Below are 56,380 nucleotides of genomic sequence, written 5' to 3' on the forward strand. Positions count from 1 at the left end.
CTGCTGAGCGCCTGGAAGCGGCTCGGCGGCGGCGGCAAGCAGCTCGACCGCGCCGACTACCTGGCCCTGATGCAGGACTGCGTCGACCTGTTCCGCTCGCTGGGCGAGTACGCCGCCGCGCAGCAGGGCCTGCCGGTGGACGACAAGGCGCAGGACGAGTTGCAATCGGCCATCAAGCAATGGGACAACGGCGGCAACACCGCGCCCCGGGGCGCCGGCGGCGGCGCCGCCGTGGTCGGCGTCACGGCGCCGGACGGCATCAGCTTCGCCAGCTCGAAGGCCATCGTCAGCTACGCCGCCAGCAACATCGACACGGTGGCCCAGCAACACCTGCAGATGACGGCCGGCCAGCGCTGCAACGTCAACGCCGGCAAGGGCATCTCGCTGTTTTCGCAACAGGACGGGCTGGCGGCGATCGCCAACCACGGCAAGGTGCTGCTGCAAAGCCAGCACGACAGCACGCAGATCGACTCGGCCAAGGACGTCAAGATCAGCGCGAGGGGCCGCGTGATCGTCATGGCCGAGGAGATTTTGCTCGTCAACTCGGGCGGCGCCTACATCAGCCTCAAGGGCGGCACGCCCGAAATCGGCGGACCGGGCGAGCTGACCATCAAGACGGCCGGCCACAACTGGAACGGCCCGGCCAGCCGCAGCGCCGAGCTGCCTACGTTCGGCGAGGGCGACTTCGGCCGGAAACCGTACCTGGAGCGCGGCATCGACGGACAGCCGGTGAAGGGCATGGAGTTGCACCTTGAGCGCGACGGCGATGCGCCGCTGACGGGAACCAGCGACGCCGCCGGGGAGGCCGGAAAGGTGGACACGAACCGTGTGCAGCAAATCGCGGCGACCTTCCACAAGCGCTCCTCATGACCTTGCATACCGACCGCCGGAAACAGGGCTGCGCCGAGCGGCAATCTTTACATTGAGTTAACGGAGGACAGACGATGAGCGATCCAAACCCAGACAACAGTGCCGGCGCCACGTCGTCCGCGCCGAATCCAATCGACGATCCGTGCACAATCATCGTCGGCAGGAAGGCCGGCGTCACGCTGCTCAATCACGACAAGCTCAGAGTGATCATGCGGGCGCCCCTGCCCGGTATCGTGATCTTCGTCCATGGCGTCAACTCCGACGGCGAATGGTACAAGGAAACCGAAGCGGGCCTGTGCGCCGGCCTCAACGATCGACTCAAGCGCTGCGACGACCACATGGCCCATCCGACGCCGGAGGGCGGGCAGCTGACCCCGGCCACCTATATGGCGGAGCTGACGCCCAAAGGTTACATCAATCCAAACATGACGCATAAGACGTTCTTGAAGGACGAGGACCACTTCACGCCGGTCATCCACTTCCGCTGGGGCTACAAGGCCGATTTACTTGAGCTCCAGAAGTACGGCGACGGGATCTATCTCAACGAGGAAAACTACTGGGGTGGCGGCCCTTTCGCCAACGGCTGCACGACGCTGCCCGACATGTGGGGCCAAGGCCTGTCGGAGAATCTATTTCTTTGGATGCACATTCAGCATCTCAATCCAGTCAACGACCGCAACGTCTTCGCTTGCCCGCCCAAACCGTATTTCGTCCTGGCTGCGCTGCGGCTGGCCAGGTTGGTCCAATCCATCAGAAAGAAGCAGGCCGACGTCCCCATCACCATCGTCTGCCACAGCCAGGGCAACATGATCGGCATGGCGGCGGCCTTTTTTGGCGACGCCTGGGCGCCGGCGCGGGACCCGGCCGGCAAGGAGGGGCGCTGCGTCGCCGACAGCTATGTGCTGTGCAACGCCCCTTACAGCCTGGCAAGCTCGAATTTCACCGAGGACTGGAGCCAGAGCGACATGAAGGACAAGCAAGGTGGCCGGGGTCGCCAAACCAGTGCCGCCCGCATCGGCACCCTGCGCGCCTTCTTCGACATCATTCGCCAGCCGGCCGCCAAGCGCCAGACGGTCGAGGACATCGACCAGGCCATGGCGAACATCCAGCACGGCTTCGACGCGGCCACCGACTGCAAGGCCTACGGCAACGGCGCCTCGACCTGTGGCCGGGTGACACTGTATTGCAATCCGCACGACCAGGTGATTTCATCGCTGTCCGTGCAGGGCATAGGTTGGCGCGGCATGCACAAGGACGAGATCAGGGACGCCAACGGCGCCGGCGTGTTCAGCCAGCGCGTGTTCGCGCAGGGCCATCCGGTCGGCGCGCAGGGCACCTACCACTATTGGAAGAATCACTATAACAAGCCTGCGGCGGGCAGCCAGGGATTCTGGGTGCCGGAGTCGCCCAGGCTCGAATACTCCGTGTCGAAGGGACTCGATGCGAGCAGGGGCAAGCCGCTGGCTTGGATATTCACGCTGGCCATGGCGCCATTCACCATTGTGGCGGTCAAACTGAGCAGCATGCGCATCAACGCGTTGCCGGACGACAACTGGGAGATTCCGATTGACGCCCCCAAGCTTCCAACGTTTGCCCCGGAGGCGCGCCGGTTCGGCGTGACGAGTGAACAATTCGACCAGGACTACGACGCGCCCGGCCAATGGCGCCACGCGGGTTGTGTGCGCGATGCCGGCGATGTGTACGCGGGTGACCGGACGATCCCCCAAAAAAAGGGAGAGAAGCGCGACGCCACCGATGCGGCCAAGGGTGACGCGGACAGCGAGGCCTCCCTGCGCTACGAGGACCACGCCCGGCTGCGCATGCAGGCCCGGCGAGAAGGAATGGTCAAGAAGAATGCCGAACACGTGGACGCCGAGGACGATCCCACAAAAGCCAGCGCGGACTACAAGGCCTGGCAAGAAGAAAAGATCAAAACCTACCTGGCCGACAACATTAATACATACGCCACCGACCACTCGACCATCGTGACCAACGGCATGCACGCGCAGAAGGCGCTGGCCTACGATGTCGCCATCGGGCTGTGCCATATCAGGGACGAGGATCTGCACACGTTCAGGATCGCGGCCGACTGGCGCTTCGGAAAAGGGCTGGATAGAGATGATCCGAATAGAAAATTTGAGAAATATTTCTTAACCGGGTACTTCACCGGCCTCCCTCTCGGCGAGTGGACGCGCGCGAAAAACAGTGAGGGACGCATGCCGGACAAGATCGTCGACCAGCGCGAGCATCGGCCTCTGTCACCTCGCATGCTAGAGCGCATGAGTCGGGGAGGCCACCCATGAAGTCTCTGATCTCGACCCGCACCCGGCGATTGGGCTGGGCGGTCCTTGTTCTTATCCTTGCCTTCGGCGCCGAGATCCCGCTCACCTGGCTCGCCTTCGCCGACCCTTCTCGCACTCTGACCGACGGAGATATCATGACCCGCTTCCTCGCCGTGCCCGCGCTCGCCGCCTTCGCCACCTTCTCATTCCTCACCGCCGCCTGCACGGGCAGGCCCGTACCTGTCGTCGCGGAAATTCGCGCGGCCACACCCGTTGTCGCGAAACCCGCGAAACCTTTCACCGCCCAGGTCGTCGGCGTGCAATGGCTCAACCCTCTGCAGCGGCGCGACTATCCGACTGAATGGCAACTGCTGTGGACTTTGGGAGTGGCCAAGCCCAACAAGGACGACGACATGGTGCAAACCGAGCCGAAAAAGTTTTCAACGCTACAAATGGTGGGATCGATAGCGGCCGGAAATAATGGGAGGGAGACGTTCCAAGGCTATCATGAAAAGTATATCGTCGAGTTGGTCTACAAGTTCCACGACGTCTATTTCTCCAGCTCCCGCTACTTCTACAACGCCCACTCGCTCACAGACAAGACGACTTGGCGGGAACTGGCAGGCATCCATGTCGAGTATGCACTGCCGATGGGCAGTCTCGATCCGGTCGAGGCCGCAACGTTTGCCAGGGACAACATTATTGAGAGTTTTGCCATCGGCAATATCCACTCTCCCACTGCTTGGACCCGCAACACCCCGCCGGACGTGCACGTGACGACGGGTGGCCCCAACGCCGGCTTCACCTCCCTCTCGGCGGCGCTGGATTACTTGCAGGCGCATCCAAACGAAACGGTCTGGGCCATGAACTGGGACGCCCCCAGCCGCCCCAAGGACGATCAGATCAACGAGAACATGGTGTTACTGGTGCTGGCCGGCCCCAACTACAAGACCGAGCGCGACGCGCTGGCCTGGATCGGCTATCCCGCCACCAAGTCCACCGCCGATTTTGAAAGCAAGAAGGGCCTGCCGCCCCGCGCGGTCCAGGCGTCGCAGGCGGCGCTGGACGCCGCCGTCGCCAACGCCGGCAAGCGGAGCACCGACATCGGCTACGTCGTCCACGACGCCAACGTCGCGCACGCGGAGTCGCCGGACCGGCTACGCGTTCTGGCGCACACCCTCTCGACCGAGGCGCCCGAGATCGACTTCATGAAGCACGCCTTCAACACCCCGGCCCTGCTGGGCGAGATGGGCGCCGGCACGGCGCTGACCAACGTCGCGCTGGGCATCGCCTACGCCAACCATTTCGGCAAGAACGTGCTGGTGGCCGGCACCACCGACGCCGAGCACCCCACCGCCGTGCTGGTGCTGCCGCCGGCCAAGGTGCGCCCCATCGACCCGGACAAGCCGTGGTTCCGCGCGCGCTCCGGCAACAACGCCTACCTGATGTGGTGGGGCATCCGCCACGACGCCGAGGGCGGCATGCAGGGCTATTCAAAATGAGTTTTGGAATGATGCGGTGGTCAAGTTATTTTGGACACAACAACGAGTCGATGCTGGCATTGACGTTGCAGCTGATCGCCAGAATTGCGCTGGGCGCCAAATGAGCACGCGACTCACGCGCAAACACGGCAGCCTACTCGCCAAACTCGTCGCCGCAACCTGCCTCGTCCTCGCTTGCATCGCGCTCACGCGCATGGCGCAGGCGGGATATCTCGACTACCAGGTGAAAAAAATGACCGTTGAACTGAAGGACCTTAAGATGAAAACCATCTGCGTCGGCCGGTTCCTGATCGACGTGCCGGCCGATGCGGAAGTGTCGTATCGGGGGGCGATGATCGCCGGCTGGAGCATCGCAACTTATGACGACGAAACGGACGCACAATTCGCCGCGAGGATACAGGCAAAGGAGAACGAACTCTCGGGAAAGAAAAACGAACAGGGGATGCCGATGCTTGAAAGCGTGTATAAAGTGGAAAAAAATGGCGTTCAAGGCAAGATTCAGGTGTTCGGCCGGGAATGGATTCGCGGCCTGCCCAATGAAAAACCCGCCGAGAACGTCAGAATCGAGGCGATGGTCCGCGCACAAAAGCACAGTTTTGATCTCACCATAAAATACGCCGACGACAACGATCTCAAAGAGCTCACCCAACTTGTGAGCCAGTTCAGATCACGCGCGGAGAATGAGATCCCAACGGCGGCCGGCTATTGTTTCGATGGCGGATTCATCGCGGAACCCATATCGGTCAAACAGACCGAACGCACCACGATGTTCGTCGGCCTGAAGGGGCACCCCGACGTGTCGATCGCGTTGGACATGACGGCTGGCATCACCACGCCGAAGACATTGCTTGAACGCGACCCCGTGCCGGCCATCCTAGACGAAAACAGTTCCCGCTTTCACACGTTCCGACGCGGCCCGCGCCCATTCAATGGCGCGCCCGGAGAGGAAGTCCTCGAACGAGCGCACGAGTACAACGGCACCTATAACCAATCGTTCATGTGGGAACTCGTCAATAATAAAATTGACAATGTTTTCACGCCCCTGATGTCATTCGAGATGAGCACCGGCCACGGGCAACCTGGCGCGACGGTCGAATCCAGCTTCACGGACGCGGAAGCGCTGGCGCTGTGGGACAAGTTGCTGTCCTCGCTGCGCGTGCGCCCCGTTGTGAAACCCTCACCCGTCGCGGTGATGCCCACGCAAGTTCCGCTCGGGACCTAGTCGCACGCCCACTAAACCTGCCCTCAAACCGGCTGGTGGGCCGTGGTGAGGGTTGAACCTGACTTTTGTCCCCGCTACTGACATCCTTTCCGCCAGAAAATGCAAAAAAGCTCCCCAAGGTGACACTCCAAGAGGGAGCCCGCAGGGGACTTTTTTCATTTTCGCAGCAACAATTCACGATCCTATTCCCTTCCCATTTCTCGCCGGTTTTGCGGTTTCGCCCGCCTGAAGGCATACTCTTGCCTATGAAACAAATTATTTGGCGCAAATGAAGGAATCATCGGTGGAATCGAACAACAAGCCAGGCCCGGCAACCCAGCCAGTTGGCGCAAACAAACTGAAGGCGCCGCTGCTGCGCCGCAAACGCTGGCTGGTCGGCGCGGCCGGCGCGCTGGCCACCTACACGGTGGGTGGCTTCTGGCTGCTGCCGCAAGTGGTGCAGAGCCAGCTGCCCAAGTTCGCCCATAGCGAGCTGGAGCGCAACGCCAGCATCGGCGCGGTGCGCTTCAACCCCTTCACGCTGTGCCTGGAGGCCGACGACTTCCGCCTGGACGAGGCCAACGGCGCGCCGCTGTTCGCGGTCGGCAAGCTGGCCGTCGAGCTGAACTGGTCGTCCATCGTGCGCCGCGCCTGGAGCGTGGCCGAGGTGCGCGTCGGCGCGCCTCGCCTGCACCTGGCGATCGCGCCGGACGGCACCTTCAACATCGCGCAGTTGCTCGACACGCTGAACCGCCGGCCCAAGGACCCGTCGAGCGGCATGCCGCGCCTGATCGTCGGCCACTTCGCGCTGGAGCGGGGCAAGGTCGAGGTGAGCGACCGCCGCGCCGGCTACGCCGACACCATCACCCCCATCGACTTCGCGCTGAACAACCTGAGCACGCTGCCCGACCGCAACGGCGACTACACGCTCAGCGCCGACGCCACCCACGGCGGCAAGCTGCACTGGCGCGGCACGGCCGCGCTCAACCCGATCGGCGGCGGCGGCGAGCTGACCCTGGACCAGCTGGCCCTGCCGGGCCTGGCCTCCTACCTGAAGGCCTACACGCGCGTCGGCGTGAGCAGCGGCAAGCTGTCGGCCAAGCTGCCGTACCGCTTCGCCTACGCCGACGGCAAGCTCGACGCCAGCCTGAGCGGCGCCAGCCTGTCGCTGCGCGAGCTGGCGCTGGTGGGCGACAAGGCCGGCGCGCCCTTCGCCAGCGTCAACGCCTTCGACATCAGCGATGTCGGCGCCGACCTGGCCGCGCACAGCGTCACGATAGGCGGCGTGCGTTTGGCCGGCGCCAAGCTGGAGGCGCGGCGCAACGCCAAGGGCGAGCTCGACCTGGCGCAACTGATGATCGCCGCGCCAGCGGCATCGTCCATGCCCGCGTCAGCTGTGGCGGCGGCCCCGGCGGGCAAGCCTGCGGCCGGCGCCGCCGGCAACTGGAAGGTGCAGCTCAAACAGCTGGCCGTCGAGCAACTGGCGATGGGCCTGGTTGACGAGACCGTCAGCCCACCGTTGACGGTCAGTGCCGAGAATATCCAGTTGAAGCTGGCCTTGCACGCCGAACAGGCCGCCGCCGGCCTGAAGATGAGCGTCGCCGATGCCGCCTTCTCGCTGGCCGAGCTGAGCATGGTCAGCGGCAAGCAGGCGCCGCTCAAACTGGCGCAGCTGGGCTTCACCGGTGGCACGGTCGATCTGGCCGGACGCCAGCTCAGCGTCGACCGCGTCTACGCCGACGGCGGCCAATTGGATTTGACGCGCGACAGCAAGGGCAAGTTCATGTTCATGGGTCTGCTGCCCAAGTCCGGCCCGGCGCCGGCAACGCCGGCCGCCGCAGGTGCGGCGTCCAAGGCCTCGGCGGAGAGCGCCGCCGCGCCCTGGAGCAGCAAGATCGGCAGCGTCGAGCTGAGCAAGTTCGGCGCGCTGTACGACGACCAGGGCAGCGGCATCAAGGTCAATCTGCAGGACTTCAACCTCAAGCTCGACGGTGTCAGCAACGACTTGAAGCAGGCTCTGCCGTTCAAGCTCGCCGTCGGCCTGCGCGAGGGTGGCCACATGACGGGGCAGGGCAAGATCGTGCCGGCCACCGGCGCGCTGGAATCGGACCTGCTGCTCAAGGGCCTGGCGCTGGCGCCGGTGCAGCCGCTGTTGGCCAAGCACGTCAAGCTGAAAATCGCCGGCGGCGTCATCAACGGACAGGGGCACCTGAGCAGCGGTGGTGCCGGCACGGCGAAGAATCCCACGCTGCGCTACGCCGGCATGTTCGAGGTGGCCACCCTGCGCCTGAACGAGCAGGACAACGACCTGTTCGCCGCCTGGAAGAGCGTGCGCGCCGACAAGTTGACCTTGAACATCGGCCCCGATTCGCTCGACATCCCCGAGCTGCGCGTGGTCGAGCCGAACGCCAAACTGATCATCGAGGACGACCGCAGCCTCAACGCCCAGCGCCTGCTGGTGCGCTCGCCCGAAGAGGCCGCCACGGCGGCGGCATCCGCCTCGGCGGCCGCGACGGGCAAGGCCGCCGCGCCGGCGCCGACCGTGGCCACGGCGCCGACCCCGCTGAGCGCCAGCGCACAAACCGCCAAGGCGCCGGCCGCCAAGGTGCGGAACGCCAACGCGCAGGCCGCCATCGCGCCCGACGCCGACGCCGGCTTCCCCGTGCGCGTGCGCCGTTTGCGCCTGCAGAACGCCAAGCTCGACTTCACCGACCTGAGCCTGCGGCCCCAGTTCAGCGCCAAGATCTACGAGCTCAACGGCATCGTCAACGGCCTGTCGACGCGGCGCGACGCGCGCAGCCAGATCGAGCTCGACGGCCGCGTCGACGAGTTCGGCCTGGCCCGCGTGCGCGGCCAGCTGAACCCCTTCGTGCCGGCCGACAACACCGACCTGGACGTGGTGTTCAAGAACGTCGACATGGTCTCGGCCTCGCCGTACAGCATGAAGTTCGCCGGCTACAAGATCGCCGAGGGCAAGATCTCGCTCGACCTGCAGTACAAGGTGCGCGCCGGCGCGCTCGAGGGCAACAACCACATCGTGCTCGACAAGATGACCCTGGGCGAGCGCATCGACAGCCCGGACGCGCTCAAGCTGCCGCTCGAGCTGGCGCTGGCCATCCTCAAGGACAGCGACGGCCGCATCGACCTCGGCCTGCCGGTGGCGGGCAACTTGAACGATCCGCAGTTCAGCTACGGCGCGCTGGTGTGGAAGGCCGTCGGCAACGTGCTCGGCAAGGTGGTCACGGCGCCGTTCCGCGCCCTCGGCGCGCTGCTCGGCATCAACGGCGACAAGCTCGAGGCGGTCGACTTCGACGCCGGCAGCGCCCGCCTGCTGCCGCCCGAGCGCGAAAAGCTCAAGCAGGTGGCGCAGATCCTCGCCAAGCGCGCCCAGCTGTCGGTGACGGTGCCGGGCCAGTACAGCGAGGCCGTCGACGGCGCCGCGCTGCGCGAACAGGCGCTGCGCCGCAAGGCGACGGCGAAGGCCGGCATCAAGCTCGAGGCGGGCGAGGCGGCCGGTCCGCTCAACCTGGGCGAGCGCGCCATGCGCGGCGCGCTGCGCGACTTGTACGCCGAGCGCTTCGGCGCGGCCGAGCTGGACAAGCAGAAGAAGGCGGCCGAGGCCGCCGCCGTCGCCGTCCCGGCCGGCGAGCAGGGCGGCGCCGCCAAGGCGCCTGCCAAGCTGCCGGTGTGGCAGCGCGTGGGCAAGCTGATCCAGGGCGAGCCGCAGGTGGCCGACCCCGCCGCCTTCTACGGCAAGCTGCGCGAGCGGCTCGAGGCCAGCGAGGTGTTGCCGGCCGACGCGCTGGCCAAGCTGGGCGCGCAGCGCGCCGCCGCCATCGTCGCGGCGCTGGCCGAGGCCGGCGTCGACGCGGCCAGCGCGCGCGCCGGCGCGCCCGAGCCGGTCGGCGCCGAGGCCGGCAAGCAGGTCGCGCTCAAGCTGGGCTTGTCGGCCAAGTAGGGGGGGGCAAGCCAGCGGCGGAAACCCAGGGTCAGACCCTGGCGCCAAGGCGGGGAGTCTGCCCCTGGCTTGGTGCCTTTGGGTGGTTCTTAGGCCGCCGGCCTAGTCCAGGCCGTACTTGGCGGCGACGCGCTTCCAGGCCGGATCGGCGCGCATGGCGCCGACCACGGCGTCGAGCTCGCCGGCCAGCGCCGTGTCGCCGCTGGCCGAGAAGATGTAGCGCTCGAAGCGGGCGTGCGGCTTGCTCGACAAATACAGCGTGGTGCGCACCGGGCTTTGCTCGCCGAGCTGCTTGAGCAGGTAGCGGTAGGTCGACATCGGCATGATCGTCACGTCGGCCTTGCCGGAGGCCACCTTGCGCAGATTGGACAGCTCCTCGTTGGCGTTCTCGCGCTGGATGTCCTTGCCGAAACGGTCCTCGAAGCCGGCGTACTTGTTGCCCAGCACGCCGGCGAACTTCAGGCCCTTGAGCGAGTCGGTGTCGACGTACTCGATCTTTTTGCTGTTGAGCGAGACGACGGCGTTGGCGTCGTTCATCAGCCCCGGCGTCCAGTGGTATTTCTTCTTGTCCTTGTCGTCGACGAACAGCGGATTGAGGAACAGCACGATGCCCTTGAAGGCGGCGTCCTTGTCCAGCGTCTGGTTGAGTTTGTCGCGCGACAGGTTGGTGATCTGGAAGGCGTACTTGCCCTTGAGCTTCTCGTTCAGATAGGCCACCAGGTCGGCGCCCAGGCCGCCGCCCTCGACCACGAAGGGCACCGCCTGGTAGGAGTTGTAGGCCGGCAGCGTCTCGACCGCGACGGCCGGCCCGGCCGCCAGCGCCAGGGCGGCGGCGAGGCCGCCGGCGCCGCGGCGCAGATGGCGGAACAACGAGTGACTTGTATGCATGAGGTCTCCTATCGAAGGGGGGGGCGGCCGCGACGTGGTGGCGGCGCTGCGGGCGCTGCGGTGGCGCCTGTCCGATCATATCCGATGCCCAACGGCAAGACCATCGACGTGTGCCGGCTTGTGGGCGCGCCGCGACGGATGCTCAATCGGAGGTGGCGCGGCGCGCCGGGCTGGCTATAATTTCCAGGTTCATTGGCGTCGTCGCGGCGCCAAGCCTGTCCACGACAAGGCCTTCCAGCGATTTCCCACAACGCCGCGCGGCAGGGCGGCAAGTCCGAGGTGAGCCATGCGCAGCAGTCACATTGCCTTCCCGTTCAGCGCGCGCCGGCCCGCGTCGCCGGCCCTGCTGCTGGCCTGCGCCGCCGCCGCCATCGCCATCGCCGCCGCCAGCGCGCCGGCGGGCGCGGCGGCGGCGGCGGGCGGCGAGTTCGCCGACATGTCGCTCGAGCAGCTCGGCGAGGTCGTCATCACCTCGCTGTCGCGCCAGGAGGAACGGCTCGGCGAGGCGGCGGCGGCGGTGTTCGTCATCAGCGCCGAGGACATCCGCCGCAGCGGCGCGCGCTCGCTCCCCGAGGCGCTGCGGCTGGCGCCCAATCTGCAGGTGGCCAGGGTGGACGCGCGCAACTACGCGATCACCGCGCGCGGCTTCAACAGCCCGTTCGAGAACAAGCTGCTGATGCTGATCGACGGCCGCAGCGTGTATTCGCCGCTGTTCTCCGGCGTGTACTGGGACGTGCAGGACGTGGTGATGGAGGACGTCGCCCGCATCGAGGTCATCAGCGGGCCGGGCGCGACGATCTGGGGCGCCAACGCCGTCAACGGCGTCATCAACGTCATCACCCGGCCGGCCGGCGACAGCCAGGGCGGCCTGCTCGCCGCCAGCGCCGGCGGGCGCGAGCAGGACGGCGCGCTGCGCTACGGCGGCGCGCTGCCGGCCGAGGGCCACTACCGCCTCTACGCCAAGTACGCCCGCGCCGACGCCACCGAGACCACCCGCGGCGTCGACACGGTGACCGGCTGGCGGCGCGCCCAGGGCGGCTTCCGCGCCGACTGGGCGCTGGCGCGCGATGCCCTGACCCTGTCCGGCGACGCCTACGACGGCGCGCTGGGCCAGGCCCGCACGGTCGACATCCTGGTTTCCGGCGCCAACCTGCAGGCCAGCCTGAGGCGCAAACTGGACGGCGGCGCCGAGCTGCGCCTGCAGGCCATCCTCGACCACACCGAGCGCAACCAGCCGAACGCCTTTGTCGAGCGGCTCGACACGCTGACGCTGGAGGCGCAGCACAGCCTGCGCCTGGCCGGCGGCCACAACGTCACCTGGGGCGGTGGCTACCGCCAGTCCCGCGACAAGGTGGTCAACGGCGCGCTGTTCGCCTTCCTGCCGGGCGACAGCACGCTGCGCTGGGCCAACCTGTTCGCCCAGGACGAGCTGGCGCTGCACCCGGCGCTGCGCCTGACGGCCGGCCTGAAGCTCGAACGCAACAATTACACCGGCCTCGAGCTGCTGCCCAATCTGCGCCTGGCCTGGACGCCGGCCGCCGGCCAGCTCTGGTGGACCAGCCTGAGCCGCAGCGTGCGCGCGCCCTCGCGCATCGACCGCGACCTGTTCGCGCCGGGCAAGCCGGTGATCATCGCCGGCCAGCCGTTCTACGCCCTGGCCGGCGGTCCGCAGTTCGCCTCCGAGGTGGCCAAGGTGCTGGAACTGGGCTACCGCGCCCAGCCGCGCGCGCCATGGTCGTACTCGCTCACCGCCTACCTCGCCGACTACGACAAGCTGCGCACGCTGGAACCGCATCCGGGCGCCTCCGCGCTGCTCAGCAACATGGGCGAGGGCCGCTCGCGCGGGCTGGAGGCCTGGGGCCGCTGGCAGGTGGCGCCGAGCTGGCGCCTGAGCGGCGGCCTGGTGCTGCAGCACGTCGAGACCCGGCTCAAGCCCGGCAGCCACGACGCCAGCGGCGACACCGGCCTGGCCACCAACGACCCGAACCTGCACTGGAGCCTGCGCTCCTCGCACGAGCTGTCCGAGCACTGCCAGCTTGAGCTGAGCCTGCGCCACACCGGCAAGCTGCCGCGCCCGGCCGTGCCGGCCTACAACGAGCTGGACGCGCAATTGCTGTGGCGGCTACGGCCCGACCTCGACCTGGCCCTGCTGGGGCAGAACCTGCTGCACGCGCGCCACCACGAGTTCGGCGTCGAGGCCACCAGCAGCGTCTTCGAGCGCAGCGTGCTGCTCAGGCTGAGCAAGCGCTTCTGACCGCCCGGCGCAGCGGCGCGCCGCCGGGCGGCGCAAGCGGGTAAGCTGGCGTGGTGTCGGCGCGGCGGGCCGGACTCCGGCCGCCGCCGGCGCAAGCTTGCCACCGAACCGGGAGGAACCACGATGCCGAGTATTCATCCGCACCATCCGCACCATCCGCAACACGCGCCGGCCACGCCGCCAAACCGCGTGCCGCCGGCCGCGCCGCGCGCCCACAGCACGCCGGAGCCGGACCAGCCGAAGCCGCAACCGGACAAGGCGCCGCCGCCCGACGACATGCCGTTGCCGGAGCAGGCGCCGATCGAGGAGCCGCAGCCGCCCAAGCCGCCGATCAAGACCTGAGCGGCACCGCCGCCCCCGCGCCGGACTTCGGCAGCGGCGGGATGCGGCGGATTTGCTCCTCGGTGTCGCGCTCGCCCGGGGTTTTCTCGCCGCTGCCGATGTCCGGCTCGTCGAGAAGGTGGCCGCCGGCCGGGACCGGCCGCTGGTCGGGCGTCGGCGTGTCGACCGCTTGTTTGCTTGGTTTCATGTCGATCTCGCGTCTGGGGTTGTCGTCCCGACCATGCTAGCAGGTCGGCGCGACGGACGGCGCGCGTCACTTTTTGCGCATCGCTTTTTGTGCATCGCATTTTTCGCAAGGCAGTTTGCTACCGGGCTTGTGCCGAGCGCCATTGTTTTGCTGCGCACAGTGTTGCTTTGTGGATACATATTTTCGAAATTGTGTCGCCTGTCACACTACGGTCACTGAACAGTTTCTATAATTTAGACATGACAACTTCTAGTCGCCACGGAGGCCATGATGGGCAATTCACTACATAACAAAATCTACCTCGGCCGCCGCAGCGTCGCGCTGCTGCAGAACCGCCGCGTGCAAGCCTGGTTGTGCCTCGGCGCCTTCGCCAGCATCGGCCTGGTGTGGCTGGCGATCCGCAGTTTCAAGTGACATGTCCCGGCCGACGCGGCCGGCAGGGCGACGCATTACCTTGCCGTGACCGCGCCGGGCGCGTACCATGAGGGCCGCAGCAGTCTCCCATGGAAAAATACGGCAATGAAGAACGAGAAATTAACGCAAGACGAATACGACGCACTGAACGAAGTGGCGCGCGGCCTCAAAGGCGACCGCGTCAGCGCCTGCGTCGGACGCAACACCAAACGCCTGTCCGGTATCAAGCTGCTCAGCTTTGACAAGAAGGGCCGCCTGTCGCTGACCGACAAGGGCCAGCAGACCATTTTCGTGCGCCGCTGCATCATCGGCCTGCGCGCCGTGCTGGCCGATCCGCTCAGCCAGCTCGACGCCGACGTCGCCACCTTCCTCGGCAAGAAGGCGCACATCCTGCCGCGCGAAGACGGCAGCGGTTTTGACATCACCGACAAGGGCCGCGAATCGCTGGCCGACATCGCCAGCCAGGGCCTGTAAGCGCGTCCCGGCGGTGGCAACAAACGACAAAGGCGTTCATGCGAACGCCTTTTTTGCATCTGCGGCCGGTTACGGCCGGGGCGCGCCGGCTCAGCTGATCGCCGTGGCCTGCGACCACACCACCTGCCAAACGCCGTCGCGGCACTCGTAGGCGTCGGTGTGCCAGTACTGCGCCGGGGCGACGTGGTGGCCGCCGAACACCACCTCCAGCTGGGCCTGGTAGCGCAGCAGGGCGATGTGCGCGTGCACGCGGATCTCGATGGCGCCGGGTTCCCACTGCAGATATTTGATGTGGCCGGCGGCAATGGCGCCCAGGTACTCGTCCTTGGACAGCGCCTTGCCGATCGGCGTGATCAGCTGGAAGTCGGCGGCGTGCAGCGGCCGCGCCGTCGCCATGTCGGCCGCGACCAGGGCCTGCAGGCGGGTGCGCTCGGCCGTGCAGATGTGGTCGGCCAGCGAGCCGAGCTGTTCGTCGATGGGGAAGGTGGCGCTCATTGCGGCTTTCGAAAAGGGGCGGTGGGACGGTTGCTTCGGGCGAATCATAGCCGATGGCAACACTGTCAAAATACACACATTCCCACCAAGGCCGGCGACGCTGGACTTGGGCACGGCGCGATGGTAGAGTTATTTTTCTATTAATCTTGCCGAGGTCCATCGTGCCGAACACTCCGCTGCTTTCCCTGACCCTGGCACTGTGGCTATGCGCGCTGGACGCCAAGGCCCAGGTCAAGCCGCTCAGCGGCATGGCGGGGCAGGGCAAGGAGACCAGCGTCGCGGTCGACATCAACGCCCGCGGCCAGGTGGTCGGCGTGATCGAGGACGAGGACGGCAGGCAGCGCGCGGTGATGCTCGACAAGGTGCTGCGCGAGCTGGGCACGCTGGGCGGCAGCGACAGCTTCAGCAAGGGCATCAACGCCGACGGCGTGGTGGTCGGCTCGGCGCAGGACGGCGCCGGCCACTGGCGCGCCTTCCTCTACCGCCACGGCGAACCGATGCGCGACCTGGGCACCCTGGGTGGGCGCAGCAGCTACGGCACCGGCGTCAACGCGGCCGGCCAGGCGGTCGGCTTCGCCGACACCGCCGCCGACGACTTCCACGCCTTCCTGGTCGGCGTCGACGGCAAGATGGTCGACCTGGGCACGCTGGGCGGCAACATCAGCTACGCCGCCGGCATCAACGCGCGCGGCGAGGTGGTCGGCACGGCCGCGCTGGTCGACGGCTACCGGCGCGCCTTCCTGTACCGGCCCGGCGCCGGCATGCGCGAGCTGGGCACGCTGGGCGGGCGCTCCAGCGCCGCCAGCGCCGTCAACGACGCCGGCCAGGTGGTGGGCGCCTCGGAAATGCCCGACCGGCGCTGGCATGCCTTCCTGCACGACGGCGCCAGGATGGTCGACCTGGGCGCGCTGATCGGGTACGGCAACAGCTACGCCACCGGCATCAACGCCGCCGGCCACGTGGTCGGCACCATCCTGCTGGGCGAGGAGCGCCGCTCCTTCGTCTACCGCGACGGCAAGATGCTGGTGCACCAGGCGGGCAAGGGCTTGTATTTGACCAACGCCATCAACGACGACGAGCTGGTGATCGGCGCCACCTTCTTCAGCAAGCGCTACGCGGCGGCGACCATGCAGTCGAACGCCACGCCGGTGGTGCCCAAGGGCAGCCGCGACTTCATCGCCTTGATGGGTTTCGTGGTGACGATGGCGGTCGGCGCGGTGCTGCTGCGCCGGCGCTATCGCGGCATCGAGCTGAGCAAGGGGCGGATGTTGCACATGTGAGCGGAAGGCGGGTCTTAACGTAGATATGTTGCCAAGAGCAATACTGCGGTAACAATCACCCCGCCGACGATGCTGAATACGCCGATGAACGTGATGATACGTTGGCGACCTTCGCGATGCGAAATATACTCAAAGATTTTCTCCATGATTCACTCCATGTGTTGAGCCTGGCATCATGGTTTAACTAACCCAAATATGGACGGCGCTAAACGACGCGGCAGTGATGGCCGCCAGCCAAATCGATATTAGCATGATGGGTGGTGCCTTGCCTTCCGCCGCATGCGTCTCTTGGCTGGCTAGCCGAAATTGATGTTGGCATACTCCGCTGATGTTCCCGTCCAGGCATGCAGCCTGGGCGCTGGTTACAAGGTGCGCAGGTAGGCCAGCAGGTCGGCGCGCTGCTGCTCGTTGCCGATGCCCCAGAAGCGCATCTTGCTGTCGGGCACCACGTCGCCCGGCGCCTTGAGGAAGGCGGCCAAGGCGGCCTCGTTCCACACGATGTTGGATTTCTTCATCGCCGCCGAGTAGGCGTAGTTGGTGGCGGCGGCGCGGCGGCCGACGATGCCGTTGAGCTGCGGACCGAAGCCGCCGCGCGCCGACGGGCCGACCTGGTGGCAGGAGGCGCATTTGTTGAAGGCGGCTTTTCCGGCTACGGCGTCGCCGCTCGGATTGGCGCCGGCGGCCTGGCTCGGCGCCGCCAAGCCGCCCAGCGTCAGCGCCAGCAGCACGGGCAGGAAAGCCTGCGGGAACGGGGGCGGGAACGCGGGCAGAAACGCGGACAGCGGCGGGGCGGTTGGCGGCAGTGGCGCGCGGCCCAAGGTCGGGGCCGGCAGGGGAGGTCTATGCATGGTGGTTGGCGCGAATAATGTCCCCCCGGCGGCGGCCGGGGAGGACGGGGTCTGGTGTCGACCCGTATTATCGCGCAGCGGGGGCGAAGCCGTCGGCGCCGATCTCCAACTCGGTCACCTCGCCGTACTTGGCGGCGATAGCGCGGATCGCCTCGGCCTTGCCGACCAGCACGGTCTGCAGCTTGTCGCGCGGGAAGTGGCGCTCGACCAGCAGCTTGGCCTTGGCCGGCGTCAGGCTGTCGACGTCGCGCATGAAGTTGTCGATCTGCTCGCGGCCGACCTGGAAGGCGTACATGTCGCCCAGCAGGCCGGCGAGTTGCTCGCCGGTCTCGAAGCGCGGCGGGAACTGGCCCTTGACGTAGGCCTTGGCCGAGTCCAAGGTGGCCTGGTCGATGCCGCGCGTCCACAGCCGCTGGTAGGTCTGGTGCGCCAAGGCGAGCGCCGCCTCGGTCTTGGCCAGGGCGGTGAAGCTGGAGATGGCGAAGGTGCCGCTCTGGCCCAGAGTGGCGAATTCGCTGCGCGCGCCGTAGGTCAGGCCGGAGTTGACGCGCAGCTCGTCGTTGAGCCAGGACGTGAAGCGCCCGCCCAGGATGGTGTTGAGCACCTGCAACGGCACGTAGTCCGGGTCGTTGCGGGCGATGCCGGCGCCGCCGATGAGGAAGGTGGTCTCGATCGCGTCGGGCTTGTTGACCAGCCAGACGCGCGCCTTGTCGGCCCGCACCTTGCCGTTGTCCTGCGCCGCCGGCGGACTGCCGACCGCGCGCCAGGCGCCGAACAGCGACTCGATCTGGCGCCGCATTTCGGCCGCCTGGAAGTCGCCGACCACGACGATGGCGGCGTTGTCCGGCCGGTAGTAGCGCTGGTGGAAGCTTTTCACGTCGGCCTGTTGCAACGCGGCCACGCTGGCCACGGTGCCGCCGGCCGGGTTGGCGTAGGCGCCGGCGCCGAACAGCATGCTGCGGAAGTAGTTGCCAACGACGTTGCGCGGACTCTCCTTGGCCTGCTTGAGGCCGTTGACCTTGCGTTCGCGCAGCTTGGCCAGCTCGGCCGCGTCGAAGCCGGGCTGCTGCACCATCTCGGCGAACAACGGCAGCAGGGCGGCGGCGTCGGCCTTGGCGAAGTTGGCCTGCAGGGTGCTCTGCTCGCTGCCGGCGGCGCCGGCCAGGCGGGCGCCACGGAAGTCGAAGGCCTGGTCGATGGCGGCCTTGGGATGGGCCGCGCTGCCCAGCAACAGGGCGTCGCCGGTCAGGTTGGACAGGCCGGCTTGGGCGGCGTCGTTGACGGCGCCGGCCTTGACCACGGCGCGCACCGAGATCAGCGGCACCTCGTGGCGCTCCATCAGGTAGACGGTCAGGCCGTTGGCCAGGCGCGCCGTCTCGAAGGCGGGCAGGCGAAACTCGGCGGCGGCGGCGCCGGCGGCGGCGGTGGCCAGGCCGGCGCCGGCCAGCAGGCTAATGTGCAACAGGGTTTTCATCGCTCAGTCCTCCTTCGCGGCGAGCACGCCAACGGTGCGCTGCGATTTTTTCAAGTATTTGGCGGCGACCGCCTGGATGTCGGCCGGCGTCAGTTTTTCATACGCGGCCGGGGCCTCGAACAGCTTCTTGTAGCCGCCGAAGAAGACCTCGTAGTTGCCCAGCTGCTGGGCCTTGCCGTTGATGGTCTCCTGCGCGCGGTACAGGTTGAGCAGCTTCTGGTTCTTGACCTTCTGCAGCTCCTCGGCGCCGACGCCGTTGCGCACCACGTTGTCGAGTTCGGCCAGCAGGGCCTGCTCCAGCTTGGCCGGCTCGACCTTGGCGGCGGCCACCGCGTACAGGTAGAGCAGGCCGGGGTCGAAGCCGTCCAGGCTGTCGGAGCCGACCTGGGTCGCCAGCTGCTGCTCGACCAGGGCGCGGTAGAGGCGCGAGGTCTTGCCGTCGGTGAGCAGGCTCTGCAGCACGTCGAGGGCGTAGTGGTCGGCGTGGTGGATGGCCGGCACCTTGTAGGCCACCAGCAGGTTCGGCGCGCTGACCGACTCCTTGGCGACGAAGACGCGGCGCTCGCCCTTTTGTTCGGGCTCGACGGTGCGCACGGCCGGCGGCAGCGCGCGCTTGGGGATGGCGCCGAAGTACTTGGTGGCCAGCTGGCGCACCCGCTCGAACTGGACGTCGCCGACGATGACGGCGACGGCGTTGTTGGGCGAATAGTAGGTGTGGAAGTAGCGCACCAGGTCGTCCTGGGTCCAGGCCTTGATGTCGGACTCGTTGCCGATCACCGACCAGGAATACGGGTGGGCGCTGAAGGCGACGCTGTTGAGCTCCTCCTGCAGCAGGCGCACGTTGGAGTTCTCCAGCCCGGTGCTGCGCTCGGACAGCACCACGCCGCGCTCGCTGGCGACCATCTTCGGGTCGATGCTGAGGTGGGCGATGCGGTCGCTTTCCAAGGTGAACACGGTCTCCAGCGAGGCGGCCGGGAACCAGTCCTGGTAGACCGTCACGTCGTTGCTGGTGTAGGCGTTGTTGGAGCCGCCCTTGGCCTCCATGGTGCGGTCGAACATTTTCGGGCCGAAGTGCTTGGATCCGTTGAACATCATGTGCTCGAAGAAATGCGACAGGCCGGTGATGCCGGGCGCCTCGTTGCGCGAGCCGACCTTCCAGAAGGTGTACATATTGGCGTTCGGGATGGTGCTGCTTTCGAGCACGATGAACTTCATGCCGTTGGCCAGCGTGAACGATTTCACTTGCTCGGCGGCCAGCGCGTGCGCGGCGCCCGCCAGTCCGAACAGGACGCTGGCGGCCAGGACTTTCCACTTCATAAGGCTTCCTTTCGGGGGAGGGGACAGAAGGGGCCAAGGATACGATATTTTTCGGGGGAAAGTAGGCCTATTTGATAACTGTTTGCCAGCAATGGCGGGAGCGGCTAGCATGATGTGGATCAAGTCCCGCGAAAACTACTTCAAGCAGAAAGCCGATATGGAAAAACCGATGAGCTGGTCCGCCCACGAACTGTCGATGACGGTGCTGATGACCCCCGACATGGCCAACTTCTCCGGCAACGTGCACGGCGGCACCATCCTGAAATACCTCGACAGCGTCGCCTATGCCTGCGCCTGCCGCTACTCGGGCAGCTATGTGGTGACCCTGTCGGTCGACCAGGTGATGTTCCTGCAGCCGATCCACGTCGGCGAGCTGGTCACCTTCCTGGCCTCGGTCAACTACACCGGGCGCACCTCGATGGAGGTGGGCATCCGGGTGGTGACGGAGAACATCCAGCAGCGCCTGGTGCGCCACGCCAACAGCTGCTATTTCACGATGGTGGCGGTGGACGAGCAGCGCAAGCCGGTGCAGGTGCCCACGCTGGTGCCCGAGTCGGCCGAGCAGGTGCTGCGCCACCAGCAGGCCCAGCTGCGCAAGCAGGCGCGCCAGATGGTGCACGGCGCCAAGAAGGCCGGCGCGCCGGCCTAGCGCGGCGGGCGGGACGGACGACGGACGGCGGGCGCGGCGGCGGCCGGGCGCCTAGGCGAAGGCGGTCGACGGCGCCAGGTGCTTGCCGTCGCGCAGCATCTGTTCGAACTCGGCGGCCGGCACCGGCGGGCTGAAGTGGAAGCCCTGCATCTGGTCGCAGCCGTTGCGCCACAGATAGTCGAGCTGGCGCGCCGACTCCACCCCCTCGGCCACCACGCGCAGCTTCAGGTTGTGCGCCAGCGCGATGATCGACACGACGATGGCCGCCTCGTCGCCGTCGGCGCCGATGTCGCTGACGAAGGAGCGGTCGATCTTCAGCACGTCGATGGGGAAGCTGCGCAGGTAGGACAGGCTCGAGTAGCCGGTGCCGAAGTCGTCGATCGACAGTGTCAGTCCGAGCGCCTTCAACTGCTGTAGCAGCTCGACCGCCAGCGCGACGTCGCTCATCAGCAGGCTCTCGGTCAGCTCCAGCTCCAGGCAGGCCGGCGCCAGGCCGCTGGCGGCCAGCACGGCGGCGATGGCGGCCGGCAGCCCGGGCACGCCGAACTGGCGCGCCGACAAGTTCACCGCCACGCGCAGCGGCCCCAGGCCGGCGGCCAGCCAGGCCTGCGTCTGGGCGCAGGCGCTGGCCAGCACCCAGGCGCCGATCGGCACGATCAGGCCGGTCTCCTCGGCCAGGCCGATGAAGCGATCCGGCTGCACCATGCCCAGCTCCGGGTGGCGCCAGCGCAGCAGCGCCTCCATGCCGACGATGCGGCCGCTGTCGAGGTCGAGCTGGGGTTGGTAGTACAGCACCAGCTCGTCGCGTTCGAGCGCCTTGCGCAGCGCGCCCTCGATGCGCAGCCGTTCGAGCGCCGCCTCGTTCATCGACGGCTGGTAGAACTGGGTGTTGTTGCGGCCCAGCTTTTTTGCGCAGTACATGGCGATGTCGGCGTGCTCGATCAGGTGCTGGGCCGGCGCGCCGTCGGCCTGGTGGACGGCCACGCCGATGCTGCAGGTGACGAAGAACTCCTTGCCCTCGAGCAGCACCGGCTGCGCCACGGCGCGCATGATGCGCTCGGTCACCTGCGGCGTCAGCGCCTCGTCCGGGTGCTCGGTCAGCAGGGCGACGAACTCGTCGCCCGACAGGCGGGCCACGGTGTCGCTCTCGCGCACGCTGTCCTGCAGCCGGCCGGCGACGGTCTTGAGCAGCAGGTCGCCGGCCTTGTGGCCCAGGCTGTCGTTGACGAACTTGAAGCGGTCCAGGTCGATCAGCATCACCCATAGCGGGTGGCCGCTGCGGTTGGCGTAGGCCACCGCCTGGCCCAGCCGGTCGTGCAGCAGCACGCGGTTGGGCAGGCCGGTCAGCACATCGTGGTGGGCGATGTGCTGGATGCGCTGCTCGGTCAACTTGCGCGCGGTGATTTCGCTGCCGGTGCCACGGTAGCCCTGGAAGGCGCCGGCGGCGTCGAACACCGGCTCGCCGCTGGTGCTGAACCAGCGCGCCACGCCGTCCAGGCCGACCAGCGAGTATTCCAGGTCGTTGAAGGGCAGGTGGGCCTCGAGCCGGGCGATGTGCTCGCGGCCCCAGCCCGCCGCGCGCATCTCGGCGTTGTTGTCCCAGCGCGTCAGGCCGAGGAAACGCTCGCGCGGCAGGTGGCCCTTGTCGAAGAAGCCGTCGGTGATGTGGGTGAAGCGGAAGGCGGCGTCCTGCTCCCAGTACCAGTCCGACGACAGCGCCAGCAGGCGGCGGAAACGGTGCTCGCTGTGCTGCAGCGCCAGTTCGGTGGCCTTGCGGGCGGCGACGTCCTGGCTCAGCTTCTCGTTGCTCAGCTGCAGGTCGTGGGTGCGCGCCTCGACCTGCCGCTCGACGCCGCGCCGGCGCTGCGTCAGCGACTGCACCAAGGCGGCCGCCAAGGCGGACAACAGCAGGCCGCCGAGCAGGGTGGCGAGGGAGCCGAGGTGGCCGGCCGGCAGCGGGCGCGGCAGCGCCGTCACCTGCACGTGCCAGGCCTTGCCGGCGGCGTTGAAGCTGCGGGTGAGCACGCTGGCGCCGTCCGGCCAGGGCCGACGGCGCGTCTCGGCCGCCGGCCCGGGCGGCGCGGCGCCGCCGTCGGCGGGCGCGGCGGGGGCGGCGCGGGCGAGCAGGGCGGTCGACGCCGGGGCGGCCTCGGCCGGCGGGCCGTAGACCAGGTTGTCGGGCCGCGGCGCGTCGCCGGTGTAGACGCGCAGGCGCAGCCCGGCGTCGTCGAGCAGGCCGGCGCCGAGCAGGATCTTGTGCACCAGGTCGGTCGAGCGTATCACCGCGCCGGTGTTGCCGATCCAGGCGGCGCGGCGCTGCTGCGCCGTGGCGCTGGGCGCGCCAGCGCGGAACAGCGGCATCAGCAGCACGAAGCCTTGCTGCCCGCCGCGCTCCTGGGCCAGGCGCAGCAGCGGGCTGGCGGTGACCTGGCCGCTGGCCACCGCCTGCTCGATGGCGCCGCGCAGCGGCCCGTTGGGCGCCAGGTCGAGGCCGAGGGCGGCCTCGTTGCCCTGGTAGGGTTCGAGGTAGTCGACCACGATGTGCAGCGGGCGCGGCCGCACCGGCACCAGCGCGCCACGGTCGCCCTCGGCCCGCTCGCGCATGCGCTGGCCGGGCAGGCGGGCCGCCAGCGCCGCCTCGTAGGCCGGCCGCTCGGCCTCGCTCAGCGCGCGCTGGTAGTTGAAGGCCTGGATGAAGGGGTGGCGGCGCAGCAGCGGCAGGGTGAAGTCGCGGAACTGCTCGCGGCTGGGCTGGCCGAAGGTCTTGAACAGGTCGTTGGTGATGGTGAGCACTTCGACGGCGTCGTCCAGGCCGCGCCGTAGCGCCGCCACGCGCAGGTCGGCGCGCTGCTGGAAGCCCAGCTCGAAGGTCTCGACCTCGAGCGCGCCGACGGCGGCGCACAGCAGCGCCGTCGCGGCCAGGCCGGCGCCCAGCGTCAGCGCGGCGGCGGTCGAGAGGGCGGATCGCTTGCTGCGGTGCGGCATCGGGCTTCCTTGTCAAGTGAAAGTGTGCTACCGCCCAGTGTGTCACAAAAGCCCGCCGGTGGGGCGGCTTTGGCGCCGCCGTGGCCTCAGCCGGGTCCGCCGCGGCGCAGCCGCCACACCACCCAGTGCGCCAGCAGGCGGTTCAGCGGCGCCAGCCCCAAGCCCTGGCAGCGCGCCACCCGGCGCAGCGTGGCCAGCGCCGGCGACGGCGCGCCGCCCTTGACGGCGAACAGCAGGCGGTTGTTGCCGGCGATGCCGCGGAACTGGCACAGGCGGTCGGCGAAGGCCATGCGCAGGCGCCGCCGCATGGCCGGGAAGTGCGGGTCGTAGCTGAACATGTTGGCCACCAGCACGCCGCCGGGGCGTAGCGCGCGGCGGCAGTCGGCGTAGAAGCGGGCGCTGGCCAGCGCCGGCGGCAGGCCGTCGGCGTCGAAGCCGTCGACCAGCAGCACGTCGGCGCTGTCGGCCAGGGCGGCCATGTGGCGCGCCGCGTCGACGCAGACGATGCGCAGGCGGGCGTCGTCGGGCGGAATGGCGAACTGCTCGCGCAGGGCGATCACGTCGGCGCGCAGTTCGAGCACGGTGATGCGGCTGTGCGGCAGGTAGCGGTGGCAGAACTTGACCAGCGAGCCGCCGCCCAGGCCGACCATGACGATGTGCTGCGGGCGCGGCTGGAACAGGGTGAAGCACATCATGGCGCGGGCGTAGGCCAGCACCAGCTGGTCGGGGCGTGACAGGCGCATCTCGCTCTGGATCATGCCGGGCAGGAATTCGAGCGAGCGCAGGTCGCCGTCGGTGCGGACCAGCGGTGTGGCGGCGGGCGATTGGGGCTGCGGGTTCATGGCTTCACACATGCTAGCTTGTTGCCAAGCGTGGGTTTCTGATAAGCTGGGGCAATACGTCTTGGCGCCGGCGCTTCGATCTTAGCATGGCGCCGGCGACTGTTGCGGCGGCGCGCATGCTGCGGCGGGCCGCCGGATGGCATTTACAGACGGAAAATTTGTAGGTACATTGACAGCACAGCAGCCGCCGCGTCCGACGGCCCCCTTGGAGCGAAGAAGAGAGAGAGCGATGTTTTTAGACCACCCCACGATTACCGCCACCAACAGCTTCACCGAGCCGGACCGGATCGAGCGGCTGACCCGCGTCTACGGTTATGTGATGGCGCTGGCCGACTCGGCGGGCAACACCCATTTCGTCGAGAAGTTCAGCCAGATCCACGACCACAAGGGCACGCTCATCGTCTTCTGGCACGACGCCCCGACCGAGGACGAGAAGTCCTTCTTCGCCAAGGCCTGGGCCAGCAAGGTCGGCGACGGCAGCAGCAACGTCGAACACGAAGTCTGACCGGCGGCCGGCGCGCGCCGCCGGCCGCCCCCGCGCCGGCGCCATGGCGCCGGCCGAACCTGCCCCCTCCCATGGATATAAAAACACTGATTTTGGCGCTGGCGCTGGGCAATCTGAGCCTGTGCGCCGCGTTGTTCTTCTTCGAATACGAGCGCAGCAAGCGCTTCGGCCTGTCGACCTGGGCGCTGGCCAAGCAGTGCCAGGCGGCCGCCTGGCTGCTGCTGTACCTGCGCGGCAGCATCCCCGAGGTGCTCAGCGTGCCGGTCGCCAACGGCCTGTTGTTCGCCGGCGTCGCCCTCGACGCGGCGGCGCTGTGGGGCGCCGTCGGCCGGCCGGTCTGGCGCCGCTTCCTGCTGCCGGCCCTGCTGGTGGCCCAGGCCGCCTTCGTCGGCGCCTGGCTGTTCGACGCGCCGGCGCCGGTGCGGGTGGCCGCCGGCGCGCTGATCGTCGCCGGCTTCTTCCTGGCCGGCGCGCTGGCGCTGGCGCGGCGCTGGCGCCACAACAGCCTGCTGCAGCGCTTCCTCGCCGCCAGCATGCTGGCGCTGGGCCTGGCGCTGGCGCTGCGCGGCCTGCTGGCGGCCGGCCTGGCGCCCGGCGCCGGCCCGGACGGCGGCTTCGCCGCGGGCCTCGGCGCGGGTTTGGGTGAAACCCTGTTGCAGTGGCTCGGCTTCGGCGTGCTGTATATGATGATGCTGGTCAACGCCTTCGGCTATCTGTTGCTGTCGCGCCAACGCCTGCAGGACCAGCTCGACCTGCTCGAGGTGCAGGACGCGCTGACCGAGGTGCCCAACCGGCGCGGCTTCTACCAGGCGCTGGCGCCGTGGATGGCGCTGGCGCGCCGGCCCGGCATGCCGACCGCGCTGATCATCCTCAACCTCGACCATTTCAAGCGGGTCAACGACAACTACGGCCACCCGGTGGGCGACGCCGTGCTCAAGAGCATGGTCGAGGTGTGCAAGAAACAACTGCGCGACAGCGACCTGATGGGCCGCCTGGGCGGCGCCGAGTTCGCCGTCCAGCTGCCGCGCACCTCGTTGGCCGACGCCCTGATGGTGGCCGAGCGCATCCGCAACGCGGTGGCCGCCGTGCCGGTCAAGACCGAGCGCGCCGTCATCAACCTGACGGCCAGCCTGGGCGTGACCACCATCCGCGCCGAGGACAGCACGGTGAGCCTGTTCAAACGGGCCGACGAGGCCCTGCAGCAGGCCAAGCGCGACGGCCGCAACCGCGTCGCCGAGGCGCGCGCGGCCAGCCCGCTGGAGGCCTGAGGCGGGCCGCGCCGGGCGCTGTTGCGCGGCGCGCGGCGCACTGGACAAACGTCATCAAGCGGTCATAATCGACGCTTACTGTATAAGAATTTTTGTCGTCATGGACATCGCAAGCCTTTGTGGTCGTTCTTAGAGAGAGGCTGGTATGTACGCAGCAGTAGATTTGGGCTCCAATAGTTTCCGCCTGCACATCGGCCAGCACGACGGCGAGGCGATCCGCGTACTCAAAAGCATGCGCGAGCCGATCCGCCTGGCCGCCGGCCTCGACGCCGACGGCAACCTGACCGAGGCGGCCATGCAGGCCGCCCTCAGTTGTCTGAAGAATTTCCGCGCCACGCTGGCCGGCTACGAGCTCGAGGCGGTGCGCGTGGTGGCGACCTCGGCGATGCGGGTGGCGCGCAACTCGGCGGCCTTCCTGCCGGCGGCCGAACTGGCCATCGGCTACCCGATCGAGATCATCTCCGGCGAGGAGGAGGGCCGCCTGATCTACATGGGCGTGGCCAACGCCCTGGCCACGCCGGGCGAGCGGCGCCTGGTGATGGACATCGGCGGCGGCTCCACCGAGCTGATCCTTGGACGCGGCCAGGACATCGAGCGGGTCGAGTCGTTCAGCCTGGGCACCGTCAAGCAGAGCCTGTTGTTCTTCGTCGGCGGCCGCATCGACGCGCCGTCCTTCGAGGCGGCCATCCTGTCGGCGCGCAGCCACTTCGAGGACGCCGCGCCGCCCTACCATCCGCAGCACTGGAAGCAGGCCTACGGCTCGTCGGGCACGATCCGCACCATCGCCGACATCATCGCCAAGAACAAGCTGGGCAAGGGCGACCTGTCGGCCGCCAGCCTGGAGGCGCTGAAACAGCGCTTCATCGCCTTCGGCCACGTTGCCAAGATCGAGATGGCCGGGCTGCGGCCGGACCGCGCCTCGACCATCATCGGCGGCCTGGCGATCCTGATCGCCATGGTGCACGAGCTCGACATCCCGGCCATGCAGCCGATCGAGGCCGGCCTGCGCATGGGCGTGATGTGGGACCTGTACCTGCGTTCGACCAAGCGCGACCGGCGCGAGCAGTCGGTGCGCGGCCTGGCGCAGAAGTTCCACGCCGACGCCGGCCGCGCCGGCCGCGTCGCCGAGGACGCGGCGGCGCTGTACCTGCAGATGAAGCCGGCCTCGGACACCTACAGCCGCCTGCTGTACTGGAGCGCGCTGCTGCACGAGGTGGGCCTGGTGGTGGCGCAGACCGGCTACCACAAGCACGCCGCCTACCTGGTCGAGAACGCCGACCTGCCCGGCTTCACCACCCGCGAGCAGAAGGCCATGAGCCGCCTGGTCCTGGCGCAGAAGGGCAACCTGCGCAAGGTGGCCGACGCGCTGGCCGACCCCGACTTCGCCAAGGCGGTGGTGGCGCTGCGCCTGGCCATCCTGTTCATGCACTCGCGCATCGAGCTCGACTGCGCCGAGCTGAAGCTGCGCATGAAGAGCCGCATCGAGCTGGAGATCCGCCGCGACGTGGTCAGCGACCATCCGACCGTGTCGTACTGGATGGAGAAGGAGCAGGAGCTGTGGGACGAGGTGGGCGTCGACTTCAGCATCCGCGCCAACGGCTGAGTCGGCTGCGTGTGCGGCGCGGCGTTTGTCGCCGGATGGACTAGCCGCGCCGCCGACCCCGCCAATATTGTTGGGGCGGCATACTTTTCCCCCCGGGATTTGCTTACACTACACTAGGCATGCGCGCCGGCGTTTCGCCGGCGCTTGAGAACAGGGGGCATCGATGAGGGGCTGGCTGAATGCGCGCCGCGCGGCGGCGCTGGGCCTGGGCCTGCTGGCCGGGGCGGCCGGGGCGGCCAAGGCCGCCGCGCCGGCGCCGGTGGTCAGCCTGTGCTTCGAGCGGCAGGACGTGCCGCCGTGGCGCACCGAGGCCGGCGGCGGCCTCAATTTCGCCCTGCTCGGCATGGTGGCGCGCAGCCTCGACATCCGTTTCGACTTTCAAAGCATGCCGTGGAAGCGCTGCCTGGCGCAGCTGCAGGCCAACCAGGTCGACGGCGCCTTCGCCGTCAGCTACAAGCCGGACCGGCGCGCCATCGGCGAATACCCGGGCGGCGCCCAGGCCGACGCCAGCAAGCGCATGCACATCGACCGCTACGTCCTGCTGCGCCGCAAGGGCGGCGCCGCCGACTGGGACGGCAGGGCCTTCCACCACATCGACGGCGCCATCGGCTTCCAGCTCGGCTACTCGGTGGGCGACGTGCTGCGCGCGAGCAACGTCGAGGTCGACGAGGGCAGCCAGCGCGCCGACGAGCTGGCGCGCAAGCTGATCGCCGGCCGCCTGGCCGCCGCCGCCCTCGGCGGCAGCGACGCCGCCGGCATCATGCGCGGCCCGCTGGCGGCCCAGCTGGAGATGCTGCCGACGCCGCTGATCGAAAAACCCTATTTCCTGATCCTCTCGCACGCCCTGGTGGCGGCGCGGCCGCAGCTGGCCGAGCGCATCTGGCGCGGCGTCGAGCAGGCGCGCAACAGCGCCGAGTACCGGCGCCTCGAGCTGGCAGCGGGAGCCGGCCATTGATCCGACCCTAGCCGGCGGCGGCGACGAGCTCGGCGGCGAGACCGGCGGCGGCCCGCTGGCGCGCCTGGCGCGCGCCTGGCGCCAGGACATCCTGCTGCGCCTGGCGGTCGGCATCTTCCTCGCCGTCGCGCTGTCGACGGCGGTCTACACCACCTATGTGATGCAGGCCCTGCGCAGCGAGGCCGAGCAGCAGTTGCGCGAGCGCGCCGAGCGGCTGGCGGCGGTGCTGTCGCAGGCGCTGGCGCGGCCGCTGTTCGACATCAACAGCGCCGCCGTGGCCAGCGTGGTCGACGCCTCCGGCGCCACCCCCGAGGTGCTGACCCTGCGCGTGCTGGCGCCGGGCGGCGCCGAGCTGGCCAGCTACGTCGCGCCGCCGGGCGCGCCCGAGGCCGCGCTGCGCCTGCGCCGCGAGATCGAGTTCAGCGACGCGCGCCGGAGCTACCCGGTGGGCGCCATCGAGCTGGCCTTCTCGCGCCGCCAGATCGACGCCGAACTGCGCCGCCAGATCGTCGGCACGGTGCTGGCCAACCTGCTGCTGGCGCTGGCCATCGTGCTGTCGATCATCCTGGTCGGGCGCAAGGCGATGCGGCCGTTCGGCGACATCCAACGGGCCCTCGAGCGGCTCAGCCAGGGCCGCACCGACATCGAGCTGTCCGGCATCGGCCGGCAGGACCAGATCGGCCGCCTGTCCGGCGCCGTGCGCAGCTTCCGCGACACGCTGACCCGCCTGCGCCACGCCGAGGGCGCGCTGCGCCAGTTGAACGGCGAGCTGGAACAGCGCATCGCCGAGCGCACCCAGGAGCTGACCCGCTCGGTGCGGGCGGCGCAGGACAGCCAGGACAAGCTGCTGACCATCGTCGACACGGCGCTCGACGCGGTGGTGCGGATCGACCTGGACGGCCGCATCGTCGGCTGGAACCGCCAGGCCGAGGCGACCTTCGGTTGGCCGCGCGAGCAGGCGCTGGGGCGCGCCGTCGACACCACCATCATGCCGCCGCGCTTCCGCCCGGAGCACCGCCGCGTCATGCGGCGCTTCCTCGACGGCGGCAGCGGCAGGGTGCTCGACGGCCGCATCGAGGTCTACGGCCTGCACCGCGACGGCCACGAGTTCCCCATCGAGCTGGCGATCACCCACGTCAAGCTGGCCGAGCCTGGCAGCTTCGAGTTCTGCGCCTTCATCCGCGACATCAGCGAGCGGCGCGAGCGCGAGCACAAGCTGCTCAAGGCCAATGTGCTGGCCGAGGCGGCCAACGTCGCCAAGTCCGAGTTCCTAGCCAATATGAGCCACGAGATCCGCACGCCGATGAGCGCCATCATCGGCATGGCCTACCTGACCCTGCGCACCGAGCTCACGCCCAAGCAGCACGACTACGTCGGCAAGATCCACCGCGCCGCGCTGGCGTTGCTGGGCATCATCAACGACATCCTCGACTTCTCCAAGATCGAGGCCGGTCGGCTCGACCTCGAGCAGGTCGCCTTCAACCTCGACGAGGTGCTGGCCAACGTCGCCAGCGTGACCGCCCAGCGCGCCGCCGAGAAGCAGCTCGAATACCTGTTCGACGTGGCGCCGGCCGTGCCGCGCCACCTGCTGGGCGACCCGCTGCGCCTGGGCCAGGTGCTGATCAACCTGGTCAACAACGCCGTCAAATTCACCGCCAGCGGCGAGCTCGAACTGCGCTGCACGGTGCTGGCCAACGAGGGCGGCCGGGTCGCGCTGCGCTTCGCCGTGCGCGACACCGGCATCGGCATGGCGCCGCAGGACCAGGCCAAGCTGTTCCGCGCCTTCAGCCAGGCCAACGGCTCGACCAGCCGCGAGTACGGCGGCAGCGGCCTCGGGCTGTCGATCTCGCAGCGCCTGGTGCGCCTGATGGGCGGCGACATCACCGTGCACAGCACGCCCGGGCAGGGCTCGACCTTCCAGTTCGAGCTGGCCTTCGCGCTGTCCGGTGCGGCCGAGCCGCCCGCCGTGCTGCCGGCCGCGCTGAACGGCGCCCGCCTGCTGCTGGTCGACGACAGCCCGGTGGCGCTGCAGATCCTCGCCGAGGCGCTGGCCCCGCTGCCGCTGCGGCTCGACCGCGCCGGCGGCGGGCCCGAGGCGCTGGCCGCCATCGCCGCCGCCGAGCGCGCCGACGACCCCTACCTGCTGGTGCTGTGCGACTGGCTGATGCCCGGGCTGGACGGCATCGCGCTGGCGCGCCGGGTGCGCGCCGACGCCACGCTGCGGCGGCCGCCCGGCATGGTGCTGGTGACCGCCTTCGGCCGCGAGGAGGTGCAGCAGCAGGCCGACGACGCCGGCATCCTCGGCCTGCTGTTCAAACCGATCGGCCAGTCGGCCCTGGTCGACAGCCTGGTCGCGCTGGTGGCGCCGCCGCGCGCCACGCGGGCCGCCGGCGAGCCGGCCGTCGGCCCGCGCTACGGCGCCCGCGTGCTGCTGGTGGAGGACAACCCGATCAACCAGCAGATCGCCGCCGAGCTGATGGCGGTGCAGGGCATCAGCGTCGACGTCGCCGGCAACGGCCACGAGGCGCTCGAGCGCCTGCGCGGCGCCGGCCCGCAGGCCTACGCGCTGGTGCTGATGGACCTGGAGATGCCGCTGCTCGACGGCCACGCCGCCACCCGCCTGCTGCGCCAGGACCACCGCTTCGACGCCCTGCCGGTGATCGCCATGACGGCGCACGCGCTGGCCGACGTGCGCGAACGCTGTTTGGAGGAGGGCATGCAGGACTACATCAGCAAGCCGGTCGACCCGGAACAGCTGTTCGCCACGCTGTCGCGCTGGCTGGGCGGCGACTTCCGGCCGCCGGCCGCCGCATCATCCTGATCGTCGACGACACACCCGACAACATCACGCTGCTATCGGCCTTGTTGAAGGACCGTTACCACGCCAAGGTGGCCAACAGCGGCGCCGCCGCCCTGCACATCCTGCGCACGCTCGGCACGGTCGACCTGATTTTGCTCGGTTCGATGCGGAGGGGGAATAGACGGTGGTTTTATGATATTGTTCAAACACATTTTTGATAAATAGTATATATTGTTTATATTGTTGAAAAATGGAGTGAGTATGAACAAGCCTGTCGCCGCCAAAACCACCGCCAGCAGCGCCAACGGCATGGACGCGCCGTTGCCCGTGGTCGCCACGATTGAAACCATCGACACCGCCGCCGCCACGCCGCCGGCCCGCAAGGCGCCGGTGCGCAAAGCCGCCGTGAAAGCGGCACCGGCCAAGGCCGCCGCCAAGCCGGTCGCCGCCCAAGCCGCCGTCAAGGTTGCCGCCAAGCCGGCCGCCAAAGCCGCCGCCAAGCCGGCCGCCAAGGCCGCCGTGAAGCCGGCGGCGAAGGCAGCTGTCAAAACGGTCGCCGCCAAACCGGCCGCCAAGGCGGCCACCAAGGCGGTCGCCAAACCTGCGGCGAAGAGCGCCAAGCCGGCCGCCAAACCGGCCGCAAAAACCGCCGCCAAGTCGGCAGTGAAGGCCGCGCCGGCCAAGACCGCCGCCAAGGTCGCCGCCAAGCCGGTCGACGCCGCCAAGGACAAACCGCACAAGGAAAAACTGGTGCGCGACAGCTTCACCATGCCGGAGCAGGAATACGCCGTGCTGGGCCTGGTCAAGAAAGCCTGCCTGAAGGCCGGCTTCGAGATCAAAAAGAGCGAATTGTTGCGCATTGGCGTCGCGCTGATCAGCCAGATCGACCTGGCCACGCTGCAGAATGTGTTGGCAGCCTTGCCACAGTTGAAAACCGGCCGGCCGAAGAAAAACTGAGTGTGTACATGTCACGGAGATGACATATTGTTGTCATTTCCTTGAAGTATTAGGCCGTTACGCTTGCTTCGTCTCCCACAGAAAGGACGAAGCATGCAAACCTCGATCGTACAAGCGCACGTCAGGGCAACCTCGGCCAAGCTGGTTTTGAGCATGGCCAGCACACCGGAAGAACTGCACGAAGTGCAGCGCTTGCGTTACAAGGTGTTCATCGAAACCATGGGACTGTCGTCGTTGGCCAGGGAAGATGGCCTGGACAGCGACGAATTCGACGAGCATTGCGATCACTTGATCGTACGCGACTCGGACACGCTCCTGGTGGTCGGCACCTATCGCCTGTTGAGCGCCACGCGGGCCCGCAAGATCGGCCGCGTCTACTCCGAAAACGAATTCGACCTCGGTCGCCTGAACAACCTGCGCGGTCGCATGGTGGAGGCGGGCCGCGCCTGCATCCATCCCGACTACCGTGGCGGCAGCGTCATCATGCTGCTGTGGTCCGGCCTGGCCGAGTACATGCGCCGCGAACGCTGCGACTACCTGGTCGGCTGCGCCAGCATCAGCCTGGCCGACGGCGGCCACAACGCGGTGGCGGTGTACCAGTCGCTGGCGGCGCGCCACATGGCGCCGATGGAGTACCGCGTCACGCCGCACCTGCCGTTCCCCATCGACAAGGTCGCGCCCGCGCTCAAGCCGCAGATTCCGCCGCTGGTCAAGGGCTACCTGCGTTCGGGCGCCTGGATCTGCGGCGACCCGGCCTGGGACCCCGACTTCGAAAGCGCCGACCTGTTCCTGATGCTGCCGCTGGCCAATCTGGACACCCGCTACGCCCGCCACTACGGCGTCGACGGCGAGGCCGCCGCCGCTTGATCCGGCGCCTGGCGCCAGGGGGCGCGGTTCGCCCCCCTGGCGCCGCCACTGTTGCACAGCAACGTCATGGCCTTGTAATAATTGCCATTATGATCTGAGTCTATGTTATCGTAAATACATGTCATTTTATTCATTGTTTAATGGAAATGATGTGTTCGCGTCACGGCGGCCTGTCCGTCGCCGCGCGCAACGGGTATGCCGGGACTGCGTCCGCCGTCTCGGAAATTGACTCTGCTGATGGAGGTTTACACATGGCTGTATCGTTCAAATCCGTTTTGAAGCCGACTATGTTCGCCGTTGTGGCATTGAGCCTGGGCACCAGCGCCTCGGCCGCCTCGCTGACCGAAAACTTCGACGGCGGCGTGCCCGCCGGCTGGGTCAAGGTCAACAATAGTGATCCGCTCGGCAGCACCGACTGGTTCCAGGGCAATCCACTGGTGTTCGATTCGCACCAGGGCGCGGCCAACTCCTACGTCGCCGCCAACTTCAACGCCGGCGCCGACGTCGCCAACATCAGCGACTGGCTGATCCTGCCGACCCAGGTCTTCAACAACGGCGACAAGTTGTCCTTCTTCAGCCGCACCGCCGACCAGTCGTTCTGGCCGGACAAGCTGGAGGTGCGTTTCAGCGCCGTCGGCGGCAATGACGTGGGCCACACCTCGGACAGCGTGGGCACCTTCACCACCTTGCTGTTGACGATCAACCCCGGTCAGGACCTGTTCGAGTATCCCGAGCAGTGGACCCAGTTCGGCGCCACCATCAACGGCCTGTCGGGCGCCACCAGCGGCGCGCTGGCGTTCCGCTACGTGGTCGAGGACGGCGGCCCGAACGGCGACTATTCCAACTTCATCGGCATCGACACCTTGCAGGTCAGCGCCGTGCCGGAGCCGAGCAGCTATTTGATGCTGGGCCTCGGCCTGGGCCTGATCGGCGTGCTGCGCCAGCGCCGCGCCCGCGGCTAGGCGGCACCGCGTCGTGGCCACGCCATTGCGGCGGCGGCCGCGGCGCACAGTAGTAGCGCCGGCGCGCGTTCAGCGCGCGCCGGCCGCGATCTGGCCCACCGCCCGCACCAGCGCGTCGAGTTGCTCGATGCTGGTGAACAGGTGCGGCGTGACGCGCACGCATTGCTCCGCGCCGATCGCGCGCACCACCGTGAAAATCCGATACTCCTCCATTAGCCGCGCCACCACCCGCTGCGCCGCCACGCCCTCGATGCCGAAGGCGGCGATGGCGCAGGAGCGCTGCGGCGCGCGCGGCGTGAACAGGCGCACGCCGGGCACCTCGCGCAGCCGCGCCATCCAGTACTGCGTCAGATGGCGCAGGCGCGCCTCCATGCGCGCCGAGCCGATGGCCTGGTGGAAGGCCAGCGCGTCCTCGATCGCCAGGATGGGCGCCGGCGGCACCGTGCCGACGTGGGCCAGCTTGTTGATGTCGTCGGCGGCGCGGCGCGTGTCGCCGAACAGCGGCGCGATGTCGGCCACGCGCGGGCGGCGGATGTACAGCAGGCCCAGGCCGAGCGGCGCGCCGAGCCACTTGTGCAGGTTGACGCCGACGAAATCGGCGCCCAGCTCGGCCAGCCGGTAGTCCAGCTGGGCGAAGGAGTGGGCCGCGTCGACCATCACGTCGACGCCGTGGCGCCGCGCCATCGCGGCGATCTTCGCCACCGGCATGATCTGGCCGGTGCGGTGCACCATGTGGGTCAGCAGCAGCACGCGGCTGCGCGGCGTGAGCGCCGCCTCGTACAACGCGACGATCTGCTCGTCGCTGTCGGGCTCGAGCGGCAGCGTCAGGCGGGTCAGCGCCAGCGCGTGGCGCGCGGCGACCATCTCCAGCGTCTCGATGACGCTGTCGTAGTCGTGCTCGGCCAGCACCACCTCGTCGCCGGCCCGCCACGCATAGCCCTGCAGCAGGATGTTGAGCGACTCCATCAGGTTGCGCGTCAGGACCAGCTCGCCCGTGTCGGCGCCGGTGAACTCTGCCAGCGCGCGCATCACGCCGGCCAGCCGCGCGGGGAAGCGTTCGCGCAGAAAGTAGGCGCCCTCCAGGTTGAGCTGCTCCTGGTAGCGCTGGAAGGCTTGCAGCACCGGCGTCGCCTGCACGCCGAAGAAGCCGTTCTCCAGGTTGATGAAGTCGGCCGAGACGGCGTACTGGGCGCGCACGCCGGCCCAGTAGTTTTCGTCTTGGGCGGCATGGTCGGCGGGCGATGGATTCAATGGCTCTCCTGGCTGGGCGGTGGATGTGGGGTGGTTGCGTCGGCAATTGTACAAGCAGCGCGTTGCGCACCTGTCCGAACAGCGTTTCGGAAACCTGTTCCGTACAGTGCTTGGCGACGACACGCGGGCGAACGCGCTTGACGTCGACGCGCGCGCGGCGCTAGCATGGGCCGGTCGCCATGCAGTGTTGGCCTGGGTGCGGGGAATCAAGAATGAGCTTGCGATCGCTCCTGTTGCTGCTGTGGCTGGCGCTGCCCGTGTCGGCGGCGGCGCCGTTGCCCGCCACCGCGCGCCTGGCCTCGGACGACTGGTGTCCGTTCATTTGCGCCAGCCATGGACAGATCAGCGGCGGCTACCTGGTCGACTTGACGACGCAGGCGCTGGCCCTGTCCGGTGTGCAGGTGGAGTCGCTGCTGCTGCCCTTGAGCCGGGCCGTCAGCGAGACGGCGTCCGGCGCCATCGAGGGGGTCTACGCGCCCTCGAGCGACCCGCGTTTGCAGCTGAGCGTGCCGCTGGCCCACTCGCGCGCCTGCTTCTACACCCTGGCCGGCGCCGTCTGGCGCTACCGCGGCGCCGAGTCGCTGGGCGCGCTCAGGGGCGGCGTCATCGCCGACTACGGCTACGACGACGGCGAGATGGACGCCTACATCGCGCGCCACCACGACGACAGCGCCAGCCTGGCGTTCGCCTTCGGCGACGCCGCCGGCCTGACCAACCTGCACAAGCTGTTGCGCGGCCGCTTTCCCGTCTGGCTGGAACACGAGGCGGTGGCCAATCAACTCGTCGCCAAGCTCGGCGCAGCGAGCCGGATACGCCAAGCCGGCTGCCTGGCCCAGGCGCTGCCGTTGACGATCGGCTTCTCGGCCAACGACGCGCGCGCCGCGCGCTGGCTGCACGCGCTGGCCGACGGTCTGCGTTCGATGTCGGCCTCGGGCCAGCTGGCGGCGCTGCGCGCGCGTTACCACCTCGCGCCGGACGGGGCCGCTGCGCCGGCGGCGAGCCTGCGCTAGGCGGCCGCCCGCAGCAGCACCGGGATCGACTTCGAGGTCGGCGTGCCGGCGCCGTCGGCCACGCTGGCCAGCGGGATCAGCGCGTTGGTCTCGGGGAAGTAGGCGCCCAGGCAGCCGCGCGGGATATCGTATTCGACCAGCATGAAGCCGTCGGCGCGGCGCTCGACGGCGTCGTCCCAGACGCTGACGATGTCGACCATCTGGCCGGCGGCAAAGCCCAGCAGCGCCAAATCGTCCCGGTGGATGAAGACCACGCGGCGCATGCCGAACACGCCGCGGTAGCGGTCGTCCATGCCGTAGATGGTGGTGTTGTACTGGTCGTGCGAGCGGGCCGTCATCAAGGTCATCAGGCGCGCGCCGTGCTTGGCCTTGGCGCGGTGGATCGGCGTGTCGGTGTCGACGGCGCAGACCAGGAACTCGGCGCGGCCGCTGGCGGTGCGCCACTCGCGCGCGCGCGAGGCGACCTTCAGGTGGAAGCCGCCCGGCTTGGCGACGCGGGCGTTGAAGTCGTGGAAGTCGTCGAACACGCGCTCGATGGCGTCGCGGATGCGGGCGTAGTCGGCGCCGTACCAGGCCCAGTCGACCGGCGCCTTGCCCAGCGTGGCCTCGGCCAGGCGCGCCACGATGGCCGTCTCCGACAGCAGCTGCGGCGAGGCCGGCGTGTTCATGCCGTAGGACAGGTGCACCATGCTCATCGAGTCTTCCACCGTGACGCCCTGCGCCACGCCGTGCTGCAGGTCGATCTCGGTGCGGCCCAGCGTGGGCAGCAGCAGGGCGGCGCGGCCGTGCACCAGGTGGCTGCGGTTCAGCTTGGTGGCGACGTGCACCGTCAGCTCGCAGGCGCGCAGCGCGGCGAAGGTTTGCGGGGTGTCCGGCGTGGCCATGGCGAAGTTGCCGCCCATGCCGAAGAACACCTTGACGCGGCCGGCCAGCATCGCCTCGATGGTGGCGACGACGTCGTAGCCGTGGGCGCGCGGCGGGGCGAAGCCGAACACCTGGCCCAGGCGGTCGAGGAAGGCCGCCGTCGGCTGCTCCTCGATGCCCATGGTGCGGTCGCCCTGCACGTTGGAGTGGCCGCGCACCGGGCACAGGCCGGCGCCGAGGCGGCCGATGTTGCCCCGCATCATCATCAGGTTGGACAGCATGCGGATCGTCGCCACGGCGCCCTTGTGCTGGGTCAGGCCCATGCCCCAGGTGGCGATGACCCGCTCGCCCTTGACGTAGACCTGGGCCAGTTGTTCGATCTGCTCGCGCGCCACGCCCGACTCTTCGACCAGCTGGCCCCAGTCCTGCCGGCGCAGGTCGGCGGCGAAGGCGGCGAAGCCGTTGCTGTGCTCGGCGATGAAGTCGACGTCGAGCACGCGCGCCGCGCCGGCCAGGCCGGCCCGGCCGGCGGCGGCGACGGCGGCGACGGCGGCGTCGTCGAGCTCCAGGGTGCGCTTGGCCAGCGCCTTGATCAGGGCGAAGTCGCCGCCCAGCTTGGGCTGGATGAACAGCGAGCCGATCGCCGTGCTGGAGTTGCTCAGCATCTCCAGCGGGTGCGACGGGCTGGTGAAGCGCTCCAGCCCGCGTTCGCGCAGCGGGTTGATCGAGACGATGGCGGCGCCGCGCTTGGCGCACTCGCGCAGCTCGCCGAGCATGCGCGGGTGGTTGGTGGCCGGGTTCTGGCCGAAGATCAGCAGCGTGTCGGCGTGCTCGAAGTCCTCCAGCGTCACCGTGCCCTTGCCGGCGCCGACGGTGGCCGGCAGGCCCCGGCTGGTCGGCTCGTGGCACATGTTCGAGCAGTCGGGGAAGTTGTTGGTGCCGTAGGCGCGCACGAACAGCTGGTACAGGAAGGCCGCCTCGTTGCCGGTGCGCCCGGAGGTGTAGAAGGCCGCCTGGTTGGGGTCGGGCAGGGCCTTCAGGTGGCGCGCGACCAGGGCGAAGGCGGCGTCCCAGGCCACCGGCAGGTAGCGGTCGCTGGCGGCGTCGTACAGCATCGGCTCGGTCAGGCGGCCGTGCTGCTCGAGCGCGTAGTCCGACTGCGCCAGCAGCTCGCTGACGGTGTGGGCGGCGAAGAAGTCGGCCCGCACCCGCTTGCTGGTGGCCTCGGCGGCCACCGCCTTGACGCCGTTTTCGCAGAACTCGAAGGTGGAGGCGTGCTCGCGGTCGGGCCAGGCGCAGCCGGGGCAGTCGAAGCCGTCCGGCTGGTTCTGCGCCAGCAGCGTCTTGTAGTTGCCGCCGCCGACCTTCTCGCGCACCAGGTTGATCGCCACCTGCTTCAGCGCGCCCCAGCCGGCCGCCGCGTGGGGGTAGGGCGCGATGTGTCCCGCCGGTTTGCTCTTGTCCATGCCTGCTGCTCCTGATACGGTGTTGATGTTGGGATGTGCTTGTCGCCCCGCCGGGCGCTGTATAGTGCCTGAATGTCAACTTGAAAACAAGATCGGTCGGAGCAGGCCGCGCGCGCTGGGGCGCCTGGTGGCGCGGCTGGCCGACGAGCCCGCGCCGGGAAAGGGGCCACATGGATGACGAGGTATTGGCCGCACTGGTCGGCGTGCTCGAACAACTCTGGCGCGGCGAACGCGAGCGGCCCGGCAGGGCCTGCTCGCTGGCCTGGCTGAGCAAGCAGTCGGCGCGCCCGATGAGCGTGCTGCGGCGCCAGCTGGTCATGCTGGTCGAGGCCGGCTGGGTGGCGCAGACCTTGGCGGAGGAGGGCGGCGGCACGGTGGCGCTGAGCGACGCCGGCCGGCAGCTGTGCGCCAGCCTGTTCTGAGCCACGCCACGCCGGCCCGCTCTATGCCTTAACCCCACCTAGAGTCCGGTCTTTCAACAAAGTGCTTGCAACCGTCATGGTCGAAGTTTATAGTTATTGTACTGATCGGTACAGCGTATTCCAATCGGTACAATCAACCAACATTGAAAGGCATCAACATGTCCATCCGAGCTCCCGTTCCTCCATTCACCCGCGAATCGGCCATCGAAAAAGTCCGCCTGGCCGAAGACGGCTGGAACAGCCGCAACCCCGAGCGCGTGTCGCTGGCCTACACGGCGGACTGCAAATGGCGCAACCGCGCCGAGTTCGTGCAGGGCCGCGAGGCCATCGTCGGCCTGCTGGCGCGCAAGTGGACGCGCGAGCTGGACTACCGCCTGATCAAGGAATTGTGGGCTTTCGACGGCAACCGCATTGCGGTTCGCTTCGCCTACGAATACCATGACGACTCCGGCCAGTGGTACCGCGCCTACGGCAACGAGAACTGGGAGTTCGCCGCCGACGGCCTGATGCAGCACCGCCTGGCCAGCATCAACGAGGCGCCGATCGCGGCGTCCGAACGCAAGTTCCATTGGGACATGAACGCGCCCCGCCCGGCCGACCATCCGGGCCTGAGCGAGTTCGGTTTTTGAATTGAAGGGTAGACAGCAAGACGATGGCAAGAACGATCGCAGAACGCAGTGACGTGGTGCCGCAGCTGGCGGAGGTGTTCCGCAGCTACGGCTACGAGGGCGCCAGCCTGGCCCGCATCACCGAGGGCACCGGCCTGGGCAAGGGCAGCATCTACCACTTCTTCCCCGGCGGCAAGGAGGAGATGGCCCAGGCCGTGCTCGACGACATCGACGCCTGGTTCCGCGAGCGGGTCTTCCTGCCGCTGCGCCAGTCCGCCGCGCCGGACGGCGTGGCCGCCATGCTGCGCGCCGTCGGCCAGTACTTCATGTCCGGCCAGCGCGTCTGCCTGGTCGGCGTGTTCGCGCTGGGCAACGAGCGCGACCGCTTCGCCCAGCGCGTGCGCGGCTATTTCGACGAGTGGATCGTGGCGCTGGCCGGCGCGCTCGAGCGCGCCGGCCGCGACCCCGCGCAGGCGCGCGACCTGGCCGAGGAGGCCGTCGGCGCCATCCAGGGCGCGCTGGTGCTGGCCCGCGCCGCCGAGCAGCCGGCCCTGTTCATGCGCACGCTGGAGCGGCTCGGCCGGCGCCTGGCCTGAGCGCGTCCCCCTTGTTGCGGCAGTTATTTTGTGACAAGATTAAAAAGTTAATCACTTTGCAAGACCAGGCAGACGGGGAGAACACCATGCAACAAGCAAGCGCCACGGCGCCATCCTGCGTCTCGCTGGAACGGGCCGGCGTGGTCGAATTCGATATTGTGCGGCACCACGACGGCCAGGCCATCGGCGCGCGCGACGAGGTGGCGGAGGAGTTCCCCGTCGCCCTGGTCTACAACGGCATCTCCCACGCCGTCATGATGGCCACGCCGCGCGACCTGGAGGAGTTCGCCGTCGGCTTCTCGCTGACCGAAGGCATCGTCGGCTGCGCCAGCGAGATCCACGATCTGGAGGTGTGCTTTGCCGAGGACAGCGCCGAGGTGCGCCTGAGCATCGCGCAACCGGCCTTCCTCAAGCTCAAGGAGCGGCGGCGCGCGCTGGCCGGGCGCACCGGTTGCGGCGTCTGCGGCATCGAGAGCATCGCCCTGCTCGATCTGGCGCCGGAGCGCATCACCCGGCCGCTGGCGCCGTTGGCGGCCGGCGGCGCCGCGCTGGGGCGCGCCGCGCGCGAGCTGATACGCCACCAGGAGCTGATGTGTAGAACGGGCGGGGTGCATGCCGCCGCCTGGTGCGCGGCGGACGGCGCGGTGCTCAAGGTGTTCGAGGACGTCGGCCGGCACAACGGCATGGACAAACTGATCGGCCACCTGGCGCTGCGCCGCGTCGCCATGCAGGACGGTTTCGTGTTCCTGTCCAGCCGCGCCAGTTACGAGCTGGTGCGCAAGGCGGCGCGCATGAACATCCCGCTGCTGGCGACCATCTCGGCGCCGACTTCATTGGCCATCGACATCGCGCGCCAGGCCGGCATGCAGCTGGCGAGCTTTTGCCGCCGCGACGGCTTTGTCGACTACACCGCCGGCCAGGCGCGGCCGGCCGCGCCGGCGCCGCTGGCCTGCGTCAAGCCAGCAGCGCCGCCAGCTCCGCCTCGCTGAAGCCGGCGGCGCGGCGCGCCTCGATGTTGAAGGGGCCGCGCAGCTTGGGCGCGCGGTAGCGCTCGGCCATGTCGGCGTAGGCCGCCACCGGGTCGAGGCCACGCTCGGCGCAGACGTGCTGATACCAGCGGTTGCCGACGGCGACGTGGCCGATCTCGTCGCGCAGGATGATGTCGAGGATGGCCGCCGCCGCGTGGTCGCCGGCCTGCTTGAGCTTGTCGCGGATGGGCGGCGAGGCGTCCAGGCCGCGCGCCTCCAGCGTGCGCGGCACCAGCGCCAGGCGGGCCAGGATGTCGTCGCGGGTCTTCTCGGCCATCTCCCACAGGCTGTGGTGGGCGGGGAAGTCGCCGTAGGCGTAGCCCATGCCGCGCAGGTGGGCGTCGAGCATGCTGAAGTGGTAGGCCTCCTCCTTGGCGACGCGGATCCAGTCGCGGTAGAAGGCGTCGGGCATGCCGGGGAAGCGCCACAGGATGTCCAGCGCCAGGTCGACCGCGTTCATCTCGATGTGGGCCAGGGCGTGGATCAGCGTGGCGCGGCCCTCCGGCGTGTGCATGGTCCGTTTGCCCAGCTTGCCCGGGGCCACCAGTTCGGGGCGCGCCTCGCGGCCCGGCACGGTGCGCTCGGTGCCGAGGATGGCGGCGGCGTCGATCGGCAGCGTGGCGTCGATGGCGGCGGTGGCGGCCAGCTTGGCGGCGTAGTTGGCGGTGGTGATGGCGTCTAGGGCTTGTTGTCTTGGCATGGTGCGGTCTCGGGTCAGGGGCGCAGTGTGCCACGAATCGGCCGGGTCGGTGGACTTGTCGTGGCGCGCGACGGCGACGGCGGCGACAATTGGCAAAAACGGTTTCTCTGTTTGATAACGAGGGGGGCGCGAGCGCTGGGCTCAAGGTGTGGCTGGGGGGGAGGGTGTTTCGGTAGAACGCGTTCAGCGGGGGCTAGGCTGGACGTTCTGTAGATTGAGTGGATCAACGAGGCTGCAGTCTTGCTGCGTTTCGTTCATCACGGCGCGGTGCTTGGCGCCTGTATTGCTGGTTCAGCAGGGCTGATTAGTGCATTGATGCGGTAGATAAATCTTTAAGCTCTTTAATACTCAGATCCGACTTTTCGTGCATTCTCAACAATATTGTGGCACCTACTGCAAGCTTGCGATGCCTGATCTTGCTGATGATCGGGGGCTGTACTTCCAGTACCCTGCACAACTCTGCATCATTTTTCAAATTCATCTTTTCGATGAGTGTGTCGAGTAGCTTGTTGGGGACAAAGCTTGATGGTTCTAGCGCTCTGGCCCTGTTCATCGCCTCGATCAATTCCAACTTCTTTTGCCGTACGTTCATTTTGCTCCTCCTTTGCTCAAAAACGTGGATAGTTGGCGTCTCCTAGCTGGCCATCGGTCACCGCATTGTGGTATCTAATGGTGCAACCGTCTCAACATTATTGATAACCAAGCAAGTTGACTCAATGATACTACGACTGCAAATGAAAGGGATGATTTAACAAATAAATTATCTTGTTTATTGCTCAAACTAGTTGACGAGTGTTGTTTCTTGTATGCCCGATTTTGTCAAAATGAGAACTTTGTCGGCCATTTCGGCCGCTGCCTGCGAATGCGTGACCATGATAGCGCAGGCGCCGGTGCTTTTGATCTCGGCGCGCAGCAGGGTCAGGATGCTGTGGGCGGTGTCCGGGTCGAGGTTGCCGGTCGGCTCGTCGGCCAGCACCAGGGCCGGCTGGTGCACCAGCGCGCGGGCGATGGCGACGCGCTGCATCTCGCCGCCGGACAGCTGGTGCGGGAAGTCGTTGTCGCGCCCGCCCAGGCCGACGGCGGCCAGCATGGCGCTGGCGCGCTGCTGCGGCAGGCCGTTGAGCAGCAGCGGCAGGGCGACGTTTTGCAGCAGCGTGAGGTGCGGCAGCACGTGGAAGGCCTGAAAGATGAAGCCCATGCGCTCGCGCCGCAGGCGGGTGGCGGCGGCGTCGTCGAGGCCGGACATGGCGATGCCGTCGACCAGGATGGGCGCGGCCTCGGCTTGCGGGCCGGCGTCCGGCGTGTCGAGGCCGGCGATCAGGTTGAGCAGGGTCGATTTGCCGACGCCGGAGTCGCCCATGATGGCGACGAACTCGCCGGCCTTGAAATGCCACGACAGGTCGGCCAGCACGGGGCGGCCGTTGGTATAGGATTTGGACAGGTGGCGCAGTTGGAGCATGGCGAATCCGGGACAGGGAGTGGAGGGCGGCGGTTGAGCGGTTCAGCGCATCGGCGGGGACATCGGCATGATCGGCATCATCGGGTCAGGGCGCGGCGCATGGCGAAGCTGACCGCGTCGACCAGGGCCACCAGCAGCAGCATGGCGAGGATGACGGTGGCGGCTTGGCGCATTTGGAACAGCGACAGGTGGTACTTGAGCATCTGGCCCAGCCCGCCGGCGCCGACCACGCCGAGGATGGCGGCGGCGCGGATGTTGTTCTCCCAGCGGTACAGGGTGTAGGACAGCATCTGCGGCAGCGTCTGCGGCAGGGTGGCGTAGAAGAAGGCGGCCATGGCCGAGGCGCCGTTGCTGCGCAGGCTCTGCTCGGGCGCCGGCGCGGCGTTCTCCAGCGCGTCGGCGAACAGGCGGCCGAGCACGCCGGCGGTGTGGGCGGCCAGCGCCAGGGTGCCGGCGAAGGGGCCGAGGCCGGCGGCGATCAGCAGGATCGAGGCCCAGACCAGCTCCGGGATCGAGCGCAGCACGTTGAGCAGGGCGCGCACCAGCACGCGCGCCGGACGGCCGAAGCGGCCGGCGGCGGGCAGGGCCAGCACCAGGCCGGCGGCCACCGCCAGCAGGGTGCCCAGGGCCGACATCGACAGCGTCTCGGCGGTGGCCCAGGCGGTCCTGGCGACGAAGGCCGGCGCCAGGTCGGGCGGGGCGAAGCCGGCGAGGAACTCGGCGATGCTGGCGACCGCCTGCAGCGTGAAGAACTCGCCCCACTTCAGCGGCAGCGAGGCGAAGCTGGCCGCCACCAGGGCGAGCAGGGCCAGCGCCAGCACGGCCGTGCTCCAGGCGCGCGGCGGCGCGGCCGGCATGGCGCGCGGATAGACGGCGCTCATCCCAACCTCCGGCGCAGCATTTTGGAGACGGCGTCGGCGCCGGCCACCAGCAGCACGAACACCAGCAGCATCGACGAGACTTCGCCGCCGGACAGCATTTTCATCGATTCATCCATTCTTTGGCCCAGCCCGCCGGCGCCGACGAAGCCCATCACCACCGAGCCGCGAATCGCGCATTCCCAGCGGTAGACGGTGTAGGAGACCAGTTCGGAGGCGGCCTCCGGCAGCGCGCCGTAGAGCAGCGCGGCCAGCCTGCCGCCGCCGTTGGCCAGCAGCGCGTCGCTAGCGTGGCCGTCGGTCGATTCGAGGATTTCGGCGTAGACCTTGCCCAGCATGCCGCAATAGGTCAGCGCGATGGCCAGCACGCCGGCGGTCGGGCCGAGGCCGATGACGCGGACGAACAGCAGCGCCCAGACCAGCTCGGGCACGCTGCGCAGCAGCACCAGCAGCCAGCGCACGCTCTGCCGCAGCAGCGCCGAGGCCAGCCGCATGCGGCCGCTGCCGAGGCGCGAGATCGACATCTTCTCCGTCACCAGCAGGGTGGCGGGGATGGCGCCGAGCAGGGCCAGGGTCAGCCCGGCGGTGGCGATGGCGACGGTCTGCCAGGTTTCGCGCAGCAGCAGGGCGAGGAATTCGGGACTATGGGCCGGCGGCACGAAACCGGCCAGGAAGCGGCCGGTGGCCTCCAGGCTCTGCCAGTCGAACAGCAGGCCGGGATGGAACTCGCTGGCCACCACCATCGGCCACAGCAGGGCAAGGGCCAGCACGGTCATGCTCACGCGGCCGCGCCAGGCGGGGTCGGGATGGGCCGCGCGGCTTTTCACAAGGGAGCTATTCAACATGGACACTGGCTTAGACACGGGCTCAGAAGCAGGCGCCGACGGCCAGGCGCGGTGCCGCCGGGTCGGCCGGCGGCGTGCTGGCGGCCGGCTGCTCGCCCTGGTACAACTGGGCCACCATGGCGTCGCTGACCTGCTCGCGCGGCAGGTCGAAGACGACGCGGCCGTCGCGCAGCGCGACGATGCGCGGGAAGTGGCTGAGTGCCAGGTCGACCTGGTGCAGGCTGCAGATCAGCGTGGCGCCGCGCGCGGCGGCCTCCTGGCGCAGCGTGACCAGGGTCAGTTCGGACAGCGCCGGGTCGAGCGCCGACAGCGGCTCGTCGACCAGCAGCGCCTGCGCGCTCGACAGCAGCAGGCGGGCCAGGCCGCAGCGCTGGCGCTCGCCGCCGGACAGGCGGTCGACGCGGGAATACAGTTTGTCGCCCAGGTTGAAGCGCGACAGGGCGGCGAAGGCGGCGGCCGGGTCGGCCGGCTTGACCAGCGAGGCCAGCGCGCGCCAAAAGCCCCACTGCGGCAGGCGCGCCGCCAGCACCGCCGTCACCACGCGCTGGCGTGGCGGCAGCGGCGGCGTCTGCGGCGCCAGGAACAGGCGCGCGCGCAGGCGGTGGCGCTCGCCCTCGGACAGCGTCCACGGCGCGACGCCGAAAGCTTCGAACAGGCCGTCGGCCGGCCGGTGGGCGCAGGCCAGGGTGGCCAGCAGCGTGGTCTTGCCGGCGCCGGAGGGGCCGATGATGGCCAGCTGCTCGCCCTGGGCGATCACCAGGTCGATGGCGTGCAGCGCCGCCGCCTGGCCGCGCGCGGCGGCCAGGTGGCGCACCGTCAGCCCTTGCAGGCGGTAGGTGGGCGCGGCGCCGTTGCTGGTGTTACCGGAAGCGGACATCGATTACTTTTTCAGCAGGCCCGCGTTGACGGCGGCCGCCTCGATGGCGGTGTAGTTGTCGGCCTTGGTCGGGATGAACTTGCTGGCGCGCTGCAGGTCGAGGATGGCCTTGTCGGCCGGGTTCTTGGCATCGAGGGAGAGGAAGGCGTCGCTGAGTTTTTTCTTCAGGTCGGCGTTCATGTCGGTGCGCACGCTCCAGTTGTAGTCGTAGTAGCCGGGCGTGGTGTAGAACACCCGCACCACGGCCGGATCGACCTTCTTCTCGCCGACCAGTTTTTCCCACACCGAGATGTTGAGCGCGCCGGCGTCGACCTTGCCGCCGGCGACGGCGGCCACGGTGGCGTCATGCGCGCCGGAGAAGGCGATGCGTTTCAGGTCGGTGTCCGGATTGATCTTGGCGGCCAGCAGGTAGGAGCGCGGCATCAGGTGGCCCGAGGTCGACGACTCGGAGCCGAAGCTCAGCGTCTTGCCCTTCAGGTCTTCCAGCTTGGTGATGTCCTTGTGGGTGGTGATGAAGACCGAGCGGAACTTCTCGTCCTCGGCGCGCTGCACCAGCGGCGTGATCTGGTTCTTGCTGCGGTCCTTGGCCTGGATGAAGGTGAAACCGCCGAACCAGACCATGTCGACCTTCTTGTTGATCAGCGCCTCGACCGAGGCCGAGTAGTCGGTCACCGGGGTGAACTCGACCTTCATGCCGATCTTCTTCTCCAGGTACTCGCCGAGCGGCTTGAATTTGCGCTGCAGTTCGGTCGGCGCCTCGTCGGGGATGGCCGAGACGCGGAACACCTGCGCCGGGCTTTGCGCCTGGGCGTGCGCGGCGGCCAGCATAAGACCGGCCGACAGCGAGGCGGTCAGCAGGGACTTGAGAGTGCGCAGGGCGGAAGTTTTCATCGTGGCGGGCCTTTTGTGTGAGAGGAATGTTGCAATTGCAATCAAGAACGGTGCGCGCACGGCTGCGGCCTGGCGGCGCTTGGACTTGGAGAATCAGCTATCATAGCAAAAAAGTCTTCGCCAAATCGTCATCCGCAGCAACGATCGGCATGGCCTGTGGCAAGCGGCGTGGCGTTCGGATGGCTACCATCCACTTTTGGACAGAGCAACTTTATGCCTATGTCACTGCGTATGACCCAGCCGGCCTCGCCGTCGGCGCCAGAGGAGGCGCCGAGACCGGCCGCGCCGCTGTTGCGCCCGGCCCACGGCGACGCCGATTTGATCGCCGAGATCGCCGCCGGCCTATTGGCGCCGGCCGCGCACTGCTCGCCCAAATTCTTCTACGACGGCCTCGGTTCCAAGCTGTTCGAAGCCATCTGCGAGCTGCCCGAGTACTACCCGACGCGCACCGAGGCGGCCATCTTCGCCCGCCACGGCGCCGACATGGCGGCGGCGATCGGCAGCGGCGGCACTTTGATCGACCTGGGCGCCGGCAACTGCGCCAAGGCCGCCAGCCTGTTCCCGCTGCTGCAACCGGCGCAGTACGTGCCGGTCGACATCTCGCGCGACTTCCTGGTCGAGGCGGTGGAGCGCTTGCAGCAGCGCTTCCCGCAGATCGCCATGACGGCGCTGGGCTTGGACTTTTCCGCCGGCTTCGCGCTGCCCGCCAGCGTGCGCGCCGAGCGCCGCCTGTTCTTCTACCCCGGCTCGTCGATCGGCAACTTCGCCCCCGAGCAGGCGGTGGCCTTCCTGCGCGGCCTGCGTCGCAACATCGGCGCCGGCACCGGCGGCGGCCTGCTGATCGGCGTCGACCTGGTCAAGGACAGCGCCGTGCTCGACGCCGCCTACGACGACGCGCTCGGCGTCACCGCCGCCTTCAACCTGAATCTGCTGCGCCACCTGAACCGCCTGATCGGCGCCGACTTCGACGTGGCGCAGTGGCGCCACCGCGCCTTCTACAACGTCGACGCCGGCCGCATCGAGATGCACCTGGAAGCGCGCGCCGCGCAGACGGTGCACTGGCAGGGCGGCCGGCGCGAGTTCGCCGAGGGCGAGCGCATCCACACCGAGGACAGCTACAAGTACACGCGCCAGGGCTTTGTCGGCCTGCTCGAGCGGGCCGGCTTCGCCAGCCGCGCCGTGTGGACCGATCCGGCCGGCTGGTTCGCCGTGATCCACGCCGATGTGCTCGCCGACTGAGCGTCGGCCGGCCGCCGAGCGATAGCCAACCGACCGACCAGCAGGCGCCGACCGGGCGCCGATTCAACGCCGATTCAACGCAAACGCAACGCACATTCAAGCGAGCCGCCTATGCAAATGCACGAAACCGGGCTGTGGAACGCCCGCTACGACACCGTCCGCCAACGTTCGCTGGCGCTGGCCGAGCCGCTCAGCGACGAGGACTGCGGCGCCCAGTCGATGCCCGACGCCAGCCCGATCAAATGGCATTTGGCGCACACCACCTGGTTCTTCGAGACCTTCATCCTCGAGCGCATGGAGGCCGGCTTCGCGCCCTTCCATCCGGCCTTCCGGGTGCTGTTCAACTCCTACTACAACGGCATCGGCGAGAAGCACCCGCGCGCCCAGCGCGGCCTGCTGACGCGGCCCTCCATGCGCGAGGTGCGCGCCTACCGCGCCGACGTCGACGCCCGCATCGCCCGCCTGCTGGCCTCGGCGCTGGAGGCGGCGCCGCGCGCCGAGCTGGCGACGCTGCTGACGCTGGGCCTGGAGCACGAGCAGCAGCACCAGGAGCTGATGCTGACCGACGTCAAACACCTGCTGGCGCAAAGCGCGCTGCTGCCCGAGTATGTCGCCGCGCCGCTGGCGCCGGCCGCCGCCACGCCGCTGCGCTGGCTCGACTTCGACGGCGGCCTGTGCGAGATCGGCCACGACGGCGCCGGCTTCTGCTTCGACAACGAGCTGCCGCGCCACCGCCAATACGTGGCGCCGTTCGCGCTGGCCTCGCGGCTGGTCAGCAACGGCGAGTACCAGGCCTTCATCGACGCCGGCGGCTACTTCAACGCCGCCCTGTGGCTGGCCGAGGGCTGGGACTGGGTCTGCGCGCAGAAGTTGTCGGCGCCGCTGTACTGGCGCCGCGACGACGCCGGCAACTGGCTCGAGTTCACGCTGTGCGGCGTCCAGCCGCTCGACCCGCACCGTCCCGTCACCCACCTCTCGCTGTACGAGGCCGACGCCTACGCCAACTGGGCCGGCGCGCGCCTGCCCACCGAGGCCGAGTGGGAGTTCGCCGCGCGCGCCGAGTTGGGCGGCGCGGCCGCCGGGAGCGCGAATACGCTGGGCACTGTGGGCACTGTGGGCACTGTGGGTGCTTTGGGCGGTGCCAGTGCGCCCGGCGACTGGCTGCATCCGGCCGGCGCCAGCGCCGGTGCTGCGGCGCGGACGGGGGAGGGGACTGGTGCGGGGCGGGGCCTGCGCCAGCTGTTCGGCCACTGCTGGCAATGGACCAGCAGCAGCTACGCGGCGTATCCGGGCTTCCGCGCCGCGCCGGGCGCGCTGGGCGAATATAACGGCAAGTTCATGCTGAACCAGTACGTGCTGCGCGGCTCGTCGAGCGCCACGCCGGCCGGCCACGCCCGCGCCAGCTACCGCAACTTCTTCCCGGCCGCCGCGCGCTGGCAGTTCAGCGGCCTGCGCCTGGCGCGCTGAGGCGCCAGGGTGTTTCGCCCGCCGCAGGCAGGTGGTGGGGTGCGAGGTGTCGGCTACTTTGTGGCTGTGCCGGCTTGCCTGGTGATGCTCAAGTGGTGGCCGGCAGGCGGATGGCGCTGCCCGGCGCGGCCGGCCGTTGCGGCCGCGCGCCGGCGGCGTCGACGCGGAACTGGCTGACCACCTGCTCGAGCGCGTCGGCCTGGTCCTGCATGGCGGCGGCGGCCGCCGCCGCCTGCTCGACCAGGGCGGCGTTCTGCTGCGTCACGTCGTCCATCTGGGCGATGGCGATGTTGATCTGCTCGATGCCGTCGGTCTGTTCGGTGTTGGCCAGCGAGATCTCGCCGACGATGTCGCTGACCCGCTTGACGCTGGCCACCACCTCGTCCATCGTGCTGCCGGCCTGCTCGACCAGGCGGGCGCCGGCGTCGACCCGGGTTACCGAGTCGGCGATCAGCTCCTTGATCTCCTTGGCCGCGCCGGCCGAGCGCTGCGCCAGGTTGCGCACCTCGGAGGCGACCACGGCGAAGCCGCGCCCTTGCTCGCCGGCGCGCGCCGCCTCCACTGCCGCGTTGAGCGCCAAAATATTCGTCTGGAAGGCGATGCCGTCGATCACGCCGATGATGTCGACGATCTTGCGCGAGGAGTCGTTGATCGCGCCCATGGTGTCGACCACCTGCGCCACCACGCTGCCGCCGCGTTGCGCCACCTGCGAGGCCGACCGCGCCAGCTCGTTGGCCTGGCGCGCGTTGTCGCTGTTCTGCCGCACCGTGGTGGTCAGCTCGACCATCGACGAGGCGGTCTGTTCGAGCGAGCTGGCCTGCGCCTCGGTGCGCGAGGACAGGTCCATATTGCCGGTGGCGATCTGGCTCGAGGCGCTGGCGATGGTGCCGGTGCCGCTGCGCACCTGGCCGACGATGTGGGCCAGGCTGTCGTTCATCTCGCCCAGCGCGCGCAGCAGCTGGCCGGCCTCGTCCTGGTGCGCGCTGTGGATGCGGCTGGTCAGGTCGCCGGCGGCGACGGCGCGCGCCACCTTCAGCGCGTAGCCGATCGGGTCGGTGATCGAGCGCGACACGCGCCAGGCGAAGGCGGCGCCCAGCAGCAGGGCGGCGGCGCCGAGGATGGTCATCAGGCGGCCGGCGGTGGCGATGTCCTGCTTGACGGCGGCGCCGTTGCGGGTGACCGCGCTGCGTTGCAGCTCGGACAGTTCCTTGATGCTGTTTTGCAGCTTGTTCAGCCGTGGCAGGGTGTCGCTGCTCATCAGCGCGACGGCGCCGTCCTGCTGCTGCTCGCCGAGCAGCTTGCTGACCTTGCTGAACGAGGCGACGTACTGCATGCGCTGCTCGCGTATCGCCGCCAGCATCGCCTTCCCCTCGGGCAGGTAGAGCAGCTTGTCGAGCGTCTCGATGGCGCTGCCGATGGTCTTCTTGTTGGCGTCCACCTCGCGCAGGATCTCGGCGACGCGGGCCGGGTCCTTGGCGATGAACAGCTCGAGCACCAGCGCCGAGTTGGCCCGCGTGGTGCTGCTGATGGTGGCGGCGGCGTCGGCCTTGACCCAGTCCTTGTCGATGATGGTGTCGTTGTGCGCGCCGATGCTGCTCAAGCGTTGTAAGCCCACCACAATCAAGATCAACATCAGGGTCAGCACCGCGCCGAATCCCAGTCCAAGACGAATACCGATCTTCAGGTTCGAGATGTTCATGCAGTGGCTCCTCACAGGCGCGATAGGGCGAAATATGCAGGGTAGTGCGGGGAAGAAATTTAGTATAGCGCCGAAATCAACAAGAGAGCTTGCTTGCTGCGCCGCTGGCGCTGGGCCGGCATGCCACGCGGCCGATTGCCGGTCGCTAGCCGCGTCCGCTGGTCGGCACCGTGGACATCAGTGTCGCCCCGCAGCTGGCTTTGTGCCCGTCGAAGGCCACCGGGACGCCGTCGATCAGCACCCTGGGGTCGCCCTCCATGATGGTGCAGAGGCCGTGGCCGGGCAGGGGGCACAGGCACTTGTCGCCCTTGCGGGCGACGGCCACGCCCATCACTTTGCTGTTCGGCGAGGCCGATACCACCTTGCCGCCGTGGCTGGTGGGGTCGTTTAAACGTATGACTCCGCGCATGATGTCTCTCCCGTATCGGTTGTGGTGCAATCTGTTGTGGTTCAGTTTTTTTCATTTGGAGTAGCCCTGCATGCCGCCTTCGGCGTCGTGGCGGAGGCCCCACCACATCAGGTAGGCGTTGTTGCCGGAGCGGGCGCGGAACCATGGTTTTTCCGGGTCGATGGGGCGCACCTTGGCCGGCGGCAGCACCAGCACGGCGGTGGGGTGCTCGGCGTCGGTGGTGCCGGCCACCAGCACGTTCTTGCCGAAGTGGTTGGCGTAGGCGATGCCCAGCGCGACGTTGGTCAGCGCCGTGCCGGCGCCCATCTCGCCCAGCAGGGCCGGGGTGTTGAAGGCCTGCTTCATGAAATCGATCTCGGGCGCCTCGGTCGAGAGGGTGTGCGCCAGGATGCGCAGGCGGTCCGGCGAGTCCGCGTGCGAAACATTGGCGTCGTGGACCACGTAGCCGATGTCGGTGCTCTGCTTGCCGGCGTTTGCGACGGCGGCGTCCAGCGTCGCCTGCGACGCCTGCACCGTGCGGGGCGGCAGCCCCTTTTTGCTTTCGAAGTCGGCGGCGGACTTGGTGGCCGGATAGCCAATCCAGGCCAGCGCGTCGCGCTCGGTCTTGTAGTTGGGGCCGGCCAGCACCAGCAGCACCATGTTCTCGTTGATCTGCTTGTCCTTGGGCCGGCTGGGGGCGTCCCAGTTCATGGCCCAGACGGTTTCGTCCGGGTGCGATTCGAGGTGGCGCAGCGCCGCCGATAATGAGGTGAAGCCGGCGTTGGGGCCACCCATCGTCACGCGCACGTCGGGCGGGGTGTTTCGGGTCCAGGCGGTGGGAGAGTTGACGTTGCCAATGGCGAAATGGTTCTTGATTCGTTCGCGTGTGTAGTTGGTCGCCTCGGCTGGATCGAGCTTCCCCTCCGGCAGCGCATATTCGACATGGATGCCTGCCAGCTCGCGCCAAGTTGTCTTGTCCTTGAGAGAGTGGGCGTTGTAGAAGTAGCTGGAGCTGGAGAAATAGATGTCGTGGAACAGCACGGTCAGCTTATCGACGTACTTATGATGGTAACCCTTGAAGGTTTCTTCTCCGTCGTTCCCTACTGCGATAGAACCGATTGTTTGCAATGTCGAAAATTTTTTCGGTTCTGCCTTCACCATGTCGTCATTCTTGTTGGGCTGCACAAGGCCCAAAGTCCACAGCAATTGCCATTCGGTCGGATAGTCGCGCCGCTGCAGTGGGTTGAGCCATTGCAGACCGACGACCTGGGCAGTGAAGGGTTTCGCGGGTTCCGCGACTACGGGGGGGGGCGTTTCCGCGACGACAGGCACGGGCCTGCCCGCGCAAGCGGCGGTGAGGAACAAGAAGGCGGCGATGGCGGCAAATGTTGGCATGGTCAGGAACATGGACATGACTTCTCCGTCGGTTAGCATGCGTGGAGAGTCGGCGGTGGCAACCCATTTGAGGGTGAACGCGACGCCGACGGTGAGAATGTACGTAAGGGCGGACCACCCCAGTCGCCGGGGAATAGTCGAAATCAGGGCCTTCATGGATGGCCTCCCCGACGCGGCGACGCTTTTCTTGCTGGATGTTCGCGCTGGTCGACGATCTTGTCGGGCATGCTTCCCTCGCTGCCAGGGCCAGTCGTCCATTTGTAGGGTGTCACTTTTTTGAAGTATCCCGATTCAAAATACTCCGCAAAGCGCTTGTTCGGATCGTCATCCTCCAATCCTTCAAGGAAGCGCCAGTCGGCGGCCATCCTCAGCTTATGCAAGTCCTTGTCGCGGATATGGCACAATCCAACGGCCACGTCGTAGGCCAGCGCCGCCTCCGCGTGCATGCCGTTGGTCATGATGGTCGAATGGTTGGTGGCGTGGGTGTCGATGTTCTCGGCGAGATAGGTCTTGATCTTCGTTTCGCGCCACTCCTTGTATTCTGCGCTGGCCTCCCCGGACTTTTCCTCCCCGACGACCTGCTGGTCGTTCTTCGCCCAGCCTTCGCGCTTGGCCTGCATGCGCAAGCGGGCATGGTCCTCGTAGCGCATGGTGGCCTCGCTGTCCTCGTTGCCCAAGGCGGCGTCGCTGTCCTCGCGCTTGTCCTCGCCCTCCCGTTGTTTGATCGGCCGGTCGCCGGCATATGGCTCGCCGGCCCCGCGCACGCGCCTCGGGTCGCGCGACTGCCCGGGCGACTCGTAGCTCTGCTCGAATTTTTTCTCCACCGCGCCGAAGCGCAGAGCTTGCGGCATGAACGGTTTGGGAAGATCGGGCGCGGTCAACTGGATCTCCCATTTCTCGTCCGGCAGCGCGTTGATGTGCATCCCGGCCAGCTTGGTGGCCACGATCATGAACGGCGCCGAGAGAACGCTCAGCACCCGGCCAACGAAGGATTGATTCGCTTTCAGCCCCTTGACCAATGAGTACTCCGCCGTCGGCGACTCCGGAAACCAGTACCCGTGGGTGCCCGCCTCGGGTTTTCTATAGTGGTCTTCCCAGTAGCGGTACACTCCCCGGTGTTCATCCTTCACGCCGACCCTGTGGCCTTCGGCAAACACTCGCTGGCAGAGGAGTGCCACGCCCTTTGTGGCGTCGATCTCTTTCTTGCTTAGGCCACGCCAGCCTATGCCCTGCACGGTCATCGACGAGATCACCTGGTCGTGCGGATTGCAGTACAGCGTCACCCGCTGGCAGGTGGCGGGGGCGATGCCGTAGCCATATTGTTTGCGGTCGTCGGCGGCGTTGAATGGATGGTTGTTGTTTTCCACGAACTTGTTGATGTCCTCGACTTGCTGCTGCCTGGAGGCGGGCTGGCGGATGATGTCGAAGAAGGCGGCCAGGGTGGCGATGCGGGCGGCCTCCGTCTGACGGCCGGTGCCACCCTGCTTGTCCTTCATGTGACCTTCGGTCCAATCCTCGGTGAAATTCGAGTTCACCAGGCTGTAGGGGGCGTTGCAGAGCACGTAGTTATCCGCCACGCAGCGGCCCTCGAGGCCCCTCACGTCGGCGACCGGCGCCAGCCGGTCGCCGAGGAAGGCAGCGGCCATGCCGATCATGTTGCCCTGGCTGTGGCAGACGATGGTGATGGGCACGTCGGCCTGCTTGCGCCGGATGGACTCGACCAGCCTGGCCAACCGCAGAGCGGCCAGCACGTAGTAGGGCCTGGGCGGGCAGGAATAGACTTGGCGGTTGTTGGTCGGATTCAAATGCTCGACTTGCATCCAAAGAAACATATTGGCCGACAGGCCCTTGCCCCACATGTCCGGCAGGCTGGTGCAGCCGTTGGCGAAGGGGCCGCCACCCCAGTAGTTTTCCTCGTTGAGGTAGACCGAATCGCCGTACTCCTGCAACTCCTCGAGACCGGCCTTGTAGCCCCAGCGGAAATGGATCACCGGCGTGAAATGGTCGTCGTCCTTCATGAAGGTGTCGGATTGCATGTTCGGGCTGATGAAACCGTCGGCCGTCAGTTCCGGCAGGTAGGTGGCCGGGGTCAACTGGCCGCCTTCCGGCGTGGGGTAGGCCATGTGCTCGTCGCAGCGCTTGAGGCGCGCGTTGAGCCCCGCGCACAGCCCCTCTTCGGTCTCCTTGTACCACTCGCCGTCGGAGTTGACGCCATGGACGAAGATGACGATGCCGGGCAGCGGCATCTGCATGATGACGTCGAGGTAGTCGTGGTTCAGCAGCGTGATGCCGGTCTTCCAGCCGACCAGTACGTTATTTGGGTCGTCAAGCGGGCTGGGCGCCGCGTTGGTGGTCCCGGCGGCGGGCACTTTCCTTTGTCTGGTTTTCTTCATCGCATCTCCAATGCATGGTGGCGGGTGAATATGGCGTTGCTGCGCGCGCTAACTGGCAGGGCCTGGCAGCCGGGTCATGGGAGCGGTCGATAGAAACCAGCACCCAGCGGCTCGATACGCTCGCCCTCGACTTTGCCGCCCACCCCGCCGTCGTCGCTTTTGCCGGACAACGCGGTATCGCTCTCGCGTTCGACTTCAAAGTCCATGTCTTTGACGGGATCGCCGTCGCCGGCCCGCAGCAAGCGCGGTTTGCGGCCGAAGTCGCCCTCGCCGAACGTGGGCAGCTCGGCGCTGCGGCTGGCCGGGCCGTTCCAGTTGTGGCCGGCCGTCTTGATGGTCAGCTCGCCCGGTCCGCCGATTTCGGGCGTGCCGCCCTTGAGGCTGATGTAGGCGCCGCCCGAGTTGACGAGCAAAATCTCTTCGGCCATGACGATCACGCGGCCCCTCGCGCTGATCTTGACGTCCTTGGCCGAGTCGATCTGCGTGTTGTCGTGCTGGCTTTGCAGCAGCAACTTGCCGTGGTTGGCGATCGCGGCCAGCCCGTCCTGTTGCGAAAACAGCGAGATGCCCTTGCCGGCGTTGACGTTGCAGCGCTGGCCGGCGGTCAGCTGCAGGTGTTGCTGCGCCACCGTGTCGATGTTGCTGGCGGCGTAGCTGACGATGGCCTTCGAGCTGGCGAAGCTGATGCCGTCCGGCGCCGTGACGCCGACCACGGCGGCGCCGCC

Annotated in this window: 49 protein-coding genes (1 of these 49 cut by a window edge); 26 read left to right on the forward strand and 23 right to left on the reverse strand. The window is 68.1% G+C overall.

Annotation, left to right across the window (positions count from 1 at the left end):
• The 5 genes from BM252_RS27055 to BM252_RS27075 all read left to right on the forward strand — a co-directional run.
• The coding region (locus BM252_RS27055) for a DUF2345 domain-containing protein (protein ID WP_139236773.1) at positions 1-870 on the forward strand (870 nt) is incomplete at its 5' end.
• A 74-nt stretch (positions 871-944) separates the two neighbouring features.
• Positions 945-3,173, forward strand: coding sequence for a T6SS effector phospholipase Tle3 domain-containing protein (locus BM252_RS27060; protein WP_093390777.1), 2,229 nt, complete (start codon positions 945-947; stop codon positions 3,171-3,173).
• A complete protein-coding gene (locus BM252_RS27065) occupies positions 3,170-4,654 on the forward strand; it encodes a virulence factor (RefSeq protein ID WP_174900700.1) in 1,485 nt (494 codons plus the stop codon). Before BM252_RS27060 ends, BM252_RS27065 begins: the two co-directional genes overlap by 4 nt.
• Positions 4,655-4,754: 100 nt before the next feature.
• Positions 4,755-5,876 (forward strand): T6SS immunity protein Tli4 family protein, encoded by a 1,122-nt coding sequence (locus BM252_RS27070; RefSeq protein WP_093390778.1) that lies wholly within the window; start codon positions 4,755-4,757, stop codon positions 5,874-5,876.
• A 283-nt stretch (positions 5,877-6,159) separates the two neighbouring features.
• Positions 6,160-9,813, forward strand: coding sequence for a DUF748 domain-containing protein (locus BM252_RS27075; RefSeq protein ID WP_245774473.1), 3,654 nt, complete (start codon positions 6,160-6,162; stop codon positions 9,811-9,813).
• A 102-nt stretch (positions 9,814-9,915) separates the two neighbouring features.
• Here BM252_RS27075 and BM252_RS27080 read toward each other — a convergent pair whose 3' ends face one another.
• Positions 9,916-10,701: a substrate-binding periplasmic protein gene (locus BM252_RS27080; RefSeq protein WP_093390780.1), complete on the reverse strand. Its 786-nt coding sequence runs from the start codon at positions 10,699-10,701 to the stop codon at positions 9,916-9,918.
• 286 nt (positions 10,702-10,987) lie between these two features.
• Here BM252_RS27080 and BM252_RS27085 point away from each other — a divergent pair, with 286 nt between their 5' ends.
• A complete protein-coding gene (locus BM252_RS27085; RefSeq protein ID WP_093390781.1) occupies positions 10,988-12,955 on the forward strand; it encodes a TOL_0244 family TonB-dependent receptor in 1,968 nt (655 codons plus the stop codon).
• A gap of 123 nt (positions 12,956-13,078) precedes the next feature.
• Positions 13,079-13,297: a hypothetical protein gene (locus tag BM252_RS27090; protein ID WP_093390782.1), complete on the forward strand. Its 219-nt coding sequence runs from the start codon at positions 13,079-13,081 to the stop codon at positions 13,295-13,297.
• Here BM252_RS27090 and BM252_RS27095 read toward each other — a convergent pair.
• Entirely contained in the window at positions 13,287-13,484 is a 198-nt protein-coding gene (locus tag BM252_RS27095; RefSeq protein WP_093390783.1) for a hypothetical protein, read from the reverse strand. The genes BM252_RS27090 and BM252_RS27095 overlap by 11 nt on opposite strands.
• Positions 13,485-13,751: 267 nt before the next feature.
• Between BM252_RS27095 and BM252_RS31260 the strand changes: the two genes are divergently transcribed.
• Positions 13,752-13,898, forward strand: coding sequence for a hypothetical protein (locus BM252_RS31260; RefSeq protein WP_174900699.1), 147 nt, complete (start codon positions 13,752-13,754; stop codon positions 13,896-13,898).
• 105 nt (positions 13,899-14,003) lie between these two features.
• On the forward strand, positions 14,004-14,372 hold the full coding sequence (locus BM252_RS27100; protein ID WP_093390784.1) for a hypothetical protein: 369 nt from the start codon (positions 14,004-14,006) through the stop codon (positions 14,370-14,372).
• A 90-nt stretch (positions 14,373-14,462) separates the two neighbouring features.
• Here BM252_RS27100 and BM252_RS27105 read toward each other — a convergent pair whose 3' ends face one another.
• A complete protein-coding gene (locus BM252_RS27105; protein WP_093390785.1) occupies positions 14,463-14,867 on the reverse strand; it encodes a nuclear transport factor 2 family protein in 405 nt (134 codons plus the stop codon).
• 161 nt (positions 14,868-15,028) lie between these two features.
• Here BM252_RS27105 and BM252_RS27110 point away from each other — a divergent pair, with 161 nt between their 5' ends.
• A complete protein-coding gene (locus tag BM252_RS27110; protein ID WP_245774474.1) occupies positions 15,029-16,147 on the forward strand; it encodes an HAF repeat-containing protein in 1,119 nt (372 codons plus the stop codon).
• Positions 16,148-16,161: 14 nt separating this feature from the next.
• Here the strand turns inward: BM252_RS27110 and BM252_RS32070 are convergent, their stop codons facing one another.
• The 4 genes from BM252_RS32070 to BM252_RS27125 all read right to left on the reverse strand — a co-directional run bounded on the left by BM252_RS32070 (position 16,162) and on the right by BM252_RS27125 (position 19,786).
• Entirely contained in the window at positions 16,162-16,293 is a 132-nt protein-coding gene (locus tag BM252_RS32070) for a hypothetical protein (RefSeq protein WP_281249399.1), read from the reverse strand.
• A 216-nt stretch (positions 16,294-16,509) separates the two neighbouring features.
• The gene (locus BM252_RS27115; protein WP_425442378.1) at positions 16,510-16,869 is read right to left on the reverse strand and encodes a c-type cytochrome; all 360 of its coding nucleotides are present in this window, start codon (positions 16,867-16,869) and stop codon (positions 16,510-16,512) included.
• 193 nt (positions 16,870-17,062) lie between these two features.
• Positions 17,063-18,469, reverse strand: coding sequence for a M16 family metallopeptidase (locus BM252_RS27120; RefSeq protein ID WP_093390787.1), 1,407 nt, complete (start codon positions 18,467-18,469; stop codon positions 17,063-17,065).
• 3 nt (positions 18,470-18,472) lie between these two features.
• Complete coding sequence (locus BM252_RS27125; RefSeq protein WP_093390788.1) at positions 18,473-19,786, reverse strand: M16 family metallopeptidase; 1,314 nt, start codon at positions 19,784-19,786, stop codon at positions 18,473-18,475.
• A 169-nt stretch (positions 19,787-19,955) separates the two neighbouring features.
• Here BM252_RS27125 and BM252_RS27130 point away from each other — a divergent pair, with 169 nt between their 5' ends.
• Complete coding sequence (locus BM252_RS27130; RefSeq protein ID WP_093390818.1) at positions 19,956-20,435, forward strand: acyl-CoA thioesterase; 480 nt, start codon at positions 19,956-19,958, stop codon at positions 20,433-20,435.
• A gap of 51 nt (positions 20,436-20,486) precedes the next feature.
• On the opposite strand, the gene BM252_RS27135 is transcribed toward BM252_RS27130, so the two are convergent.
• Both BM252_RS27135 and BM252_RS27140 read right to left on the reverse strand, forming a co-directional pair.
• Positions 20,487-23,420, reverse strand: a complete 2,934-nt coding sequence (locus BM252_RS27135; protein ID WP_093390789.1) for a bifunctional diguanylate cyclase/phosphodiesterase — start codon at positions 23,418-23,420, stop codon at positions 20,487-20,489.
• Between the two features lie 86 nt (positions 23,421-23,506).
• Positions 23,507-24,262: a spermine/spermidine synthase domain-containing protein gene (locus BM252_RS27140; RefSeq protein ID WP_093390790.1), complete on the reverse strand. Its 756-nt coding sequence runs from the start codon at positions 24,260-24,262 to the stop codon at positions 23,507-23,509.
• Positions 24,263-24,491: 229 nt separating this feature from the next.
• On the opposite strand from BM252_RS27140, the gene BM252_RS27145 reads away from it, so the two are divergent.
• The 8 genes from BM252_RS27145 (at position 24,492) to BM252_RS27180 (ending at position 34,179) form a co-directional block, all read left to right on the forward strand.
• A complete protein-coding gene (locus BM252_RS27145) occupies positions 24,492-24,767 on the forward strand; it encodes a hypothetical protein (protein ID WP_093390791.1) in 276 nt (91 codons plus the stop codon).
• Between the two features lie 71 nt (positions 24,768-24,838).
• Complete coding sequence (locus BM252_RS27150; RefSeq protein ID WP_093390792.1) at positions 24,839-26,035, forward strand: GGDEF domain-containing protein; 1,197 nt, start codon at positions 24,839-24,841, stop codon at positions 26,033-26,035.
• A gap of 145 nt (positions 26,036-26,180) precedes the next feature.
• Positions 26,181-27,638, forward strand: coding sequence for a Ppx/GppA phosphatase family protein (locus tag BM252_RS27155; protein WP_093390793.1), 1,458 nt, complete (start codon positions 26,181-26,183; stop codon positions 27,636-27,638).
• A 163-nt stretch (positions 27,639-27,801) separates the two neighbouring features.
• A complete protein-coding gene (locus BM252_RS27160; protein WP_093390794.1) occupies positions 27,802-28,593 on the forward strand; it encodes a type 2 periplasmic-binding domain-containing protein in 792 nt (263 codons plus the stop codon).
• Positions 28,594-28,753: 160 nt separating this feature from the next.
• Positions 28,754-31,414, forward strand: a complete 2,661-nt coding sequence (locus BM252_RS27165) for a hybrid sensor histidine kinase/response regulator (protein ID WP_245774475.1) — start codon at positions 28,754-28,756, stop codon at positions 31,412-31,414.
• A gap of 240 nt (positions 31,415-31,654) precedes the next feature.
• Positions 31,655-32,350 carry a hypothetical protein gene (locus BM252_RS27170; protein ID WP_245774476.1) on the forward strand — a complete coding sequence of 232 codons (696 nt, stop codon included), beginning with the start codon at positions 31,655-31,657 and terminating at the stop codon, positions 32,348-32,350.
• A gap of 93 nt (positions 32,351-32,443) precedes the next feature.
• Positions 32,444-33,217 carry a GNAT family N-acetyltransferase gene (locus tag BM252_RS27175; protein ID WP_093390796.1) on the forward strand — a complete coding sequence of 258 codons (774 nt, stop codon included), beginning with the start codon at positions 32,444-32,446 and terminating at the stop codon, positions 33,215-33,217.
• 287 nt (positions 33,218-33,504) lie between these two features.
• Positions 33,505-34,179, forward strand: a complete 675-nt coding sequence (locus BM252_RS27180; protein WP_245774477.1) for a choice-of-anchor J family PEP-CTERM protein — start codon at positions 33,505-33,507, stop codon at positions 34,177-34,179.
• Positions 34,180-34,248: 69 nt separating this feature from the next.
• Here the strand turns inward: BM252_RS27180 and BM252_RS27185 are convergent, their stop codons facing one another.
• Entirely contained in the window at positions 34,249-35,430 is a 1,182-nt protein-coding gene (locus BM252_RS27185; RefSeq protein ID WP_174900701.1) for an aminotransferase class V-fold PLP-dependent enzyme, read from the reverse strand.
• Positions 35,431-35,642: 212 nt separating this feature from the next.
• Here BM252_RS27185 and BM252_RS27190 point away from each other — a divergent pair, with 212 nt between their 5' ends.
• On the forward strand, positions 35,643-36,440 hold the full coding sequence (locus BM252_RS27190) for a substrate-binding periplasmic protein (protein WP_093390799.1): 798 nt from the start codon (positions 35,643-35,645) through the stop codon (positions 36,438-36,440).
• Here BM252_RS27190 and BM252_RS27195 read toward each other — a convergent pair.
• Entirely contained in the window at positions 36,437-38,770 is a 2,334-nt protein-coding gene (locus BM252_RS27195) for an FdhF/YdeP family oxidoreductase (protein WP_093390800.1), read from the reverse strand. The genes BM252_RS27190 and BM252_RS27195 overlap by 4 nt on opposite strands.
• 170 nt (positions 38,771-38,940) lie before the next feature.
• Here BM252_RS27195 and BM252_RS27200 point away from each other — a divergent pair, with 170 nt between their 5' ends.
• The 4 genes from BM252_RS27200 to fdhD all read left to right on the forward strand — a co-directional run bounded on the left by BM252_RS27200 (position 38,941) and on the right by fdhD (position 41,385).
• Complete coding sequence (locus BM252_RS27200; protein WP_093390801.1) at positions 38,941-39,192, forward strand: hypothetical protein; 252 nt, start codon at positions 38,941-38,943, stop codon at positions 39,190-39,192.
• A gap of 158 nt (positions 39,193-39,350) precedes the next feature.
• Positions 39,351-39,821: a nuclear transport factor 2 family protein gene (locus BM252_RS27205; protein ID WP_093390820.1), complete on the forward strand. Its 471-nt coding sequence runs from the start codon at positions 39,351-39,353 to the stop codon at positions 39,819-39,821.
• 23 nt (positions 39,822-39,844) lie between these two features.
• Positions 39,845-40,396: a TetR/AcrR family transcriptional regulator gene (locus BM252_RS27210; protein WP_093390802.1), complete on the forward strand. Its 552-nt coding sequence runs from the start codon at positions 39,845-39,847 to the stop codon at positions 40,394-40,396.
• An 86-nt stretch (positions 40,397-40,482) separates the two neighbouring features.
• Positions 40,483-41,385 (forward strand): formate dehydrogenase accessory sulfurtransferase FdhD, encoded by a 903-nt coding sequence (gene fdhD / locus BM252_RS27215; protein WP_093390803.1) that lies wholly within the window; start codon positions 40,483-40,485, stop codon positions 41,383-41,385.
• Here the strand turns inward: fdhD and BM252_RS27220 are convergent.
• The 7 genes from BM252_RS27220 to BM252_RS27250 form a co-directional block, all read right to left on the reverse strand.
• A complete protein-coding gene (locus tag BM252_RS27220) occupies positions 41,351-42,124 on the reverse strand; it encodes a ferritin-like domain-containing protein (RefSeq protein ID WP_093390821.1) in 774 nt (257 codons plus the stop codon). The genes fdhD and BM252_RS27220 overlap by 35 nt on opposite strands.
• Positions 42,125-42,428: 304 nt before the next feature.
• Positions 42,429-42,716: a hypothetical protein gene (locus BM252_RS27225; protein WP_093390804.1), complete on the reverse strand. Its 288-nt coding sequence runs from the start codon at positions 42,714-42,716 to the stop codon at positions 42,429-42,431.
• A gap of 189 nt (positions 42,717-42,905) precedes the next feature.
• Positions 42,906-43,583 carry an ABC transporter ATP-binding protein gene (locus BM252_RS27230; protein WP_093390805.1) on the reverse strand — a complete coding sequence of 226 codons (678 nt, stop codon included), beginning with the start codon at positions 43,581-43,583 and terminating at the stop codon, positions 42,906-42,908.
• Between the two features lie 77 nt (positions 43,584-43,660).
• Positions 43,661-44,464 (reverse strand): phosphonate ABC transporter, permease protein PhnE, encoded by an 804-nt coding sequence (phnE, locus tag BM252_RS27235; protein WP_093390806.1) that lies wholly within the window; start codon positions 44,462-44,464, stop codon positions 43,661-43,663.
• Complete coding sequence (locus tag BM252_RS27240) at positions 44,461-45,306, reverse strand: PhnE/PtxC family ABC transporter permease (protein WP_093390807.1); 846 nt, start codon at positions 45,304-45,306, stop codon at positions 44,461-44,463. The genes phnE and BM252_RS27240 overlap by 4 nt, the downstream gene beginning before the upstream one ends.
• A gap of 22 nt (positions 45,307-45,328) precedes the next feature.
• The gene (locus BM252_RS27245; RefSeq protein WP_093390808.1) at positions 45,329-46,183 is read right to left on the reverse strand and encodes a phosphonate ABC transporter ATP-binding protein; all 855 of its coding nucleotides are present in this window, start codon (positions 46,181-46,183) and stop codon (positions 45,329-45,331) included.
• A gap of 3 nt (positions 46,184-46,186) precedes the next feature.
• On the reverse strand, positions 46,187-47,074 hold the full coding sequence (locus BM252_RS27250; RefSeq protein WP_093390809.1) for a putative selenate ABC transporter substrate-binding protein: 888 nt from the start codon (positions 47,072-47,074) through the stop codon (positions 46,187-46,189).
• Between the two features lie 213 nt (positions 47,075-47,287).
• Between BM252_RS27250 and egtD the strand changes: the two genes are divergently transcribed.
• Positions 47,288-48,313 (forward strand): L-histidine N(alpha)-methyltransferase, encoded by a 1,026-nt coding sequence (gene egtD, locus BM252_RS27255; protein WP_245774478.1) that lies wholly within the window; start codon positions 47,288-47,290, stop codon positions 48,311-48,313.
• 111 nt (positions 48,314-48,424) lie between these two features.
• Positions 48,425-49,780 (forward strand): ergothioneine biosynthesis protein EgtB, encoded by a 1,356-nt coding sequence (gene egtB / locus BM252_RS27260; protein ID WP_093390811.1) that lies wholly within the window; start codon positions 48,425-48,427, stop codon positions 49,778-49,780.
• A gap of 88 nt (positions 49,781-49,868) precedes the next feature.
• Here the strand turns inward: egtB and BM252_RS27265 are convergent, their stop codons facing one another.
• The 5 genes from BM252_RS27265 to BM252_RS27285 all read right to left on the reverse strand — a co-directional run.
• Positions 49,869-51,479, reverse strand: coding sequence for a methyl-accepting chemotaxis protein (locus tag BM252_RS27265; protein ID WP_093390812.1), 1,611 nt, complete (start codon positions 51,477-51,479; stop codon positions 49,869-49,871).
• 145 nt (positions 51,480-51,624) lie between these two features.
• A complete protein-coding gene (locus BM252_RS27270) occupies positions 51,625-51,888 on the reverse strand; it encodes a PAAR domain-containing protein (RefSeq protein WP_093390813.1) in 264 nt (87 codons plus the stop codon).
• A gap of 51 nt (positions 51,889-51,939) precedes the next feature.
• Entirely contained in the window at positions 51,940-53,418 is a 1,479-nt protein-coding gene (locus BM252_RS27275) for a virulence factor (RefSeq protein WP_093390814.1), read from the reverse strand.
• Positions 53,415-55,655 (reverse strand): T6SS effector phospholipase Tle3 domain-containing protein, encoded by a 2,241-nt coding sequence (locus tag BM252_RS27280; RefSeq protein WP_093390815.1) that lies wholly within the window; start codon positions 55,653-55,655, stop codon positions 53,415-53,417. Before BM252_RS27280 ends, BM252_RS27275 begins: the two co-directional genes overlap by 4 nt.
• Before the next feature lie 74 nt (positions 55,656-55,729).
• Positions 55,730-56,380, reverse strand: part of the annotated coding region (locus tag BM252_RS27285; RefSeq protein WP_139236774.1) for a DUF2345 domain-containing protein (this coding region is incomplete at its 5' end). Its footprint extends 247 nt past the window's final position; 651 of its 898 annotated nt are in view.

Source organism: Rugamonas rubra, assembly GCF_900114705.1.
Classification (GTDB): domain Bacteria; phylum Pseudomonadota; class Gammaproteobacteria; order Burkholderiales; family Burkholderiaceae_D; genus Rugamonas; species Rugamonas rubra.

What these genes read in the sequence shown, in the direction of transcription:
- BM252_RS27100 (WP_093390784.1), top strand. Translation starts at nt 14,004, where the DNA reads ATGAAGAACGAGAAATTAACGCAAGACGAATACGACGCACTGAACGAA.
- BM252_RS27105 (WP_093390785.1), bottom strand. Translation starts at nt 14,867, where the DNA reads ATGAGCGCCACCTTCCCCATCGACGAACAGCTCGGCTCGCTGGCCGAC.
- BM252_RS32070 (WP_281249399.1), bottom strand. Translation starts at nt 16,293, where the DNA reads ATGGAGAAAATCTTTGAGTATATTTCGCATCGCGAAGGTCGCCAACGT.
- egtB (WP_093390811.1), top strand. Translation starts at nt 48,425, where the DNA reads ATGCAAATGCACGAAACCGGGCTGTGGAACGCCCGCTACGACACCGTC.
- BM252_RS27250 (WP_093390809.1), bottom strand. Translation starts at nt 47,074, where the DNA reads ATGAAAACTTCCGCCCTGCGCACTCTCAAGTCCCTGCTGACCGCCTCG.
- BM252_RS27180 (WP_245774477.1), top strand. Translation starts at nt 33,505, where the DNA reads ATGTTCGCCGTTGTGGCATTGAGCCTGGGCACCAGCGCCTCGGCCGCC.
- BM252_RS27240 (WP_093390807.1), bottom strand. Translation starts at nt 45,306, where the DNA reads ATGTTGAATAGCTCCCTTGTGAAAAGCCGCGCGGCCCATCCCGACCCC.
- BM252_RS27150 (WP_093390792.1), top strand. Translation starts at nt 24,839, where the DNA reads ATGGATATAAAAACACTGATTTTGGCGCTGGCGCTGGGCAATCTGAGC.
- fdhD (WP_093390803.1), top strand. Translation starts at nt 40,483, where the DNA reads ATGCAACAAGCAAGCGCCACGGCGCCATCCTGCGTCTCGCTGGAACGG.
- BM252_RS27230 (WP_093390805.1), bottom strand. Translation starts at nt 43,583, where the DNA reads ATGCTCCAACTGCGCCACCTGTCCAAATCCTATACCAACGGCCGCCCC.
- BM252_RS27125 (WP_093390788.1), bottom strand. Translation starts at nt 19,786, where the DNA reads ATGAAGTGGAAAGTCCTGGCCGCCAGCGTCCTGTTCGGACTGGCGGGC.
- BM252_RS27200 (WP_093390801.1), top strand. Translation starts at nt 38,941, where the DNA reads ATGGATGACGAGGTATTGGCCGCACTGGTCGGCGTGCTCGAACAACTC.
- BM252_RS27280 (WP_093390815.1), bottom strand. Translation starts at nt 55,655, where the DNA reads ATGAAGAAAACCAGACAAAGGAAAGTGCCCGCCGCCGGGACCACCAAC.
- BM252_RS27060 (WP_093390777.1), top strand. Translation starts at nt 945, where the DNA reads ATGAGCGATCCAAACCCAGACAACAGTGCCGGCGCCACGTCGTCCGCG.
- BM252_RS27130 (WP_093390818.1), top strand. Translation starts at nt 19,956, where the DNA reads ATGAGCTGGTCCGCCCACGAACTGTCGATGACGGTGCTGATGACCCCC.
- BM252_RS27275 (WP_093390814.1), bottom strand. Translation starts at nt 53,418, where the DNA reads ATGAAGGCCCTGATTTCGACTATTCCCCGGCGACTGGGGTGGTCCGCC.
- BM252_RS27095 (WP_093390783.1), bottom strand. Translation starts at nt 13,484, where the DNA reads ATGAAACCAAGCAAACAAGCGGTCGACACGCCGACGCCCGACCAGCGG.
- BM252_RS27220 (WP_093390821.1), bottom strand. Translation starts at nt 42,124, where the DNA reads ATGCCAAGACAACAAGCCCTAGACGCCATCACCACCGCCAACTACGCC.
- BM252_RS27085 (WP_093390781.1), top strand. Translation starts at nt 10,988, where the DNA reads ATGCGCAGCAGTCACATTGCCTTCCCGTTCAGCGCGCGCCGGCCCGCG.
- BM252_RS27080 (WP_093390780.1), bottom strand. Translation starts at nt 10,701, where the DNA reads ATGCATACAAGTCACTCGTTGTTCCGCCATCTGCGCCGCGGCGCCGGC.
- BM252_RS27140 (WP_093390790.1), bottom strand. Translation starts at nt 24,262, where the DNA reads ATGAACCCGCAGCCCCAATCGCCCGCCGCCACACCGCTGGTCCGCACC.
- egtD (WP_245774478.1), top strand. Translation starts at nt 47,288, where the DNA reads ATGCCTATGTCACTGCGTATGACCCAGCCGGCCTCGCCGTCGGCGCCA.
- BM252_RS27070 (WP_093390778.1), top strand. Translation starts at nt 4,755, where the DNA reads ATGAGCACGCGACTCACGCGCAAACACGGCAGCCTACTCGCCAAACTC.
- BM252_RS27120 (WP_093390787.1), bottom strand. Translation starts at nt 18,469, where the DNA reads ATGAAAACCCTGTTGCACATTAGCCTGCTGGCCGGCGCCGGCCTGGCC.
- BM252_RS27190 (WP_093390799.1), top strand. Translation starts at nt 35,643, where the DNA reads ATGAGCTTGCGATCGCTCCTGTTGCTGCTGTGGCTGGCGCTGCCCGTG.
- BM252_RS27090 (WP_093390782.1), top strand. Translation starts at nt 13,079, where the DNA reads ATGCCGAGTATTCATCCGCACCATCCGCACCATCCGCAACACGCGCCG.
- BM252_RS27170 (WP_245774476.1), top strand. Translation starts at nt 31,655, where the DNA reads ATGAACAAGCCTGTCGCCGCCAAAACCACCGCCAGCAGCGCCAACGGC.
- BM252_RS27065 (WP_174900700.1), top strand. Translation starts at nt 3,170, where the DNA reads ATGAAGTCTCTGATCTCGACCCGCACCCGGCGATTGGGCTGGGCGGTC.
- BM252_RS27225 (WP_093390804.1), bottom strand. Translation starts at nt 42,716, where the DNA reads ATGAACGTACGGCAAAAGAAGTTGGAATTGATCGAGGCGATGAACAGG.
- BM252_RS31260 (WP_174900699.1), top strand. Translation starts at nt 13,752, where the DNA reads ATGATGGGCAATTCACTACATAACAAAATCTACCTCGGCCGCCGCAGC.
- BM252_RS27265 (WP_093390812.1), bottom strand. Translation starts at nt 51,479, where the DNA reads ATGAACATCTCGAACCTGAAGATCGGTATTCGTCTTGGACTGGGATTC.
- BM252_RS27155 (WP_093390793.1), top strand. Translation starts at nt 26,181, where the DNA reads ATGTACGCAGCAGTAGATTTGGGCTCCAATAGTTTCCGCCTGCACATC.
- BM252_RS27245 (WP_093390808.1), bottom strand. Translation starts at nt 46,183, where the DNA reads ATGTCCGCTTCCGGTAACACCAGCAACGGCGCCGCGCCCACCTACCGC.
- BM252_RS27145 (WP_093390791.1), top strand. Translation starts at nt 24,492, where the DNA reads ATGTTTTTAGACCACCCCACGATTACCGCCACCAACAGCTTCACCGAG.
- phnE (WP_093390806.1), bottom strand. Translation starts at nt 44,464, where the DNA reads ATGAGCGCCGTCTATCCGCGCGCCATGCCGGCCGCGCCGCCGCGCGCC.
- BM252_RS27175 (WP_093390796.1), top strand. Translation starts at nt 32,444, where the DNA reads ATGCAAACCTCGATCGTACAAGCGCACGTCAGGGCAACCTCGGCCAAG.
- BM252_RS27270 (WP_093390813.1), bottom strand. Translation starts at nt 51,888, where the DNA reads ATGCGCGGAGTCATACGTTTAAACGACCCCACCAGCCACGGCGGCAAG.
- BM252_RS27205 (WP_093390820.1), top strand. Translation starts at nt 39,351, where the DNA reads ATGTCCATCCGAGCTCCCGTTCCTCCATTCACCCGCGAATCGGCCATC.
- BM252_RS27195 (WP_093390800.1), bottom strand. Translation starts at nt 38,770, where the DNA reads ATGGACAAGAGCAAACCGGCGGGACACATCGCGCCCTACCCCCACGCG.
- BM252_RS27210 (WP_093390802.1), top strand. Translation starts at nt 39,845, where the DNA reads ATGGCAAGAACGATCGCAGAACGCAGTGACGTGGTGCCGCAGCTGGCG.
- BM252_RS27165 (WP_245774475.1), top strand. Translation starts at nt 28,754, where the DNA reads ATGCAGGCCCTGCGCAGCGAGGCCGAGCAGCAGTTGCGCGAGCGCGCC.
- BM252_RS27135 (WP_093390789.1), bottom strand. Translation starts at nt 23,420, where the DNA reads ATGCCGCACCGCAGCAAGCGATCCGCCCTCTCGACCGCCGCCGCGCTG.
- BM252_RS27160 (WP_093390794.1), top strand. Translation starts at nt 27,802, where the DNA reads ATGAGGGGCTGGCTGAATGCGCGCCGCGCGGCGGCGCTGGGCCTGGGC.